This is a genomic window from Streptomyces maremycinicus (assembly GCF_001184025.1).
GTDB classification, from domain to species: domain Bacteria; phylum Actinomycetota; class Actinomycetes; order Streptomycetales; family Streptomycetaceae; genus Streptomyces; species Streptomyces maremycinicus.
The window spans coordinates 57,241-114,911 of record NZ_BBYG01000010.1; the positions used below are offsets into that span (position 1 = coordinate 57,241).

Consider the following 57,671-nt stretch of genomic DNA (forward strand, 5'->3'; position numbering starts at 1 on the left):
GGTGCTCAAGTCCGGTGTAGGCGTCGTTGATCCGGGGGAACTCGCCGGCGAGGCCGCTGATCATCTCCTCGGTGGCCGTGCCGGTGGCGAGGTCGACCCGCCAGCGGTGGGGCAGCGACGGAGGGAACCAGGCGTGGGAGGTGACCGGGGTGTCGAGCCGGTCGGCGGGGGTGCCGAGGCGGGTGATGCGGTGCCCGTCGACGACGACCTTCCCGTCGCGCTCGTAGGCGTTGTAGAAATGGGTGTTGGCCCAGTGGCCGCCGATCTCGTGCCAGGTGACTTTGTGGGTGGTGCGGTTCATGAGCACGATCTGCACACCGTGCGGGAGCGACTCCTCGTCCCAGACGACACCGGGTTTGCCCTGCATGATGTGGTCCAGCCGGAACTGGGCCGGAGTGACGAAGAAGATCGCGTGGTTCTCGGTGACCGCGAAGTCGTGCATGAGCACGGGCACCTTGATGTCGAAACTGTGACTGTCCACGACGTGCCCGGTCTTCACGTCGGCCCGGTACCAGGTGATGACCGGGCCGGTCGCCGCGAAGAAGAGCATGTCTCCCGTGGCCGGGTCCGTCTTGTAGTGGGCGGTGCACAGCACGTCGATGCCGCCGTGGAAGTCGTAGCTTCCGTACGTCTCCAGCGTCTCCGGGTGCATCGCGTAGGGCAGTCCGCCCTCGAAGTAGACCAGCAGATGGTCGTCGAAGATGCCGACGTTGGTGTTGGCCACGTTCTTCGCGGGCGGCGCGCCGTGGGGGAGCGGCCCCGCGCTGCCGCCGTTGGCGAAACCGCTGTAGACGGCCTCGCCCTGCTCGACCTCGAACTTCATGGAGTCGGTCGTCACCCAACGGGTGCGGTAGGCGGCCCGGCCGTCACGGAGGTAGACGCCGCACACCATGCCGTCCCCCTCCCACCAGTGGTAGCGCTCCGGGTCGAGCGGCCGGAATCGCGGGTTGGAGGAGATGCGGAACAGTGCTCCGGCGAGGTCTGCGGGGATCTGGCCGTCGACCTCCAGGTCGTAGGCCGCGTCCTCCTCCGTCCACGGAGTGAAGGGCCCGTTGAGGAACTTGTTGCCGGGAGCCCAGCCGGCCGCGTCCTCGGCCCGGCGCGGGGTCGGCGGCTGGGCAGCCGGGCGCGGGGCGATCGTCATCGGGTCGGGCGGAACCAGGCCCGGTCGAGGGGTGACTGCGCTCATCGATGCGTCCAATGCAGGTGGTGACAGTGGATTCGGGGCGCCGGGCGGTGAACCCGGCTTCGGGGGGGGCCGGGGTCCCCAAGGGCGGAGGGGGACCCCGGCCGGCGGAGGGGATCAGAAGGGGTAGTCGGGGATCTCGCCCCGGACCGTGACCCACTGCTGCTCGGTGAACGCTTCGAGATTGGCCGTGGCTCCGCCGTGGCGGGAGCCGTTGCCCGACTCGCGGACCCCGCCGAAGGGGACGGTGGCCTCGTCGTTGACGGTCTGGTCGTTGATGTGGACGAGCCCGGTGGGGATGCGGTCGGCCAACGCAAGGCCCCTGGCCGGATCGCCGGTCAGGATGCCGAGGGAGAGACCGTACTCGCTGTCGGCGGCGAGCCGGGCGGCCTCGTCCAGGTTCTTGAAGGCCACGACGGGCGCGACGGGGCCGAAGATCTCCTCGGCGTAGGCCCGCGCGGTCAGCGGGACATCGGCCAGGACGGTGGGCCGGTAGACCAGGCCCTCGTACGTACCGCCCGCGGCCAGCCGCGCTCCGGCGGCCACGCTGTCCGTGACCACGGAGTGGGCGGCCAGCAGCTGCTTCTCATCGATCATGGGACCGACGGCTACGGTGCCCGTCGCCGGGTCCCCCGCGGGCGCCGCGTCGGCGCGCTCGGCGAGTCGTGCGGTGTACTCCTCGGCGATCGAGGCGTGCACCAGATGACGGCTGGAGGCCATGCAGATCTGCCCGGCGTGGTGGAAGGAGCCGAACGCTCCCGCCGACACCGCCTTGTCCAGGTCGGCGTCCTCCAGAACGATCAGCGCAGAGTTGCCGCCCAGCTCCAGATGCACTCGCTTCAGACGCTGCGCCGCGGCCGCGGCGATCGCCTTGCCGGCCCGGGTCGACCCGGTGAACGCGATGACCGGGACCCGAGGGTGGTCCACCAGCGCCGCTCCCACGGCCGCGCCACCGGGCAGGACATGCAGCACGCCTTCGGGAAGCCCTGCCTCCTCGAAGACCCGGGCGATCGTGACGCCCCCGCAGACCGCCGTGCGCGGATCGGGCTTGAGCACGACCGCGTTGCCCAGCGCCAGCGCCGCCGCCAGCGCCCGCATGGCCAGCACCATCGGCGCGTTGAACGGGGAGATCACGCCCACGACGCCCACGGGCCTGCGCCGCGAGAACGACAGCCGGTCCTGGACCGAGCGGAGCACCTCGCCGAAGGGGGCCGCCGCGAGGGCCGCGGCCTCGTAGCACTCCTCGGCCGCGCCGTTCGACGTCTGGAACTCCGCGAACGGGCGCAGGGCCCCCGACTCCCGCACGATCCAGTCCGCGATCTCGGCCTGGTGCTCCTCGAACAGGGCTCCGGCACGCCGCAGCACCCGTGCCCGCTCGTTGTAGGGAAGGGCCGACCACGCCCGCTGCGCCTGCGTGGCCTGGGCCACGGCACGGTCCAGGTCGGCGGGTGTGGCGGCGCCGACCCGGCCCAGGACCTTGCCGGTGGCCGGCTCGATGGAATCGTAGGTCTCACCCGAGCCGTTGATCCACCCACCGGAGAAGATCCGCCCCTGCCAGTCGCGATCCTCAAGAAAAGCCATGATGCTCCATCCTTAGATCTGAACTGCACCGTACAGTCTAGCGTCTTGTTTTATCGGACAGTCTGTCTGCTGGATAGGACACTTCTCGAAGCTCGGGGTTGTCAATAGGTGGTACGCCTGCTTAATGTCTCGTTGAGCACTACAGGCGTCCTGCTAAAGGAGACTCCATGGGGATCACTGGTCTGGGGCACACCGGGTTCTGGGTCGAGGACCTGGAGAAGATGCGTGACTTCTATGAGCGCGTCATGGGTCTGGCAGTCACCGACGAGGACGAGGAACTGGGGATCGTCTTCTACTCGGCCCGCCCCGACGAGGAGCACCACGAGTTCGTGCTCCAGCGTGGTCGGACGGCACCGCTCGGAGCCAAGCTCACCCACCAGGTGTCGTGGCGCGTCGACTCGCTGGAGACGATCGTCGACTTCCACCGGCGCTTCCGTGCCGAAGGCATCGAGGTCCAGCAGGAAGTGACCCACGGCAACGCCATCGGGATCTACTTCTTCGACCCGGAGGGCAACCGCAACGAGGTCTACCTGCGGATCGAACGCGACGTCCGTCAGCCGTTCCGCAAGACGATCGACCTCGATCAGAGTCCCGAGCAGATCCTCGCCGAGGCGGAACACCTGCTGGCCGAGGGCGGACCGGCCTACCAGCCGGTGCAGTAGGCCGGCCACCTCGTGTCCAGCTCACCACTTCTGAAAGGGCCGTCCATGGACGCACCGTCTTCGGTGTCCTCCGGCGAGGAGCCGATGGTCCTGGTCGTCGGCGCGGGACCGGTCGGGCTGACAGCCGCCAATCTCCTGGGGGCGCTGGGCGTACGCGTCCTGCTCGTCGAGCGTCATCCGGCCACGAGTGACGAAGCCAAGGCGATCAGCCTGGACGACGAGTCGCTGCGCACGCTCCAGCTGGCCGGCCTCGACGAAGCCGTCTATCCGATCATCGTGCCGGGCACGGGCACCAAGTACTACGGAGTCGGCGGACGACCGCTCGTCCACGCGCGCGGCACCGGCGAGCGGCGATTCGGGCACCCCTTCAAGAACCCCTTCGCCCAGCCCGACCTGGAGCGCGTCCTGCGCTCCGGCCTCGACCGCTTCCCACACGTCGACGCCCGCTTCGGGACCCGCCTGGTGACACTGCGGCAGTACCCCGACCGGGTCCTGGCCACCGTTGCGTCCGGCGCGGGCGACACAGGAGCGCAGGAGGAGATCGAGGCCGCCTATGTCCTCGGGTGCGACGGGGGCCGCAGTACCGTGCGCGAGCAACTGTCCATCCCCATGCGCGGACGCAGCTTCCCGGACGACGTCTGGCTCGTCGTCGACACCCTCGACGATCCGCACGACGAGCGCTACGGCATGCACGTCGGCGACCCCGACCGCCCCGTCGTCATCGTGCCGGGGCGCCAGGGCCGCTGCCGTTATGAGTTCCGGCTGCGCCCGGGCGAGTGCGCCCCCGGCGGGGCGGTGCCGTTCGACCTGGTGCGGGACCTGCTGCGCCCGCACCGGGACATCGCCCCGCATCAGGTGGAGCGCTCGGTCGCCTACACCTTCCACGCCCTGCTGGCCGAGCGGCTGCGTGACGGCCGCTGCTTCCTGCTCGGCGACGCCGCGCACATGATGCCGCCCTTCGCCGGACAGGGGCTCAACTCGGGGATCCGGGACGCGGCCAACCTGTCCTGGAAGGTGGCCGACGTGCTCGCCGGCCGGGCCACCGACGCACTGCTCGACACCTATGACCCCGAGCGGCGGCCGCACGCCAGAGCCGTGATCGAACTGTCCGTGCGGCTGGGCCGGGTCGTCATGACGACCGATCACAGACGGGCCCGACTGCGGGACCTCTGCGTACGCGCGGCACTGTGGAGCCGAAGTGGGCGTCGGTACCTGACCGAGATGCGGTACCGGCCCGACACTCGGGTGCGGACCGGAGCGGTCGTACCCGCCGACGGCCCCGGACGGTCGCTGACCGGCACGTTGCTGCACCAGCCTTCTGTGCTGCACGGCCCCGAGTACTCGGTCACGCGGATTGATGATGTCCTCGGCCAGGGGTGGAGCCTGCTGGGCATCGGCCTGTCCGACGACGACTGGAACGCCGCCTCGGCGGCCCGACTGCCCGATGCGCGGCGCGTGGACGTGGTGCTCGGCGACCGCGCACCACGATCGCGCGACGGCCGCGCCGCGGTGGCCGACGCCGACGGCACGCTCGACGCGTACCTCGCGGCGTTGCCAGGGCATCTGCTGCTGGTCCGCCCCGACCGGCTGATAACAGCTGTCTTCACACCCGGCCAGGTCCGATACGTCACTCGGGCTCTGAGTCCGTTCCTGCCGCCAGCCCCCTCCAGTGCAGTGGGGCCCGCACGAGCCAGCGAGGAATTTCCCCGGTTCGACACTTCACCATCCTCCGCAGGTCTCGCCGCAGACGCTGCCTGCACACCGAAAACCGACACACCAGGAGCCCACAAGTGAGACTGAGCACGATCCGAAATGCGGCCGGCCACAGCACCGTCGCCGTGCGCCACGAAGGCGACGAGCTGGTGCTGCTGCCCCACGGGGACGTGGCAGCCCTGCTGGCCTCGGGCGAGGACTGGGCCCGGCGCGCGACCGAGGCCGACGGCCCGCGCGTCGCGGCCGCCGAGGCGTGGTACGCCCCCGTGGTACCCCACCCCAACAAGATCGTCTGCCTCGGTCTGAACTACGCAACGCACATCAAGGAGATGGGCCGCCAGACGCCCGTTCACCCCACACTGTTCGCCAAGTACGACGGAGCGCTCGTCGGTGCGTACGACGACATCCTCATGCCTGCGGTGAGCGACGACCTCGACTGGGAGGCCGAGCTGTGCGCCGTGATCGGCCGAAGCACCCGGCACGTCGGAGAGAAGGACGCCCTGGATGCAGTCGCCGGATACACGATCCTCAACGACGTCACCATCCGGGACTGGCAGCACCGCACCCGTGAGTTCCTCTCGGGCAAGACCTTCGAGGGCACGACCCCAGTGGGGCCCGCCCTGGTGACTTCGGACGAGCTTCCGCCCGGAGCGTCGGACCTGGACATCGGATGCAGCGTCGACGGCCGCACCATGCAGGAGTCGAACACCTCCGACCTGCTCTTCGACGTGGCGCACATCGTGTCCTACGTCAGCACCATCATCACGCTGCTGCCCGGTGACCTGATCGCCACCGGCACCCCCGGCGGCGTCGGCGCGGGGCGTGACCCGAAGGTCTTCCTGCGTCCCGGGCAGAGACTGGTCACACGCATCGAGGGGCTGGGCGAGATGAGCAACCGCGTGGTCAGAGACGATCCTGCGTGAGTAGTCCGTCCCGTGAAGCTCCGGCATCGTCCACTAAGGTGTCCCGCATGTCAGGATCAACGTCCAGCGCAGGCGCCTATCGTGAGCGCAACTCGACCGCCGACCGGGCGCTCGACATCCTCATGATGTTCGACGAGACCGAGCTGGTCGTCTCCGCAACGGCGGTCGCCGGGCGGCTCGGGGTCGCGCGTTCGACCGCCTACCGGTACCTGCAGTCCCTCGTGACGAGCCGTTTCCTGGAAGAGGCGCCGGGCGGCGGCTTCCGGCTCGGTCTGCGCGTGATGGAGATCGCCCGGTTGGCTCGACGCAGCTACGGACTCCCCGAGATCGCGCGGCCCGCCATGACGGCGCTGTCGGAGCGGACGGGGGAGACCGTACTCCTGACTCGGCGTGTAGGTGACCTGGTGGTGTGTGTCGAGACCGCGGAATCCGGACACCGCGCTGTGCGCATCTCTTATGAACGGGGCAGCTCCCTGCCGCTCAACGCCGGTGCCTCGGCGCTTGTGCTACTGGCCTGGAGCTCTCCTGAGGAGGTGAATGGTCTGCTGCGGTCCGCGCCGCTGAAGCGCTTCACCGCCTCAACGCTGGTAGATGTCGACGCGCTGATGGAGCGTCTGGAAACGATCCGGGCAGCCGGGTACGCGATTTCGCGCGCTGAACTCGATCCCGACATCCTCGGTGTCGGCGCGCCTGTCCGCGACGACACCGGACAGGTCGTTGCGGCCGTGAGTGTGGCCGCACTGGCCTCACGGATCGCCGGCGAGGCGGAGGCCGACATCGTGGGCCATGTGCTGGCCGCGGCGCAGGACATCAGCGACCGGATGACCGTGGTCGCCGGCTGACTGCCGGCCACATCCTTCCGCCGTCCTTGCCGTAGCCGGTCACCGCAGGCACCGCGTCGCTGGACGGGAAGCGCTCGACGATCCGCGGTACTCGGGTGGACTCCGCGCCGGTGGGCAGCCACGAGGATGCCTGCTTGTCCTCGCACGACGGGGCACTGGCCCGCACCTGACCTACGGGGTTGGGCCTCGGCCGGTCACCGGCGGGCCAGTCTTGTCAGCTTCGCCGTGGTTCCCGTACCACCGCGATCTCTCCCGGTGCGAGCGTCACGGAGCCCGGTGCCGGTTTGCCGGTGAGGAGTTCGACCGCGTCCTCGGCGACGGTGATCTGCGCGCCGTTGCCCGCGTGGTCGATCAGGAACAGGTAGTCCGCGGAAGACGATCGGCGGCGTACCACTTCCACGCCCTCCGGTGCCGTGCGGACCGCTTCCACGCCCGCCTCGCTGCGGATGCACGTCAGGAGGGACGCGAGGGTCGTCGGGTCCGGGCGGGTGGCCAGGTACCAGGTCGTGCCCTGGCCGTATGTGTGGCGTGTCACGGCGGGTACGCCCGTCAGTGGGCCTTCTGTATACGACATCACCGCCTCCGCGCCCTCCAGGCGCAGGCGCTCCGACCACAGCGACGCCGTGCCGCCCCCACTCAGGCCGAGTGACTCGCCCGCCGGGAGCGGGAAGTACTCGTCCGCCCTGATGCCCAGCGCCTCCCGGAAAGCCCCCGGGTAACCGCCCAGCCGTACATGGCAGTTCTCGTCCACGGTCCCGCTGTGGAAGCCGACCGCCAGCGTGCCGCCGCGTTCCGCGAAGCCGGTGAGGTTGGCGGCGCCCTCGTCGTCGACGAGGTACAGGCTGGGGAGCAGGACCAGGCGGTACGCCGACAGGTCGGCGTCCGGGCGTACGAAGTCCACCGCGACGCCCGCCCGCCACAGCGGCTCGTACCACGAGCGGACAAGGTCCTCGTAGCGGAGCTCGGCGCTCGGCTGGGCCGGGGTTTCCATGGCCCAGCGGGCGTTCCAGTCCCAGGCGATGGCCACCTCGGCGGTGCCGGTGCTGCCGCGCACCTCCGCGAGCGCCTTGAGGTCGGCGCCGAGGCGCACCACGTCCCGCCAGATCTGGCTGTCGGTCCCGGCGTGCGGAACCATCGCCGAGTGCCACTGCTCGGCGCCCGCCTTCGACTGCCGCCACTGGAAGTAGGCGATGCCGTCCGCGCCGTGCGCCACGTGGGCCAGCGCGTTGCGGCGCAACTCCCCTGGTTTCTTCGCCCTGTTGACGTGCTGCCAGTTCAGCGCTCCCGTGGAGTGCTCCATCAGGAACCAGGGGCCGCGCGCCAGCGAGCGCATCAGGTCGCCGTGGAGCGCGACGTCGATCTCCGGCTCGGGGTCGTCGTACATCAGGTAGTGGTCGTTGGCCACCACGTCCAGCTCCGGGGCCCAGCGCCAGTAGTCGGCCTTGTCGGCGCCCTGCATGACCATGAAGTTGGTGGTGGCGGGGATGGACGGGGCCGCCGCGCGCAGGACACCCCGCTCGACCCGGTACAGCGCCTGCAATTCGTCCGAGCAGAAGCGGCGCCAGTCGAGGAGATGGGTCGGGTTGGGGCCGGCGCCGGTAGGTCGCGGGGGCAGGATCTCGTGCCAGTCGTAGTACCACTGGCTCCAGAAGGTGGTGCCCCAGGCGTGGTTCAGCGCGGCCAGGTTCTTGTACTTCGTCCGCAGCCAGACCTGGAACGCCTCGGCACTGGTGTCGCAGTAGCAGGCCGCGTTGTGGCAGCCGTACTCGTTGTGGACGTGCCACATCACGATTGCCGGGTGGGTGGCGTAGCGCCGCGCTAGCTCGCCCGTGATGCGCAGGGCCGCCGCGCGGTAGGCGGAACTTGAAGGGCAGAACGTCTGGCGGCTGCCGTACGACAGTTTCCGGCCGTCGCGGTCCACCGGCAGCGCCTCGGGGTGGGCGCGGAAGAACCAGGCCGGCGGAGCCGCCGTTGGGGTGGCGAGGTCGACGGTGATGCCGTTCTCGTGCAGCAGGTCCAGGATCCGGTCCAGGCGTGAGAAGTCGTACACGCCCTCTGACGGTTCCAGCAGCGCCCAGGAGAAGATGCCGACGCTGACGAAGTTGACCCCTGCCTCGCGCATCAGGCGTACGTCCTCGGCCCACACCTCCTCGGGCCACTGCTCGGGGTTGTAGTCGGCGCCGTAGGCGATGCCGGGGATGGAGAGGACGGGTTTGCTGGTCACTGGGTGGCTCCACAGGTGAGAAGGCGGCAGGCCGGTCACTTGAGTCCGGACGTGGCGGAGCTCGTGATGAAGCCGCGCTGAAGGATCAGGAAGAGCGCCAGTACGGGCACGATGTACATCACGGAGCCGGCCGCGATGAGGGTGTAGAGCCCGGTGCCGTGTTCGTTGACGTAGCCGGTGGCGATCTTGACGGAGAGGGTGGTGCGGTCGTCGTCGAGGAGCAGGGCGGGGGCGATGTAGTCGCCCCAGCTCCAGCTGAAGCTGAGGATCAGGCTGGTGGCGATGACGGGCCAGGACTGGGGGAGGAAGATCCGCCAGAAGATGCGGATCTGTCCGCAGCCGTCGATGATCGCGGCCTCTTCCAGTTCCTTGGGCATGTTGGTGAAGAACTGCCGGAAGAGGAAGATCAGATACGGTGCGCCGGCCAGTCCCCACAGCACCCACGGGATGTAGGTGTTGACCAGGTCCGCCTTGGCGAACAGCAGGTAGGTCGGGATGAGGGTGATGATCTGCGGGGTCATCATCGTCGACAGCATGAGGCCGAAGACGAGCTTCTTGCCGGGGCCGTTCAGCCGGGCGAAGCCGTATCCGGCCCAGGCCGAGGCCAGGGTGATCAGCACGGAGTAGAGCCCCGCGATCGTCAGCGAGTTGCGGGCGTAGCCGAGGTAGTCGAAGAGGGTCAGGGCCTGCTGGAAGTTGTCCAGGGTCGGATGGTGCGGCCACCAGTGGATGGGGACGGCACGCAGTTCGGACTGGGCCTTGAACGCGGTGATCACGAGCCAGCCGAAGGGGCTCAGGAAGAGCACCAGGGCCGCGATCAGGAGCATGTAGACGACTTTGCGTCGGGCCAGCACCATCACTTGTCTCCGATCGTCCGCGTCTTGGGCTTCGCCTGTTCGGGATCCACGGAGTAGAAGACCGCGCCCTTGCTGAGCCGGAAGACGACGAAGGTGACGAGCATGATGAACAGGAAGAGCACCCACAGCAGCGCGGAGGCGTAGCCGTAGCGGCCGTTGGCGAAGTACTGGGAGAAGACGTCGATCATGATCAGGTAGTTGCTCTCGGGTACGGCCCCCACGCCCTTGGGGGTGGGGTCGAGCGAGATGAGCAGCGGTACGAAGGTCTGCAGCGTCATGATGAGCTGGGTGACCAGCTGGAAGAACAGCACCGGGGAGAGAAGGGGCAGGATGATCCGGGTGAGGGACTGCCATTGGCTCGCCCCGTCCACCCGTGCCGCGTCGAGCAGCTCCCGGGGAATGTCCTGCAGTCCCGCCAGCGAGATGATCATGATGTTGCCCACGCCCCATACCGTCAGCATGATCAGCACGTAGCGGGCGTACGGATCCCCCAGCCAGGCCAGCCCGTTGACGCCGAAGAGGTCCAGCAGGCCGTTGGCCGATCCGGAGTCACGGTCGAAGATCAGCTTGAAGGTGAGGGCGGCACCGACCGGCGGGACGACGGCGGGCAGGTAGAGCAGGGTGCGGAACAGGCCGCGGGCCCGGATCGGCTGGTTCAGCAGCAGCGCGAGGATGAGTCCGGCGACGATCGTCAGCGGCACTGTGATCGCGGCGAACAGCCCGGTGCGGGCCAGGGACGCCAGGGTGTCCGGGTCGGAGAAGACCTCCCGGTAGTTGGCCAGGCCCACGAAGCGGGCGTTGGGGGAGAGGCCGTCGGAGTTGGTGAAGCTCAGCCACAGCGCGTAGCCCAGCGGGTAGGCCGTCAGGCCCAGGAAGCCCAGTACCCAGGGGCCGGTGAACAGGTAGAAGGCCCCGGCCCGGCGCGCCCGCAGCGAGTGGGGCCGGGGTGCCCGGCGCGAGCCCGGCCGTCCGCCGGCCGGCCGCGCCGGGGAGGGCGCGGTCGGCTCGGCGTCCGGGCCGGTGAGTTGGTCGGTACTCACCCCACCAGCTCCTTGCCCCGCGCGAGCTGCTCGTTCATACGAGAGTTCAGCGCGTCGGCGATCTTGCCGGTCTTGGTGTCGGACTTGATCGCGTCCGGCAGTACCTTGCTGAGAATCCCGTTGAGAGCGTCCACCTGCGCGTACGGGCTCACCGGCAGGACCGAGAAGTACGGCGTGTCCTGTTCCTGGACCTGGTAGGCCTGCTTCTGGAAGGCGCTGCTCCTGGGGATCAACGAGCGAAGCGAGTTCAGCGAGGGCAGGCCCCAACCCGAGGACGCCCGGTCCTTGGCCGGCTGGTCGGCGAAGTACCACTCGAAGAGCTTCCAGGCGGCGTCCTTGTTCTTGGCCTCCTTGGGCATCCAGAAGCCGGTGCCGCTGAAGCAGGGGCTGACGCGGTGGCTGCCGAACTGTGGCGCGGGCGCGAAGCGGGAGACCGCGGCCAACTTGGCGTCACCGCCGATCACTCCGCCGAACCAGAAGCCGTTGCAGCTCATTGCCATCCGGTTGGCCTGGTAGGTCGGCCCGTCCCAGCCGTCCGGGTTGGGGTTGGTGATGCTCGGGCCGATGTCGGCCTTCGCGTAGTCGACGTACCACTGCAGCGCCTTGAGTGCTTCGGGCGAGGAGAAGTCGACCGAGGCCATGTCGTCGGCGAACAGAGTGCCGCCGGCCGACGCGGTCCACGACATGAGCTGGGAGAAGAGCCCCAGGCTTGTGGCGTTGAGGCCGTAGACCTTCACCTTGCCGAGCCTGCGCTTGGTGAGCCGCTTGCCGAGGTCTAGCCACTCGTCCATGGACAACGGCTCGGTGGCGCTGGGGAGGTCCAGTCCGGCCGCCTCGAACATATCGGTGCGGTACCAGAACATGGAGTCCTGCGAGTAGTCCTTGGCGAGGCCGTAGCGGGGGCCCGCGCCCTGCTTCTTGCCGTCGAAGCGCCACACGTCGTTGGCCGCGGCGAGGTCGGAGGGCTTGAGTACCTTGCTCTTGGCGAGGTACGGGTCCAGGTCGGCCATGAGCCCGCGTGCGGCGAAGTAGGGCGCGTCCGTCGCGCCGATGCCGCGGACCACATCCGGCGGGTTCTTGCTGGCAAGCATGGCGTTGAGTTTGGTGACGTCATAGGTGACGATCCGGAGCTTCACGTCCAGCAGCTTCTCGATGCTCTTCTGGGTCTTCGCGTCCCACTCGTTCACCAGCGTCATGACGGTGAGGGTCTTCCCGCTGCCCCCGGAGTCGCTGTCGGAGTCGACGGAGGCGGCGCAACCCGGCAGGGCTGCGGCGGTGAATGCGGCACCGGCGGAGGCGGCGAGGAAGCGGCGCCGGTCGAGAGAGCCTCTGGATGAAACGGGCATGGCGGTGAAGCCTTTCGTGCGGGGTGCGTACGGGGAGGTGTGCAAAGACTGGTGAGCCGAGCCGAGCCGAGCAGGGCTGGGCATGGGAAGGGGAAGTACCTGAGCAGGGGAGATGAAGCGCTGGTCCGCACTCGGCTGCCAGGGGTCTCCCACAGCGCTTCACCGCGCGCCTCGCTCATCACGGTGTGCCGACCGGCACACAGGGGTGAGTGTCGAGGGTTGATGGACCGGTTCTTCGGCCGTGGCGTCGCGCCCCGAAACGCTCGCCTGCGGAAACCGGTCGTGAAAAACTTCGGCGAACGCTAAGGCGGGCCCGAGGGCGGTGTCAAGGGGTCTGAACGCCCGGTAGTCGCCGGGTCGGTTCGCACGCCGAAGTCCGTCGACAAAACCTTGCCGCAACACTCTTGACGCATCCGGCGTCGTGGTGGCAGCTTCGTTGTATCGCTACATTTGTATCGCTACAAGAAACCGGTTGTTAACCGTTCATGACGTCTCGACCGAGGCCGTCCAATGGATGAGGTCCGCCGCACCACTCCCGCGTGCTCTCCGCAACCCAGCGTTCCGCAATTCAGCGCCCCGCGCCCCTCGCACACCCCTCATGACCAACCCATTCACGCAGGAGTACGTCCGTGCCCAACGCCACCGCGGTCATCAACCTCGACATCGAGGGCCCGACGATCAGCCGCCATCTCTACGGCCACTTCGCCGAGCACCTCGGCCGCTGCATCTACGGCGGCTTCTGGGTCGGGGAGGACTCGCCGATACCCAACGAAGGAGGCATCCGTCTCGACGTCGTAGACGCCCTGCGGGCCCTGAACATCCCCAATCTGCGCTGGCCCGGCGGCTGTTTCGCCGACGAGTACCACTGGCGCGACGGCATCGGGCCCAGGGACCAGCGGCCCAGCATGGTGAACACGCACTGGGGCGACGTGGAGGAGAACAACCACTTCGGCACCCACGAGTTCATGGCCCTGTGTGAACTCCTCGGCACCGAGCCCTACATCAGCGGCAACGTCGGCTCCGGCACCGTCCAGGAGATGAGCGAGTGGGTCGAGTACCTGACCCGTGACGGCGACAGTCCCATGGTGCGGCTGCGCAAGGCCAACGGCCGCGAAGAGCCCTGGCGCGTGAAGTACTGGGGCATCGGCAACGAGACCTGGGGCTGCGGCGGCAACATGCGCGCCGAGTACTCCGCCGACCTGGCCCGGCAGTACGCCACGTACTGCCGCGACCACGGTGACAACAAGCTCTACCGCATCGCCTCGGGTGCCTCCGACGACGACTACAAGTGGACCGAGACGCTGATGCAGCAGATCAGCTGCTTCGGCTGCGAGGCCACTCCGAAGAACTTCTTCCAGGGCCTGTCCGTGCACTACTACACGATGGCCGGCCCCTGGGAGGCGAAGGGCAGCTCCACCGTCTTCGACACCGACGACTACTACCGCACGATGGCCGCGGCCCGGAGGATCGACCGTATCCTCACCGGCCACTCCACGGTCATGGATGTCTACGACCCCGGCCGCACGGTCGGTCTGGTCCTGGACGAGTGGGGCACGTGGTGGGACGTCGAGCCCGGCACCAATCCCGGGTTCCTGTTCCAGCAGAACAGCCTGCGCGACGCGCTTGTCGCCTCCACCCACTTCGACATCTTCCACAAGCACGCAGCACGCCTGCACATGGCCAACATCGCCCAGACCGTCAACGTCCTGCAGGCGATGATCCTCACCGACGGCGACGCCCTCGTCCTGACCCCGACCTACCACGTGTTCGAGATGAACAAGGGCCACCAGGACGCCACTTCGCTCTCCGTGCACCTGACCGGCGACGAGACCCGACGCACGGTCGGGGACACCGCACTGGACACGCTGTCCGCCTCCGCCAGCGTCAAGGACGGGGCTGTGCTGATCTCGTTGTCCAACCTCGATGCCGAGGAACCTGTCGAGCTGACGCTCGACCTGCGCGGCGGCTCCCTCGGAGAGCCGGTCGCCCGTCTGCTGACGGCCGACAAGCTCCAGGCGCACAACACCCCCCAGGACCTGGCGGCGGTGGCTCCGCGTCCGTTCGACGCCCTGACCGTCACCGACCGGGGCCTGACGCTCACGCTGCCGCCCCACTCCTTCCTCACCGTCCAGGTTCCGCTGGACTGACCTGCCCTTCGTGGCTCTCCGTGCGGGGCAAGACCGGGCCTCGCGGAGTGCCGGGGTCGGCAGCCCGCGGCCGACGACGTGCGGTCGTCGCTCGCTCGGCCGAGCCGGTCGTTCTCTGAGCGGTGTCGGTCGCCAAGCCGAATGGGCGGCGCTCTCAGCCGAGTCGGCGGCATTCCCCGCGGAGTCGGTCGCCCCTCAAGCCCGATCGGCTGCTTCCTCAGCCGAATCGGCGGGGTGACCCGCCGGCCCCGCCCCCACATTCCAGACTCCCCCCACGCGGCTTCACCACCGGGACACCCAGCCGGGGTCCCTCCCACTGGGACTCACCAGGGCTTGCACAACGCCCCTCCCGAGTGGCCTCCCCGTAGTTCTCACCCGCACCCGCAAGGAGTCACGTATGTCTTCCTCCCTGTCCCGCCGTACCGCTCTCCAGGCAGCCGGTGCCACGGCTCTCGCCGTCGGACTCACCAACCTGACGGCCGCGTCGGCCCGGGCCGACGAGTCGGCCGACACCCCCGCGCCCCAGCTCGTCACCTACCCGATTCCGTCCGGTGTGGCGACGCAGGCCAGCTTCAAGGTGCGCGTGCGCACCGCGCCCGACGGCGAGTGGCAGACCCTCTCCTGCTACGCGCCGGGCACGAAGGAGATCAACCCCACCACCGGCTCCGGCAAGGTCTGGGGCTCGTCGATGGTGTACTTCGACTTCTGCGGCCCGGTCGAGCTGGAGATCACCTATCTCAAGGGCGGCACCACCAAGGCGAGAGTGCGCCCGGACGCCCTTGGCATCACGCCCGAACTCCTCGGCGACACCCTGCGATTCACGCTCGACGAGCCGAAGGACGTCGTCGTCCAGATCAACGACGAGATCTTCGACTGTCTGCACGTCATCACCAACCGCATAGAGAAGCACGCCCCGGCCGCCGACGACCCGGACGTCCTCTACTACGGCCCCGGCCTGCACACCGTCACGGGCAACGTCCTCACCGTCCCCGGCGGCAAGACCGTCTACCTGGCCGGCGGCGCCGTCCTGAAGGCGGAGATCGACGTCAAGGGCGTCGAGCAGGTGACCGTCAAGGGGCGCGGTCTGCTGCTGGCCCCGACCTCCACGGTCGGCGGCGTGCACATCGAGCGCAGCAGGAACTGCCGGGTCGAGGACATCATCCTGTTCGGGGCCGGCGTGTTCCTCGGGGAGGCGGAGCACGTCCGTGTCAAGAAGGGACGGGTGTTCACGTGGGGAGCCTGGGGTGACGGCTTCACCATGTACTGCTCCAAGAACGTCACCTTCGACGGCTGCTTCGGGCGCACCTCCGACGACGGCTTCTCCATCTACACGCACCGCAACGACTTCTACGGCGACACCCGCAACATCACCATCAAGAACTGCACCCTGTGGGCGGACGTCGCTCACGCGATCCAGGTCGGCACGCACGGCAACTCCGACGCCCCCGAGATGATCGAGAACCTGGTCATCAGGAACGTCGACATCCTCGACCACCGCGAGCCCCAGATGAACTACCAGGGCTGCATCTCCCTCAACGCCGGCGACTCCAACCTGATCAAGAACGTGCGCGTCGAGGACGTCCGGATCGAGGACTTCCGCTGGGGCCAGGTCCTCAACATGCGGGTCATGTACAACACGAAGTACAACACCTCGGTCGGCCGCGGCATCGAGGACGTCTACATCAAGAACCTCACCTACACCGGCACCCACGCCAACCCGTCGCTGTTCCTCGGCTACGACGCCGACCACGCCGTCAAGAACGTCACCTTCGAGAACCTCGTGGTCAACGGCGTGGTCATCGCCGACACGATGCGCAAGCCGACCTGGTACTACACCACCGACACCGTGCAGTGGTACGCCAACGAGCACGTGGTCAACATGAAGTTCCTGACCACCGCCCAGGCCGAGGCGGCCGCCGCGTCATGATCACTCCCGCCACGAGCCGCCGGGGTTTCCTCGGCGGCACCGTGGCCCTGCTGGCGGCGTCGGGTGCGAGCGGACTGCTCGCGCCCGGCACCGCACGGGCCGCGACACAGAACGACAACCGCGCCAGAGCTTTCACCCACCCCGGGCTCCTGCACACCGCTGACGACCTCGCCCGGATGAAGGCAGCGGTCGCGGCGAAGGAATCTCCGGTGCACGACGGCTACCTCGCCTTCGCCGCCCACGCCCGCTCCCAGCCGACGTACCCCATCCAGAACACGGGCCAGATCACCTCCTGGGGCCGCGGCCCCGCCAACTTCCAGAACCAGGCCGTCGCCGACTCGGCCGCCGCCTACCAGAACGCCCTCATGTGGGCCGTCACCGGGAACCGTGCCAACGCAGACAGGGCCCGCGACATCCTCAACGCCTGGTCGGCGTCCCTGACCATGATCACCGGGGCCGACGGGCCGCTCGGCGCCGGACTGCAGGCCTTCAAGTTCGCCAACGCGGCCGAACTGCTTCGCCACACCGGCTACGACGGCTGGGCGGACGCGGACATCGCCCGCTGCGAGCGGTCCTTCCTCGACGTCTGGTATCCGGCGGTGTCCGGTTACATGCTCTACGCCAACGGCAACTGGGATCTGACGGCACTTCAGACGATCCTGGCCATCGGTGTGTTCTGCGAGGAGCCCGTCCTCTTCGAGGACGCGCTGCGCTTCGCCGCGGCCGGTGCCGGAAACGGCAGCATCGCCCACCGCATCGTCACCGACGCGGGCCAGGGCCAGGAGTCCGGACGCGACCAGGGCCACGAGCAGCTCGCTGTCGGCCTGATGGGCGACGCCGCGCAGGTTGCCTGGAACCAGGGCGTCGACCTGTGGGGTTTCGACGGCGACCGCCTGCTCGCCAACGCCGAGTACGCCGCCCGCTACAACCTCGGCGGCGACGTCCCCTTCACCCCCGACCTCGACCGCACCGGCAAGTACATCAAGACGGCCGTGTCGGCGACCGCGCGCGGCAACGTGCCCCCGGTCTACGAGATGTACCTCGCCCACTACGCGGGCGTCCGCGGCCTCGACACCCCGTACACGAAGGCGGCGGTCTTTCGCGGTACCGGTGGCACCCGGGTCGTCGAGGGCAGCAACGACGACCTGCCCAGCTGGGGCACCTTCACCTATGCGGGCACGCAGGCTCCCTCCCCGAAGGTGCCGACGGCTCCCGCGGGCGTCACCGTGGTGGGCGGCGACCAGGCCGTCACCGTGAGCTGGCTCCCGTCGGCGTGGGCGAGCACATACACCCTCCGACGGGCCGCCCACCCGGACGGCCCGTACGAGGAGATCGCCACCGGCCTCGACAAGCCGGCGCACACAGACGGCGGCACGCGCCGGGGCCGGACGTACTACTACACAGTCACCGCCACCAACTTCCAGGGATCCAGCAGCGATTCAAGCCCCGTTTCCGTCACTGCCGGACTTCCCGATCCCTGGTCAACGAAGGACCTCGGCGATGTGAGGATTCCCGGCTCCGCTGCCTTCGACGGAGAGCGGTTCGTGCTGGAGGCGTCCGGCACCGCCGACACCTACCGCTTCGTCCATCTGCCGCTGCGTGGCGACGGCACAGTCACCGCACGGATCGTGTGGCCGCTGAGCTCGCAGTACTCCAAGATCGGCGTCAGCCTCCGGGCCTCCCTCGACGCGGACGCGGCGCACGCCGCCATGCTCATCCAGGGGCTGCCGCTGCACACCTGGAGCGGGGTGTTCTCGGTGCGGCCTTCCACCGGAGCCGACGTCTCCGGCACCGGTAGCACGACCGTGCCGCCTTCCCAGCAGAAGGCGATCACTTCATCCGCTGCCTTTCCGATCTCCGACCTCGGCGCCCTGCCCGAGTCGGCCACCCCGCTTCAGGCGCCGCACGTCGAAGGCGCCGGCGACGGTTACCGGCTGCGGGCTCCGTACTGGGTGCGCATGACCCGCCGGAGCCGCCGCTGCACCGGGGCGATCTCCCCGGACGGCGTCCGCTGGACCCAAGTCGGCACCACCGAGGTCGAGTTGGGACACACCGTGTACGCGGGACTCGTCCTCACCTCCTGTCTCGGCGTCGACGAGGAGTACGCCGAGACAGGCACCGGCGCCTTCGACAACGTCAGTGTCACCTCGGCGTCCGGCGAGGTCTGGTCCGTGCCCAAGCCCGCCCGCACGGCAGGCGACCTGCGGGCCGTCCCCGCCGCTGACGCCGTCGAGCTGGCCTGGACCGACCCGGATCCCTCCGCCCGGTACAGGGTGCTGCGGGCGGCAGACGCCGATGGCCCCTACCGGATGATCGCCACCGGCATCGGCCCGGTCGGCTTCGGCACCCGCATCCGGTATGCGGACGCCATCGGCACACCCGGCACGACGTACCACTACGTCGTCAAGAAGACGAACAGTGGCGGGCGCGGCCCGCGTTCGGAGCCCGCCTCCGCGCAGATGCCGACGCCCACCGTGCCCCAACTCACCTCCACGACCGCCGCGTTCGCAAACCAGGGCGTCGAGTTCCGGCATCTGCTCCGAGCCTCGCACGAGCCTGTACGGTTCACCGCGGGCGGGCTGCCGGACGGCCTTCGGATCGACGAGCGCACGGGCCTGATCCACGGAACTCCCGACGGAACCGGCGAGTTCACCGTCACTACGACCGCGGGCAACGGAGCGGGCGACGGGACAGACACGCTCACCCTCAGGGTCGGCACACCCCCGTCCGCCCCCTGGACGTACGGCGACCTCGGCGACAGCGTCCTCGACGACCGGGAGTTCGGGACCCTCGGTGTCGTGGCGATCCGTACGCCGGGCAGCACCTCGTACACCGACGGGACTTTCACCGTACGGGGAGCCGGGACCGACCTGACCGTCAATAACCAGGGAATGACAGGGCAGTTCGTACGGCAGCCCGTCACCGGTGACTGTGAGGTCACCGCCCGGCTGGTCTCCCGTACCGGCGTCACCGCCGACCAGGTGGGGCTCCTGATGGCCAAGTCCCTGTCGCCGTTCGACCAGGCGGCCGGGGCGATCGTCACCGGCGGCACCAGGGCCCAGCTCATGCTGCGCGCCACCGTCGCCGGAAGATCGACCTTCACGGGCAATGGCGCGGCCACTGCCCCCTGCCTGCTGCGGCTGAAGCGCGCCGGGACCGCCTTCACCGCCTACGCCTCCACCGATGACGGCGTCACCTGGACCCCCCTCGCCTCGGGAGAGATCCCCGGCTTCGGTGGCGCCCCCTACTACGTGGGTCTGGTGGTCTGCTCCCGCAGCCCCCTGGCCCTCGGCACCGCTCAGTTCGATCAAGTAAGCATCACCCCCGACCAGAGCCGTTCGGACCCCACTTGATTGGAGATCCACCTCCGATGAGCCGCAACGATCTTCCCCCCACCACCCCCTCGTCCCCCCGCACCGGGCCGAGCCGACGGAGCCTGCTGCGTGCCGCCGGCGGGCTCACGCTCGCCGGGGCGCTCGGCGCCGCCTCCGCACCGGCCGTCGGCGCCGCGCCGACCGTCTGGAACCACCCCGGCGGGATCCACCACCCCGGCGACATCAACCGCGCCAAGGTCAAGGTGGCCGCGGGCGTCGACCCGTGGTACGCGACCTGGCAGGTGCTGACCGCCAACGCCCACTCCGCGTCCACGTGGACGGCCAACCCCCAGGCCACCGTCATCCGCGGCGGCACCGGCCAGAACTACCCGATCCTCTACAACGACATCGCCGCCGCCTACCAGAACACCCTGCGCTGGCTGATCACCGGCGACACGGCCCACGCCGACTGCGCGGCGGCCATCTGCAACGCCTGGTCGAGCACCCTGACCGAGCTCACCGGCACCACGGACGCCTGCCTCGCCGCCGGCATCTACGGCTGGCAGTTCGCCAACGTGGGCGAACTGCTGCGCGACTACAGCGGGTTCGACCTCGCGGCCTTCCAGCAGATGATGCTGAACGTCTTCTACCCGTGGAACCACGGCTTCCTGCGGGACCACAACTTCACCTGCATCACCCACTACTGGGCCAACTGGGACCTGTGCAACGTGGCCTCCGTCATGGCCATCGGCATCCTCTGCGAGGACGGCGACAAGTTCGACGAGGCCGTCACCTACTTCCAGAGCGGCGCGGGCAACGGCGCCATCGGCAAAGCCGTCCCGTTCCTGTACACCGACGACGACGGCTACGCGCTGGGCCAGTGGCAGGAGTCCGGCCGCGACCAGGCCCACAGCATCATGGGCATGGGGCAGATGGGCGCCATCTGCGAGATGGCCTACAACCAGGGCGTCGACCTGTACGGCTATGACGACGACAGGTTCTTCAAGGCGGCCCAGTACGTCGCCAAGTACAACATCGGCCTGGACGTGCCCTACACCACCTACAGCTGGGGCAGCGGCACCAACTGCGCGTACAACGAGCAGACCGCGATCTCCGACGCCTCCCGTGGGCAGATCCGCCCGCTGTGGGCGATGCTCCACTACCACTACAACCGGATCAAGGGCCTCGACGACAAGTACATCGCGGCCATGTGCGATCTCGTCGGCACCGAGGGCGGCGGCGGCAACTACGGCACCACCAGCGGCGGCTACGACCAGCTCGGCTTCGGCACGCTGATGTATCCGAAGTAGCCGCCGCCGACGTAACGAGATCAAGGAGAGTTGACGATCATGAGTACATCCGGCCGCCCCGTCGAGACGGTCGTGGAGGTGGACACCCGGTCCCTGGGCACCCCCATCTCGCCCGACCTGTTCGGGGCGTTCTTCGAGGACCTCAACTACGCGGCGGACGGCGGGCTCTACGCCGAACTCGTGCAGAACAGGTCCTTCGAGTACGGCCTCGCCGACCACCCCGACTGGCACGCCCTCACCGCGTGGGAGCTGCTGGAACGGAACGGGGCGGCCGGATGGCTCACGGTCTCCACCGACGATCCGCTGCACCCGGCCAACCCGCACTACGCGGTGCTGACCAGTACCACCTTCGCCGGCGCGGGCCTGCGCAACGAGGGTTTCGACGGGATCCCCGTCCGGGCGGGGGAGACCTACGACGTCAGTGTCTTCGCCCGCCTGGCCGACGGCACCGCGGACCGGATGATGGCCCGCATCGAGAGCCGGGACGGTGAACACGTCTACGGACAGGCGAGGTTGGGGCCGATCCACGGCTCCTGGAAGCGGTGCGCGGCGGTCATCACCTGCGCGGTGACCGACCCCGACGCACGGTTCGCGCTCACGACCCTGGGAACCGGCACCGTCCACCTGGACCTGGTCTCGCTCTTCCCGCAGGCCACGTTCAAGGGCCGGCCTAACGGTCTGCGCGCCGACCTGGCGCAGGCGATAGCCGACCTGAAGCCCAAGTTCCTGCGTTTCCCAGGCGGTTGCCTCGCCCACGGTCAGGGGCTCGGCAACATGTACCGCTGGTCAGAGACCGTCGGGCCGCTGCACGAGCGCCGCCAGCAGTCCAACATCTGGCACTACCACCAGTCGATGGGCCTGGGCTACTACGAGTACTTCCAGTTCTGCGAGGACATCGGCGCCAAACCGCTGCCGGTCGTCCCCGCCGCCGTCTGCTGCCAGAACAGCGAGGGCACCGGTCAAGTCGGCCTCCCGGACGAGGAGATGCCCGCCTATATCGCCGAGGTGCTCGCCCTGGTGGAGTGGGCCAACGGCCCCGCCGACTCGCACTGGGGTGCCGTGCGGGCTGCGGCCGGGCACCCCGAGCCGTTCGGTCTGGAGTACCTGGGCGTCGGCAACGAGGACGCCCTCACCGACACCTTCCGCGACCGCTTCTCCCGCATCCATGACGCCCTGCACGAGCACCACCTCGAGATCACGGTCATCGGCACCCTCGGCCCGTCCACCTTCGGGGAGGACTGGGAGAAGGGCTGGGCGTTCGCCCGCGAGAGGAGCGTCCCCGTCGTCGACGAGCACGCCTACAAGTCGCCGCGCTGGCTGCTGGAGAACACCCGCCGTTTCGACACGATGGACCGCGAGGGCCCGCACCTGTACATCGGTGAGTACGGCAGCCGGCGCAACAACGGCCGCAGCGCGATCGCTGAAGCGGCCTACATGATCGCCATGGAGCGCAACGGAGACGTCGTCCGGCTCGCCTCGTACGCCCCGCTGCTCGCCAAACGCGACCACACCCAGTGGCTGCCCGATCTGATCTACTTCGACAACACGCACGTCTGGCCCACCCTCAACTACCACGTCCAGCACATGCATTCGCTGAACTCGGGCGACGCCGCCCTGCCCGTCACGGTCACCGGCACACCCCAGGAGCCGACCGCTCCGGAGAGCCCGCGACACACCCTCCACATCGGAACCGGTGCCGACACCCGCGCCGAGTTCACCGACGTGTCCAGCAGTCCCCTGAGTGGCTCAGCAACCCGGGAGTTCGGCAACTGGCAAGCGGAGTCCGGCATATGGGAGCCGTTCGGCCAAAGCGGTGTCCGGCAGACGGCGAGCGGAACGGGTGCCGAGCTGGTGCTGCCGGACGCGGTGGACGGACCGTCGTACACCTTCTCCGTGCGGGCCCGGAAGACGGACGGCGCCGAGGGCTTCGTGCTGGGCTTCGCCGGGACGTCGCCCGGCAACCGGTGCCAGTGGACGCTCGGCGGCTGGGGGAACCGGTCGACGTGGCTCCAGCGCGTCGACGACGGAATACTGGACGACCTCAGTGAGCGCGTGCCCGCGGGCGTCGAGACCGGCCGTTGGTACGACCTGCGGGTCGAGGTGGACGGCCGGCGCATCCGGTGCTTCCGGGACGGGGAGCTGGTCCACGACGACGAGGACGTGCGGTCGGATCCGGAGGTCTTCGCCGTCTCCGCCGTGTGCGACAGCGCCACCGGCGACGTGATCGTCAAGATCGCGAACGCCACGCCGGATCCTGTGCCGGTCCGGCTGCGGCCGGTCGGGGTGGACGGCGACGCCGGCTTCGCGCGCACCACTCTCACCGTCCCGCCGGACGCCACCAGCCGGTTCGGGCCCGCCCCGGCCGTGCCCGTCGAGGACCGGCTGACCGGGACGGTCTGCGAGGTCCCGCCCCACTCCTTCACCGTGCTGCGCACCCGTGGGGGAAGTACGCGGGGCACCGGCGAGGAGGCCGGGCATAGCATGCGAGTGGGTTCCGAGAGCGCAGAACAGGGGTGAGCGTGGCGACGATCCAGGACGTGGCGAAGGCGGCCGGAGTCTCACCGATGACCGTCTCGAACGTCATCAACGACCACCCGAACGTCCGCCCCTCGACCCGGGAGAAGGTCATGGAGGCGATGGTCAGGCTCGACTACCGGGTCAACGTCGCCGCCCGCAACCTGCGCAAGGGCCGCACCGGGGTCATCGGGCTCGCCGTCCCCGAGGTGAACAGCGCCTACTACGGCCTGCTGGCCGCCACCATCATCACCGCCGCCGAGCGCAGGGGCCTGAGGGTGAGTGTCGAGCAGACCGCCTCCCGGGAGAACGAACTGGACGCACTGTCCCTCTCGCGCAACCGGCTCTACGACGGGCTCATCCTCAGCGCCGCCGGTCTCGAACAGGCCGACGCGGAGCGGCTGAGGGTGGACCACCCGGTGGTTATTCTCGGTGACCGGATCTTCGGCGGGCCGGTGGACCATGTCGCCATGCCCAACTTCGACGCCTCCCGGGAGGCCACCCGGCACCTGATCGAACGGGGCTGCTGTCGCATCGCGATCCTGTGCGGGGCCGCGGACGAAGTGGACACCTCCAGTCTCCGTCTCACGGGCTACCGGCAGGCGCTCCAGGACGCGGGCCTGCCGTCGGACCCCGCCCTGATCCAGCAGGTGGACCGGCTCGGCATGCGCGAGGGCGCTGAGAGAGCCCGGGAGATGGCGGAGAGCGGGCTCGACTTCGACGGTGTGTTCTGCGTGACCGACTCCCTGGCCATGGGCGTGCTGCGGGGCCTGGCCGACGTCGGGACGCGGGTGCCCGACCAGGTGAAGGTGATCGGCTTCGACAATGTCATGGAGAGCGAGTTCCTGATTCCCTCCCTCTCCACCGTCGACCCGGACCACGACGGTATGGCCGAGCGGGCGGTCGACCTCCTGATCAGGCGCATCGAACAGACCGAGCCCCCGACCGGGCACCAGGACGTCGTCGGTGACTTCTCCCTGGTGATCCGGGAGTCCACGGGCGGCTGAACCCGCCCCGCGTCCAAGCCGCACGAGTCAAGCACGAACAACGGAGACCCTGTGATCCCCGCCGCCGACGCCCCTTTCTTCCGCGACCCCGTGCACGACGGAGCCGCCGACCCCGTGGCGATATGGAACCGCCACGCCGGTGAGTGGTGGCTCGTCTACACCAACCGCCGCCCGACCGCCCCCGGCCCCGGCGTCACCTGGGTGCACGGCACCGACCTGGGCGTGGCCGCGTCTGCGGACGGAGGCCGCACCTGGACCTACCGGGGCACCCTCACCGGGCTGGAAACCGAGTGGGGGAGGAACACCTTCTGGGCACCGGAGATCATCTGGCACGACGGGCTCCACCACATGTACGTCAGTTACCTCCGTGGCGTACCCGACTCCTGGACCGGTGCCGCCCGCATCCGCCACTACACCAGTCCCGACATGCTGGACTGGACCCACCACGGCGACCTGGACCTCGGCTCTGACCGGGTCATCGACGCGTGCGTGTACCCGTTGCCGGACGGTGGCTGGCGGATGTGGTTCAAGGACGAGTCGCGGGGCTCGCTCACCTATGCTGCCGACAGCCCCGACCTGTACCACTGGCGGGCCACCGGCCTGGTGGTCGGCCATCGCCCGCACGAGGGGCCCAACGTCTTCGAACTCGGCGGTTACTACTGGATGCTCGTCGACGAGTGGCGGGGACAGGGCGTGTTGCGCTCGGACGACCTGACCACCTGGGAACACCAGGGACTGATCCTGGACAAGCCGGGCAGCCGCCCCGACGACGGCACCATCGGCCTGCACGCCGACGTGGTCGTCCAGGGGGAGACGGCCTACATCTTCTACTTCACGCACCCCGGCCGCGTCGGCCCCCTCACCGACGACGACGGCACCTACGCCACCCGCCGCTCCTCGCTCCAGGTCGCCGCCGCACGGGTCGTCGACGGCACGCTGCGCTGCGACCGCGACGAGCCCGTCCGGCTCGATCTGTCGCCGGGCGCCCCGGCGACCTGAGCCGCGTGTCGTGGTTGGCCCAACTGCCGCGGAAGCCGAGCGCACCCGTCTGGGGAGCTTGACCCGGTCCAGCGGGTCCTGTGCAGGTCAGTGGCCCGGCTCCACCACGGCGAGAGCAGTTGGCCGCGGTCCTGAGCGCGGGTGTCCTCGCGGGCGATGAAGCAGCCGTACCGGTGTGGTCGGTCCAGGTGCGCGTCGTTGATCTCCGGGAACTCTCCGGCGACGGGCTGACCAATCCTTCCGTGGCCCGTCCGGCATGACGGGCGGGCCAGCCAGCGACCGGCTGGTCGTTGTGGCGGGGCGAGCTGACGGCGCCGGGGCGCCACCGCCCTTCGGGACGGGGATCCCCGGCCGCCTCAGCTGTTAGGCGTTGAGCGCGTCGATGAGGGCCTTGGTGACCTCCTCCGTGGAGGCCGTGCCGCCGACGTCGCGGGTGAGGATGCCCGCGCCCGTGGTTGTCTCGATGGCCTTGTTCAGTCGGGCGGCCTGGTCGGGCAGGCCGAAGTGGTCCAGCATCAGGGCGGCGCTGCCGACCGCGCCGATCGGGTTGGCCAGTCCCTGTCCGGCGATGTCCGGGGCGGAGCCGTGGACGGGCTCGAACATGCTGGGGAAGCGGCGCTCGGGGTTGAGGTTGGCGCTGGCGGCGAGGCCCAGGCTGCCGGCCAGGGCGCTGCCGAGGTCGGAGAGGATGTCGGCGTTGAGGTTGGAGGCGACGACGACCGAGAGGTCCTCCGGCTTCAGCACGAACTTCGCGGACATCGCGTCGACCAGGACGCTCTCCGTCTCCACGTCCGGGTAGTCCAGAGCGACGCGCTTGAAGACGTCGTCCCACAGGACCATGCCGTACTGCTGCGCGTTGCTCTTCGTCACCGACGAGACCTTGCGGCGGTCGCGCGTGCGGGCCAGGTCGAACGCGAACCGCATGATCCGCTCGCAGCCGACCTCGGTGAACAGGGCGGACTGGACGGCGACTTCACCGCCCGGTCCGCGGCCGCCGAGGTTGCGACCGCCCAGTCCGGCGTATTCGCCCTCGCTGTTCTCGCGGACGACGACCCAGTCCAGCTCGGTGTCGTCGGCCTTGCGCAGCGGGCTCTGCACGCCGGGCAGGAAGTGCACGGGGCGGACGTTGGCCCACTGGTCGAAGTTCTGGCAGATCTTCAGACGCAGGCCCCACAGGCTGATGTGGTCGGGGACGTTCGGCCAGCCGACGGCCCCGAAGTAGATGGCGTCGAAGGGCTTGAGCTGCTCCAGGCCGTCGTCGTCCATCATCTTGCCGGTGCGCTCGTAGAACTCGCAGCCCCAGGGGAATTCCTGCCACTCGAAGGCGAACGCCCCCTGGGAGTCTGCGGCCAGCGCGTCCAGTACGGCGCGGCCCGCGGCCACGACCTCGGCGCCGACACCGTCGGCGGGGATGGCGGCGATACGGAAAGTGCGGGTTGTGGTCACGAGGAGCCTCCGGTGGCGTCTGCTGCTTCGACGACTTCGAGTCAACCCAGTGGTGCCGTGTCCCGTCCAAGACCTGCTTTCGATACGACCCATAGGTGCAGCCGATAGGTTTGGCCGCCGGATTCGTCGTCAGGTCTCGCGCGCCCGGCGCTGGGCCAGTGAGCTCGTGAGGGTGAGGAAGGCGCGGGCGGCCGGGGTCAGGTGCGCGGGCAGGCTGACCATCGCCACATGCAGGTGGGCGGTCGGTTCGATGGGGGCCACCACGGCGCCGCAGCGCCGGGCCAGCCGGGTCCAGGAGGAGGGCAGGACGGCGACGCCGACCCCGGTCAGGACCAGGGGCAGGATGGAGGTGCGGTGGTCGACGACGGTCACGATCTGCGTGCCGGACCCCCCGGCGGTGACGTCGTCGACGATGCTGCGCATCAGACTGCCGGTGCGGGAGGCGATGAGTTTTTGCCCGGCGAGATCCTCGGGCCGGATCGTCACGTCGTCCTCGATCACCCCGCCGGGGGCGGCTACGACCACGAACGGCTGGTCCTCGACGTGCAGGACGTCCAGGCCGGACGGGCTCATCGGGGTGGCGCTGCCCAGCAGGCCCAGTTCGCAGGCGCCGTTGCGGACCAGGGACACGACCTCGTCAGGGGTGAAGGCGGCCTGCGTGCTCACCGTGACGGACGGGTGCAGTTCGGCGAACCGGTGGATGAGGGTCGTGAGCGGTTCGATGCCGGGGGAGGGCATGGTGGCGACCTCGACGGTGCCGCCGTGCAGCCCGGCAAGAGCGGCGGCGGTGTCGCGTACGGCCGTCATGTCCCGCAGCACGCGCCGGCTCGGCTCCAGCAGCTCCGTGCCGGCCTCGCTGAGCACGACCCCGCGGCCGACCCGGTGGAAGAGGGCCACTCCGAGGTCGGCCTCCAGGTTCGCCATGGCCTGCGACAGCGACGGCTGGGCCACGTGCAGGGCGGCGGCCGCCTTGCTGAAACCGCCGTGCTCGACGATGGCCAGGAAGTACTCCAACTGCCGGGCGTCCACGGTGCCTCCCGGGGCGTGCTGTGCTGCGACAGGATCAACCTATCCGCCCACGGGCCTGAGCCCGGCCCGCCGCTACCCGCGTCCGAGCCAGTGGTCGGCGAGAGTCCGCCCGCACTGCGCGAGCAGCCGCGCGGACAGGGCGCTGTCGTTCGCGCAGTCCTGCTCGGTCAGATCCGTCAGGGCCTGGACGGAGCGGAAGTGGGCGATGGTCCGCTCGGCGGGCAGGGCGCAGCGGCCGGCGACGGCGTGCACCGCGACGCCCTGCCGACGGGCCCGCCGGGCGAGCGCGACGGGGAGCTTGCCCGACAGGGACTGCTCGTCGAGGCTGCCCTCTCCGGTGACGACGAAGTCGGCGCCCGCGAGCAGCTCGTCTGCCCCCAGCAGGGTCAGGAAGTAGTCGGCGCCCGAGCACACCCGCCCTCCGAGCAGCGTCCCGGCGTATCCGAGTCCGCCGGCCGACCCGGCCCCGGGGGATCGGGCGAGACGGGCCGCGTCCGCGACACCGGACGCCTCCAGCCGTCGTACGAACGTACCCAGGGCGTCGTCCAGTTCGCGCACCTCGGTCTCGGCCGCCCCTTTCTGAGGGCCGTAGACGGCGGCCGCGCCCGTCGGTCCGAGCAGGGGGTTGTCCACGTCGGTGGCGAGGACGAGGTCGATCCCGGCCAGGGCGGCGCGGGCTTCGGTGAGGTCGACCGTGTGGAGGTCGGCGAGTCCGCGGCCGCCGGGGCCGACCGGCGTGCCGTCCTCGCGGGCCAGCACTGCGCCGAGGGACTGCAACAGGCCCGCGCCGCCGTCGGTGGTGGCCACCCCGCCCAGCGCGAGGACGATCGTGTCCGCCCCGCCCGCCAGCGCGTACTGGACGGCCTGGCCGATGCCGCGGCTGGTGGCCGTGAGCGGTGCCTTGCGGCCGTCCGGCAGGACGCCGAGTCCGCAGACGGCCGCTGCTTCGATGAGGACGGTACGGCCGTGCACGGCCACGCGGGCCGTCAGGGGCTGTCCGGTCGGCCCGGTCACGACGACCGTCTCGGAGCTGAACCGGCCCGAGCAGGCCGCGGCCACGCTCCCCTCTCCGCCGTCGGCCAGCGCGAGCCGGCTGACCCGTGCGTGCGGGGCACCTTTCAGCAGCCCGCGCTCCAGGGCGCGGGCGACCTCGTCGGCGCTGAGGGAGCCCTTGAACTTGTCCGGGGCGATCAGTACCGACAGCATCAGGGCGTCACCTCGGCGGGTTGCGCGGCGGGCGACGCCAAGGTCGGCCGACTCTGGTGCTCCTCGGCCTCGATGATCAAGGGTGGATCTCCGGCCTTGCCCGACAGCACCGCCCGGGCCCGCTCCACGTCCAGGCCGTTCTCCCACTTGGCGACGAACAAGGTGGCCACGGCGTTGCCGAAGAAGTTCACCAGCGCCCGGCACTCCGACATGAACTTGTCGATGCCGAAGATGAGCATGATGCCTGCCGCCGGCACGGAGCCGACCGTCGACAGGGTCGCGGTCAGTGCGATGAAACCACCGCCCGCGACGCCCGCCGCACCCTTCGACGTCAGCAACATGACGGCCAGCAGGCCGAGTTGCTGGCCGATGGAGAGAGACGTGTCGGTGGCCTGGGCGATGTACAGGGTGGCCAGCGAGAGGTAGATCGCCGCGCCGTCCAGGTTGAAGCTGTAGCCGGTCGGCACGACCAGGCCGACCGTGGACCGCTCCGCGCCCATGAACTGCAGCTTGCGCATCAGCCCGGGCAGAGCGGGCTCGGCGGTCGAGGTGCCGAGTATCAGCCAGAACTCCTCCTTGAAGTAGCGGAAGAGCTGGAAGATGTTCAGCCGCACATACAGGGCGAGCACCCCGCCGAGCACCACCACGACGAACAGGGCCGAGGTGACGTAGAAGAGGATGATCAGCGAGCCCAGGCTGGTCAGCGTGGACAGGCCGAACTTCCCGATGGCGTAGGACATCGCGCCGAAAGCGCCCAGCGGCGCGGCCTTCATGACGAAGGACAGCACCTTGAAGACGACCTCGGTCAGCCGGCCGACGCCCGCGATGATCGGCTCACCCGTCTTCCCCACCAGCTTCAGCGCAGTGCCGAAGACCACCGCCAGGAAGATCACCTGGAGGATTTTGCCCTCGACGAACGGGCCGAAGAAGCTGTTCGGCACGATGTTGGTGAGGAACTCCCACCAGTGCTGGTGCTCGCCCGTCTCGACGTACTGGCTCGCGTCGCCCGAGGTCTGAAGCGTGGCTGGGTCGGCGTGCACGCCGTCACCGAGCCGGAAGATGTTGATCGCCACCAGGCCCGTCAGCAGGGCGATGATCGTGCCGACCTGGAAGTAGGTCAGCGCTTTGATGCCGGTGCGGCCGACCTTCTTCAGGTCCGCGACGCCGGCTATGCCGCCGATGATCGTCAAAAAGACGATCGGTCCGATCAGCATCTTCATCGCGGTGATGAACGTCGTGCCGATCGGCTCCATGTCGGTGGCCAGTTCCGGCCACTTCCAGCCCAGCACGATGCCGATCACGATCGCCACCAGCACCTGGACGTACAACTGCCGGTACCACGGTTTGGCCGCGATACGCGCGGCTTGTGCGGCTCGCTCGTTGCCCGGGGTCTGCGTCATTGCAACCTCCTTGATCGCGCGATACCGAGCCCGATCGGCACGCGCCAGCTTTGGGCCACAGTGAACCGGGGACGGGTGAGGGGGTCCACGACCAAAAATCGATGCCCTGAATAGGCGGAGCCTATGAATTCCTCTCCCGCAGGCTGACCGTTGGCTGTCCAGGGCTCGCGCGGTATCGGTTCGAGTATGCCGTTCTGCTGGCCCCCCCGGTATGCCTGGTCGTTCCCGGGGCGAGCGTTGCGAAGGTTGCGTCCAGCAGGTTGCTGAGATTCAGGTGGCCGTCCGTGGCGGTCCACTGTTCGACGGCGATGTTCAGCCAGTTCAAGGCGGCGGCTGAGGACACCAGGAAGTCCATGGTGACCTGGCTCGGACGGCCGCGGGCGATCGGCGAGGATGCCGCGGCAGGGGGCCGGCACTTCAAGGCGGCGGGCCTGCAGGGCCACGGAGTCGTCGATGGCGACGGGTCAGGGCGAGCCTGTTGGCCGTGCTGTCGAAGCAGGGCCTGGCGAGGGCGTCCAGTGCGTGCCGCGCGCTGTCCAGTCGTCCTCGTCGGCAGGGCAGGCACGCAGCACTCCGGCTGGAAGCGGAAGCGGGCCCAGGCGCGATTGCAATGCACTCGGGCGGCCTGCAGAAGGTGTCACCGCTTCGTCGTGAGCGCGATGAAGACGTGCCAGAGCCCGGCGGCCTGCCTGTTCAGCGGCAGGTCTTGGGCCCAGATCGCGCAGCTGGACGGCTCGGAGAGTCGGCCGGGCGCAGCGCGAGGACGGTCGACCTCTTTACGGATTACTGCACTGGACCGTACAGTGCAGTTCGTGCAAGGTTGACGCGGCGACGGCTGCACCCGTCGCCGAATGGACCCTGCCCCCCTGGCCGAACGGGTTTCGAGGCGCACCGTGGGCCAGCCGAGTCGATCGCGCGGCCTGAAGAGTTCCGGCTGGCGATCGAACTGGACCGACCAGTACTGGAGCTAATAGTTCGATGAGTGAATTCACTGTTGCGGCTGGAGTCGCAACCATCACCGACCCTGATCTTTTCTCGACCTGGCCAGACCGGCCGGACTATTTCGAGGCGCTGGCGGCGTCGCCCGATCCGGCAGTCACGGCGAAGAAACGGCTGGTCATAGAGTTCGAGGCCGCGCTGGCACGTCTGGTGGTGTCGGGCAGGATCGACAAGGAAATCGACGCTGTACTCGAACGCTTCATCGCGGACGACTACGTCCAGCACGATCCCAACATCCCGGAGAACGGTCGAGCCGCGCTGGCCGCCTCTTTCCGGATGATGCCGTCGGTCGGAGACGTGCCGCCTCCGCCGGTTTCCCTGGTCGTGGAGAACGACCTGGTCTGTCTGCTCATGCAGAAACCGCTGCCCGATCCGTCGGATCCCGCATCGACCTACGACTGGTTCATCCCGACGATCTTCCGTGTCCGGGACGGAAAGCTCGCCGAGCACTGGGGAGCTTTCAAGAAGGGCACGCCGTAAAAGCTTTCCGTCTGCATTCCAGGCAAGGTAATCCGTAGTAGTCGAGGAGCAACATGTCTGACAATTCTGCGTTTTTTGCCGCTGGCGCCGGGGTCCCGGCAAAGGCGGAAGGCGAGCGCGAATCGGAATTCCTCAGCCCGGCAGGGAAAAAGATCCGGGACGAGATTACGGGAATGGTCCCGTTGCTTCGGCGCAACGCGCTGGAGGGCGAGGAGCTTGGAGCGCTTCCGCCGGAGACACTCGAAGCCATGCACCACGCCGGGGTTTTCAAGATCACCCTCCCGGAGGAAGTGGGCGGCTACGAGCTGGGCGCGCGGGACATCATCGAGATCGTCGCCGAGCTCGGAAGGGGAGACGGCTCGGCGGGATGGACCGTCATCGTGTCGAGTGCCATCCGCAACTCCCTGGGCTTTCCGCAACAGGCCGTCGACGAGATCTTCGCCCTGCGCGACACCTGGGTGGGCCCGCTGATGTTCGGCGCGTCGGTGCTGTCCACCAGCGTCGGGTCGGCCCGCCGTGTGGACGGCGGCTTCATGGTCAGTGGCAAGTGGTCGTTCGGCAGCAGCTGCAAACACGCCGCGTGGGGAGCGGTGGGGGTGGAGTACGAGGAGAGCCCCGGCCGGCATCGCCGCGGAATGGCCGTCCTGTCGCGTGACCAGTTCCTGATTCTGGACGACTGGAAGGTCATGGGCCTGAAGGGCACCTCCAGCAACAGCGTCACCGTGGACGGCGAGGCCTTCGTCCCCGAGCACCGCTTCGTGCACACATCTGACCTGCCCAAAATCATGGACACCCTTCGGGAGCGCTTCGGCGGGCGGGCATTCGGCGGCGCCGTGGCACTGATGGTGAGCACGACGGCGAGCTTCGCCGCGCTGGCCCTGGGCATGGCGCGGGGCACGCTGGAATGTTTCGTCGAGCAGGCCAAGTCCCGCAAGCCGTTCAATCTGCCGTATCCGACGGTTGCGGACATGCCGTCGGCCCAGGTCACCGCCGGCAAGGCACGGGCGATCATCAACGCCGCCGCGGCCGTCGTCCACCTGCACGCCGACGAGGTGGACCGGCGGGCGCTGCGCGGCCAGGACTTCCACCCCGCCGAGGAACCCGAGATCACCATGGACCTCGTCCATGCCATCCACCAGTGTGGCCAGGTGATTGACATGCTCCAGCTCGCGCTGGGGTCTTCCACGGTGGCTCTGAAGAACCCGATTCAGCGCTTCGTACGCGATATGCGCGTCCTGGCCACACATGGTGCGCTCCGGCTCGACCCCATGGCGGAGATCAACGGTCGGAACATTCTCGGACTCGCGCCCTTCCCCCTGCTCGCAGCGTTCGAGCCGCCCACCGCCGGCTGACGGCGAACGACGAAAAGCAAAAGAGGACAATGATGTCCGAGCATCCGAACGCACCGAATCCGGAGCCGTCTCACTTCGCCGCTCCCGCCGCGTTGAATTCGCGCTCAATATCCACATACTTCTCGTCGATGGGCATGTATCCGAAGCAGGCATGGAAAGCCATGATCGCCTGCGGTGTCGCGATGATGCTGAGCCCCGCCGGGGTATTGGCCGCAACCACGACATTCTTCGTCGGTCCTATTTCCAAGGAATTCGGCTGGACGGAGTCCGCGACCCTGACCCTGTTCTCACTGCCGCTTCTGGTCGTGCCCTTCGTGCTGCCGTTCGGGGGCCGATGGGTGGACCGATGGGGCGTGAGAAAGGTCGCTGTTCCGGCCGTCGTGTTCTACGGCCTCACCACGGCCGCGGCGTCCCTCGTGGGGGCGAGCCGACTCGCGTTGGGCGCGATCCTGATCGTTTCGATGGTATTCGGCTACATCGGCTGCGTGGTCGTCGTCTTCAAGGTGGTGCTGGTGTGGTTCCCCCACCACAGAGGCATCGGGTTCGCCTCGGTCGGTGTGGTGGCGAGCTTGGCGGGCTCCGTGTTCTCCCCTCTGTCCGAGCAACTGATCAGCAATGTCGGCTGGCGGGCCACCTTCGTCCTGCTGGGCGTGGCCGTCCTCCTGGTCGTCGCGCCGGCCCAGATGTTCCTGCTGTCCGAACCGGACCCGGACCAGCAGACCAGCAGTGTCCCTGCCTTCCCGGAAGGCGGGCGGGACACCGGGCCGGTGCCCGCCGAATTGCCGGGCGTGCCGTTGCGGAAGGCCGTCCGCAGTCGAGCGTGGCTGCTCAGCACGGTGATCTTCATGCTCGCGGGGGGCGCGGTGCTGAGCGTGTCGCAGAACGCCGTCTCTCTGCTCGGCGACCACGGATACTCCTCCGAGACCGTGTCACTGTCGTTGTCGGCGCAGTTCATCTCGTCGGTGGTCGGCCTGATCCTCGCCGGAGTGATACTCGACCGGGCGAGGTCGCCGTGGGTGATCGTGCCGTTCGTCGCGTGCGTCGTGCTCGCTCTGGTGCTCGTGATCAGCGTCTATGACACGGTGCCGGTGCTGTTCCTCGCGATGTGTCTGCTGGGTGTGGTCAGGGGCGCTGAATCGACGATCGGACCGTACCTGATCGCCCGGTACTTCGGCCCACGAGACTTCGCGCAACTGCAGGGCCTGACCCTCGGGATCACCATCCTCGCGATGGGCGTGATACCCGTCATCGTGCAGACGGCGGCGGAGCGGACATCGGGCTACAACGTCCCCCTCCTGGGCCTGATCGTCGCCTGCGCCGTCGCGCTCGCAATGTCTTTCTTCCTGCCGCGATATCCCGCCCCTGACGGCGAACCGGCCGCCCCGTCTGCTCGCGGCCTCGTCGCAGACCGAGTCCCGGACGCATGAACAACGCGCCCGCGCCATGCCGGAGACTCGACCGACGGGCCGGGAACAGGGGGTGTCTCCACGGTCGCTCCCGGCCCGGGACGACTACGAACCAGCGCGGTGCATGCCACTCCATGGTGTAGGCGCGTCCAGACTTTGGCAGGGCCCCGGCCGGTGAACGGCCGGGGCCCGTCTCGTCAGCCGTGCCGTGGCTCGCGTACGACCCCGATCGCTCCCGGTGTGAGCGTCGCTGAGCAGGGTGCCGGCTTGCCGGTGAGGAATTCGACTGAGTCCTGGGCGATGGGCACCGCCGCGCCGTGATGCCCGTGGTCGAACAGGAACACATAGTCCGCGGACGGGGATCGGCGACTCCCCACCTCGACGCCCTCTGGTGCCGTCCGGACCGGTTCCACGCCAGCCTCGGTGTAGATGGCGGTGAGGAGGGACGCGAGGGCGGTCGGGGCCGTGCATGGCCAGGTACCACTTCGTGCCCTTGTCGAGGAGGGCGGGAGTGCGGTGGCCTTTCGTGTTCGACCTCGGCGACGAAGCCTTCCGTCGAGTGGTTCGTGGAGCGACCGTCGCCGATTTCGGCGAGGTCGACGGTCTGTGCAACGTCGGGCGCGGCCCTCTCCGCGGAAGGGCTCGGCAGCGACCACGACCTGTTGGAGATGGACCCGGAGCGCTGGCGGCGGACCCTTGAGGTCAACCTGGTGGGCTACGCCCTCACCGGCGTCATCGTCAACACGCCCCCTCGGGCACGTCCTTGGGACGGGAATGGGCGGTAGCCCTGCCTGCGAGGCCTCCAAGCCGGCGTCAACTCCCTGACCCGGCACATCGCCAAGCGTTGGGGCAAGGAGGGCATCCGCTGCAATACCCTCACCCCCGGCTTGGTCATGCGGGAGACCCGGAAGAAGCAGAATGACAATGCCCTGGAGGTCGCTCTCAGCCTGCGCCTGGGCCGCCCCGCTGACATGGCCGGTGCCGTTGCCTTTCTCTTCGCCGACGACGCGGAGTGGATCGACGGACAGGCGTAGGCGATCTACGGAGGCATGAACCTGAGTGACTGAAGCGACCTGCAAGGAACCGCGGCCGGGCCGCGGCCTTTTTGCGTCAGCCGCAATTCACAGCGTCGGAGTGAACCTGCTGTGCGCACTACCAAGTGCCTGTGTCCATCCGTAGGTGTGACGTTGCTTCACAGTTGGCTTCTTTCTGCCGCACGGGGAAACTACAAGATCCTCGCCGGAGTCAAGCTAAAGGCGCGCTACGGGCAGCAGCCGGAGTAGCACGTCGTCCACGATGTGCGTGACGAACGCGTCGTCGACAGGCTCCTGCCACAGCACTCGGTGCAGGAGCATCGGCATCGCAATCTCGTCCACCAGAGACATGTCCGTGCGGGCGGGGAGCTCGCCCCGCGCGATGGCCCGTTCCAGGGGAAGCCGCCCGACGGCCTGGCCGGGTTCGCGGACCTGCGAGGCGACCGTGCGCATGAGCTCGTCGTTCCGCCGGGCGGCGGCGAGCAGCGCGACGACGAGGTCGGCATCCCTGGTCAGTTCCCTGGCGACCAGATTCAGCAGTGCGAGGAGGTCGCCGCGCAGCGTGCCGGTGTCGCCCGAGTCCTCGAGCTGCTTGGTGTTGTGCCGGACGGCGTCTACGACCATGGCGGCCTTGGAGTCCCAGCGCCGGTAGAGCGTTCCCTTGGACGCCCTGGCCTCGGCGGCGATGTCGTCGATCGTCACGCTGTCGTATCCCCTACGGGCGACCAGATCGAGGGCGACGTCGCGGATCTCGGCCGAACGGGGATCGTCGGCTTCGGGTTTCCAGGGAGTCGATCCCTCCGAACGGCGCCGCGATCGTGCGTTCACCATGACTGAGTTCATCCTTCCGAAGCATTCTGGGCAACATAGAGGGTAACGAAGACTGCATCCCGCTAGGCGGCGTCCGGGTAGCGGTGGCAGGCGACGTGGCCACCGTCGGCGGCCTGCTGTGGCGTGGGGTGTTGGGTGTGGCAGGTGTCGATGGCCAGCGGGCATTGGGCCGCGTAGCTGCAGCCTTCGCCTCCGGTCTGCTGCGCATCGGTTGTACCTACCCGTTGCGTGGCGATGGTTTCGGGGTGCAGCGTGGGTGTGGCGGCGACCAGTGTCTGGGTGTAGGGGTGGCGGGGGCGGCGGGTGACGACGTCGACCGGGCCGGTCTCCAGTAGTTGGCCGCGATAGAGAACGGCGACATGGTCCGACATGTAGCGGATCACGTCCAGGTCGTGGCCGATGAACAGATAGCTGACGCCAGTGTCGCGTTGCACGTCGCGAAGCAGGTTGAGGATCTGAGCCTGGATGGACACGTCGAGCGCGCTGACCGCTTCGTCGCAGATGATGAGCTCGGGACTGCTGATCAGGGCGCGGGCGATGGCGACGCGCTGACGCTGACCGCCGGAGAGCCGGCCCGGGTAGCGTGCGGCGATCGCGGGGTCGAGGCCGACCTTCTCCAGCAGTCCGTCGAGGTGCTGCCGGGCGTCGGCGCGGGGCAGGCGCCTCTGGTCGGGGAGGGCTTCGAGGAGGCTTGCGGCGATGGGTAGGGCCGGATTGAGCGAGCTGTACGGGTCCTGGAACACTGCCCGGATCCGCCCGGCGGTCCGGTGTCGCTGCCGAGGGCTCGCGCCCGCGAGGTCCTGGCCGTTGAACACGATCCGACCGGCCGCGGTCGGCGCCAAGCCGAGAATCGCGCGACCGATGGTGGTCTTGCCGGAGCCGCTCTCGCCGACGAGCCCCAGGGTCTTCCCGTGGTCGATGGTGAGGGCCACGTCGGAGACCGCCCGTACCGTTCGTCGGCCGACGCGGTAGTCCACGGCCAGATCCGTCACCTCCAGCACCCGGCTGCTAGACATCGCTTCCCTCCTTGGTCGCGATGGTGCTCGATATGCCCGACGCCTTGGCCAGCTCGCCGGTCCGCAGGCAGCGGCTGACGTGGTTGCCGTCGAGCGATTCCCAGGCGACGGGACCGGCGGTGCACTGCGGCAGGCTGTGTTCGCAGCGGGCTGCGAACCGGCATCCGGTGGGCCATGTCCCGGGGGCCGGAACCTGTCCGGGAATGGCGGGGAGCCGCTGACCTTCGGTGGCCGAGGCGGGACGGCAGGCCAGCAGCGCCCGGGTGTAGGGGTGAGCGGGCGCGGTGACGAGCTGCTCGACTTCCCCCTGTTCGAGTAGTTGCCCGGCGTACATCACCATGGCTCGCCGGCACACCTGGGCGACGACCGCCCAGTCGTGGCTGACCAGCAACACCGCCATGCCGAGCCGCTGTTGCAGTTCGCGCAGCAGAGCCAGGATCTGCGCCTGCACGGTGACGTCCAGCGCGGTGGTCGGCTCGTCGGCGATCAGCAGCATGGGCCCGGCGGCGATGGCGCGGGCGATGGCGACCCGTTGTGCCATTCCACCGGACAGCTGGTGCGGATACCGACGTGCCACGGCGGCCGGGTCGGGGATGTGGACCATCTCCAGCAGCTCGATCACCCGGTCGCGGGCCTGTGCTCGCGTCAGGTCGCTGTGCGTACGGACGACCTGGCGCAGCAGCGTTCCGACGCGCATGACGGGGTCCAGTGCCGCCATCGGCTCCTGACCGACGTAACCTACGCACTTTCCCCGGTACGCGGCCATCTGGCGGGCGGAAAAGCCGGTCACGTCTTGATTGTCGAACCAGATCTCACCCCCGGTCACCCGGCCCCCGTCGGGCAGCAACCCGAGGATGGCCTTGGCTACCGAGGTTTTGCCGCACCCTGATTCGCCCACCAGACCCACTGCCTCTCCCGGTGCGATGGCGAACTCCAGCCCGCTGACCGTCGGTGTTTCCCGACCGGCCTCGCCGAACCCGATCGACAGTTCGTGGGCCACCAACAGATCCGGGCCATCGGCGTCGGCGGTGGCACGGGGTTCCTGGGGAAGCTGGGCCGTCACCGCGTTCGGCGCGGCGCTGCGGCGTCGCCTGGCCGTGCTGGTGACATCGCCGGTCCATGCCTGCACCCTGGCATCCCGTATTGCATCCCCGACGAAGCCCAGGCACACCGTGACCAGTGCCACCGTGCCACCGGAGGCCAGCAGCAGCCAGCCGTTCGACGCGAGCACCTGCGACCCTTCGGAGATCATCGATCCCCAGGTGGGGTTCGGCGGCTTCGGTCCGAAGCCCAGGTACGCCAACCCCACCGACATCTGCAGCGCCATCGCCGAGACGAGCGTCGCCTGTACAAGCACCGGCCCGGCCACGCGCGGCAGCACATGCCGGACCATGATCCTCAGCGCCGAGAGCCCGGACACCCGTGCCGCGTCGACGAACAACTCCCCGCGAACCGCCAGCACCGGAGCACGGACGCTCCGCACGGTGAAAGGCACCATCAGCAGACCCAGCACGATCATCACTGCGAGGAAGTTCTGCTGGAAGACCGAGAGAACGACGATGACCACGACCAGTACCGGGATGGCCAACCCCACGTCGGTGATCGACATGATCACGCGGTCGGTCCAGCCGCCGAGGTAACCCGAGAGCAACCCGGCCGCCACCCCCACCACGAGCGTCACCGCCGCGACCACTGCGGCGTACATCAGCGAGACCCTGCCTCCGTACAGCAGGCGGCTGAACGTGTCGCGCCCGAGCTGGTCGGTGCCCAGCCAGTGCGCCGCGCTCGGCGCCTGCAGACTCGCCGAGTAGTCAACCTGGTTCGGCTGATGTGTCGCCACCAGTGGTGCGGCCACGCAGGCCAACAGGATCAGCGCCAACAGGATCAGCGTCACCAGCGCGGCCGGCCGGCGGATCAGCCCCGCCACCGTTCCGGTCATGACAGCCTCGCTTTCGGGTTCAGCCAGCCATAGGCCAGATCGATCAGCAGGTTCACCAGGACGACGATGACGCAGAACACCACGACGATCCCCTGCAGCGTTGTCAGATCCCCGGACTGTGCCGAGGAAACGGCCAGGCTGCCCAGACCCGGCAGCACGAACACCGACTCCACCAGCACCGTCCCGCCCAGCATGCCGACGAAGAACACGCCGACCAGGGTCACCACCGGGATCGCCGCGTTGCGCAGCCCGTGCCGGAGCACGATCCGGCGCTCGGGCATGCCGTCGGCCCGCAGCGCCATGATGAACTCACGCCCCATCACCTCACGCAGCGAATCCCGGGTCTGCTTGGCGATCCCGGTCAGCCCCACCGCCGCGAGTGCGGCCACCGGCAGCACAAGCGACCGCGCCCACCCTGACGGCGACTGCGACAAGTCCACGTAGCCCGTGGCCGGGAACCAGTGCAGCTTCACCGCCAGCAGGTCGACCAGCACGAGACCCAGCCAGAAGTTGGGGATGGAGAAGCCGAGCATCGCCAGGCCATCGATCACCCGGCCCACCACGCCCTCGCGCAACGCGCTCACGGTTCCCAGCGCCACCCCCAGAATCGCCGACGCCAGCGTCCCCACGATCACCAGGGCCAGCGTCACCGGCAACCGCGCGGACACCGTCGAACCCACCGCCTCAGAGGTTGTCAGAGACGTGCCCAGATTCCCCGTGATCGCATGCGAAAGCCAATTCCAGTACTGCTCCCACAACGGCTGGGTCAGCCCGAGTTGCCGCTCAAGCGCGGTCACACTGGCGGGTGTGGCCGATGACCCGAGAATCGTTTCCGCTGCGTTCCCGGGGGCCAACGAGGTCAGCACGAAGGACAGCACGGAAACCACGAGCAGCAAGGGAATCGCCAACAACAGCCGCCGGACCACCAGTCGCATCATCGCAACTCACCGTCCTGTCAGCCGACGTTGGGCAGTCCGCCGGCGAACATCCCGACGGACTCGAGGCCGAACACATCGCGACCGTTGATCTCGGCCATCGGGTCGAAGCGGATCGCCCCATGAGTACTCAGTACTCGCAGGTCGCGAGCGAACCGCTGGATCGGGTTCTTCAGACTTACGGTGGATGAGCCAAGCGCGATCTGCATCATGTCGACCGCGTCGGCACAGAGCCGGATCGCGTAGATGAGGTCCATATGCAGCTCGCTGGCCTCGTCCTCGGTGAAGTCCTCACCCAACACGCTCCGCCGGTCGACAGCGTCCGCGTGGCGCTCCATCACCGCCTGGGCAGCGTTGATCATCGCCCGCGTCTTGCCAGCCGTGACCTGCGTCGACGGCGTCTCGGCGACGGTCGGGTACGGCAGATTGAACGGCTTGCGGGCCGGTGCCTGCTCGGCGAAGCATTCCAGCGCCCCCCTGGCCATGCCGAGGGCGTTCGCAGCGCTGCTCAGCGTGATCGCCAGCACCCTGCCTTGCGATCCCCACTTGAAGCCGAGGCCCTGGTACTTGCCGCGCAAACCGTCCATCAGCATCGGCAGATCGGACATCTTGATGAAGCGGTGGGCGGGGACGAACACCTCGGTCTCGGCCACGAGCGTGTTGCTGGACGTGGCGCACATGCCCATGACGTTCCAGTCATCAAGGATCGTGTACTGATCGCGCGAGAGGATCACCTGGCCGCGGCCGGGACCATTTTCGTCTTCGAACTCCACGCCGACCATCGCCCAGGCGGCATGCTTGCATCCGCTGCCGAATCCCCACTTCCCGCGAACCAGCCACCCGCCGTCCACCTTGCGCGCCGATCCGACCCGGGTGGCGAACAGCGAGGCGCCGACGAGCAACGGCCCGACCCAGCCGTCCGCGACGTCGTAGACCTCGTCGACAGCCTGCTGCGGGTAGGCGAGGGCCATCACATTGTTGCCCGTGGCGGCGGAGACGAGCCAGGCAGCCGAACCATCACCACGTCCCACGGTGGCGATGGCCTCGAGCATGTCGCGAGCGCCTACAGCGTGGCCGCCGAGCTCGATCGGGGTCGTCAGATGGAAGACGCCCGTCTCGGAGAGGGCGCGAACCGTTTCCGGAGTGAGTGCCCCGAGGCGCTCCGCCTCAGGGGCGGCCTCACGCATCAGCGGAATGAGCTTCGAAACCTCCTGAGTGATCCGCTGGCCGGTCTCGCTCAGGAATTCCGGCACATACCGAGTGGACACATCGCTCGGCGTCCGGTTCTCACCGGCAGTTGTCGTCATCATTGACCTCCTGAGTTCTCCTCAACAAGAGGAGTAACTATTGGTGCCGTGGGGGAGCGGCCTTGTTCACGCCGCTCCAGTGTTCGGCGAGCATGCCGTCCCGAATGGCATAGGCGGTGAAGGCGTAATAGGGATACCGGCGGTCCGGCTCGTCCGGGTACGGCTGCGGCAGCAGGCCGGCCGTGACGACGATGTCGCCTTCGGCGGCGAGCAGGACGTGCGGCAAGGTCATTGTCTCCGGCACCGGCCGGGGACCGGCCGGAAAGACCAGGCTCAGCAGGTCTTCGAGTCCGGCCCGCCCCTGTGGGTAGTGCCGACCGTGCTGCCGGTAGTCATCGGTGACGAAGCGTTTGGCGGCCTCGGCGTCCTGGCCGTCGAAAACCTGTCGGTAGAAGTCCACGGCCAGGTGCTTGGCACGGTCGGGATCCGGTCCGTGTGCCGAGGGCCGCGGCCGGGGGGTCCCGTCGCCCCAGGATGCCCATGACAGCTGGGTCGGCGCCGCCCGGTTGATGCTCGGCCACCGTTCGGTGATCTTGCCTTCCCGGACGCGATAGGCGTCGAAGCTGAAGAAGTCGAACGTGGCGCCGGGGTCCTCGGGCTCCGGCTGCGGCATGGAGTAGCAGACGACCACGATGTCTTCGTCGGCCACGGCGAGGGCTGGCTCCGGCATTGGCTCTGCGCCGGGAGACGCTGGCGCGGAGGGCGCGAACGTCTCGCGGACCGATTGCTCCATGGCGGCCAGCCCCTGGCCGCCATGGGGGGCGTGCACCCGGACGTCAGCCACGCAGAACTCCCTCACCGACGCCATGTCCTGTCTCCAGAACACCTGCCGGTAGAAGTCGACGATGAGGGCCTTGCTCGCCTGCGGGTCGTGTTCACCCATTGGCCGGGGACCAGTTCTCGCTCGTGACGGGGCTGAATGGATCCAGCTCGCGGGTCAGGTACGACGATGGCACGTTCGTGATGTCCTTGCGCGTCGCCTGCAGCGTCGGCACGGAGGCCACCGGAACTGCCCACTCAAGCTCGTCGAGCCGGGCGGTAGCCGCCTTCATCAGGGTGTTCTGCTCGCTCTGTGTGGCAGCCAGCCCGGCCTGCTTGACGAGTTTCTCGAGGGTCGGATCCGTGGCCACCTTGAATGGGTTCATATAGGCCCCGGCCGAGAAGTTGACCTTTGCCAGAGAGAACGTGCCGGTCGCGCCCGCGTTCCACACGTACGCCGGATACTTTCCGCTGCCCACCTGCTGCGAGACGGTGCCGGCGGACGCGTCGCTGCTGACCAAGTTGACCTTGATGTCGATCGCCGCGAGAGCGCTGACAAGCGCCTGCCCCAAGGTGTTGTTGGCGTCGAAGACGGTTGGGTCGAACACCGTCAGTGTGAAGCCGTTGGGGTAACCCGCCTCGGCCAGGAGCTGCTTCGCCTTCGTCTTGTCGTACGGGTAGAGGTTCGTGTCGGCTTCGTTGTAGCCCTGTGCGCCGGCGGGAACCATGGAGCTGGTCGGCGTGGCGGAGCTGCCGTAAACCGCCTTCGCGATCTGTGTGCGGGGGATCGCGTAGGAGATCGCTTGACGCACCTTCACGTTCGCCAGGGGCCCGGTGTTGCGCTGCGCCAGCACCAGCATCGGCATCCCGTCGGGCGCCGCTCCCAGCTTGCCCGTGGAGATCCGGAGGCCGGAAGACTCGGCTGTGTCCACGTCGGTCGCAGGGATCGCCTGGGCCCAGTCGATCTGCCCGGATTCAACGGCGCTGAGGCGCGAGCGGGCATTCTGCATCGGCTTGAGTGTGATCTTGCTGTATTTGATTGCCGATTGATTGAAGTACGCACGGTTCGGCACGTACGTGTAAACGCTGCCCTTCAAGGTCGCGGCGGCGTCGAGCTTGTACGGACCGATTCCGTCGCTCGTGGTGTTCAGCGACTTGGGGTTCGCCAGGCCCTTGGGGCCGACGATCGTCCCGAGGCCGTTCTGCCCGCTGAGCTGCCACAAGGCGAAGTCGTATGTCACGGGTGTGCTGTAGTGGACGTCCACGCTGTATTTGCCGGACGCTGTCACTTTGTCGACCGGGACCGCGTTGGACTGGTTCGGGCCAGGTGTCTTCAGGAAGTTGTCCATCGACGCCACGACAGCCTGCGCATCGAGTTCCGTGCCGTCGGTGAAGTGCGTGCCCTGGCGGAGGGTGAGGCGTAGCGTCTGGTGGCCGGAGCCGAGAAACTTCCACGACGTCGCGAGGTCCGCCGCGTACTTTCCGGCCGAGGTCTGGTGCACCAGTGAGTCGTAGGCCGGGAAGCAGTAGGTCGGCGGAGCGCATGAAGTCGGATCGAGGCTCAGGGTGTCGCTCGCCATCCCGATGGCGAGCGTACCGTCGTTGCCATTGCCGCTATTACTGGTCGAGCCGCCACAGGCGGCCAGTGTGACGAGGGCGGTGGATGCCGCTGCGGCGACTGAAACTCGCCGTGTCCACCGCTTCTCGTGAGCAGGTGTTGTCATCGTTGACCTCCCCGGGCGCCATCGCCCGGCTCTGCCCGGAATATAGTACGATACCGTACTGTCCTGTTGCGAGGGTGTCAACGTCTCGCCGCCTTGACTTCGCCCTCTTGGTGCAGGGTGTGGCCGCTCCGTGCCGTGAAAGCCCCCATTGAGGCGCGTATCAGCCTCAGCCTATAAGTCGCTCGCGTGCTGGATTCAGCCCCTTGCTCGCGTTAACACAGTACGATACCGTATCGTTCGCTCCCTTCGGTCCGTTGGTAGAGCCGAACCGGAGGTCGTCCAAAGAAGGGCAGACAAATGACTCGACCAGCCGTAGTCACCGAGTACGACCTACTTGCGCGAGCGGAGGAGCTCGTGCCCGTCCTGCGGGAGCGCGGCCCCGAAGGCGAGCGGCTGGGCCAGTTGCCGCCTGCCACGCTCGCCGACTTCGAGGCCGCAGAGTTCTTCGGAGCCATGCGACCGGCCGAGGTCGGCGGTCTGGAGATCGGTCTCAAGTCCTTCGCCGCCATCACGCGAACCCTGGCACGCGGCGACGCGTCCGCCGGCTGGATCGGCGGCTTCCTCATGACCCACTCCTGGCTGCTGTCGAAACTGAGCCTTGAAGCGCAGCAGGACATCTTCGCCGGGCAACCCTGGGTGCTCGCGGCGGCAGCCGCAGCGCCTCCTGGACGTGCCGAGCGCGTTGCCGGCGGCTATCGGATCTCAGGGCGCTGGCGGTTCGCTTCCGGGATCATGCACTCAGAGTGGGTGGTGCTGATGGCGATGGGCGAGGACGGGCCGTTGTCCTGCGTCGTACCGGTCGGTTCCGTGACCATCCACAAGACATGGAACGTTCCCGGTATGGAGGCGACCGGAAGCAACGACGTGGAGGCTGATGGCCTCTTCGTCCCGGAGCACCTCGCCGTCGGCTTCGCCGAAGCCGCCGCGGCGGATTGCCCCGGAGCCAAGGCCTTCGGTTATCCGTTGCTGCGCTACCCCATGCACCGGGTTCTGCCGTTGATCCACCCGCTGGTCGCGCTGGGCACTGCCGACGCGGCACTCGAGTTGTTCCGGGAAGGGGTCGGATCCCGAATCCGGCCGCAGACCGGCGGCCGGGTGATCGATGAGCCGATGACTCACCAGCTCTACGGCGAGGCGTTCCATCGCGTGCGTACCGCGGATCTGGTGCTCAACGACGCACTCGATCGCATCGTGTTCAGCTACGGGCCCGGCAACCCGGAGGAGCCGTCGCTCGAGAGCCGTGCCGAGATCAACCTGGCCGTCACCGCGGCGGGTGTCATGGCCTTCGAAGCCGTCGACCTGCTGGTCCGTGCTTCGGGCGCGAGCATCCACCGCACCGGTCACCCGCTGGACCGGATCTGCCGGGACACCCAGGTCATGCGGAATCACGGCATGCTCGACTGGCGCTACGTCTCGTCCGTCGGCGGCCGGGCACTGCTCGGCCTCAGCCTCGGCGAGCACGCCGAGGCGCTCTTCTGACCCCTGGGCACAGGCGGGCCGGGCGTCCGACGGTCTCAGATGCCGCTGCGGCCCATGAGCCAGGACCGGCCATCCGCCCGAATCTGCCAAGGCCCGAATCCACGAAGAAGGGATGAAATGGATATCTCTGCAGACCTTGCCCTGCGTATCGATCGCCTTGAGGCGGCGCAGGCGGTTCAGAATCTGATGGGCAAGTACGAGTACCTGCATTCCGCGTACCAGAACGCGGAGATCGTCAAGCTGTTCGCCGAGCGCGACGACATCATCATCGACATGCCCTTCGGGCGCTGGAACGGGCGGGAGGCCGCGCGACGCTGCTTCGGTGTCATGTTCGAAGAGGAACTGACGGCACGAGATCGTCGTGGAGAGCTCGCCGAGCACACGCTGACGACGCCGGTGATCGAGGTGGCGGCGGACGGGCAAACGGCGAAAGCGGTCTGGAACTCGCCGGGGCACGAGGCGCACACGTTCTTCTGGCTCCCCGACAAGCCGCGCATCGCCTTCTGGTATTGGTGCCGCTACGCCGTGGACTTCATCAAGACCGACGAGGGCTGGCGGATCTGGCACCTGCACGTGTACCAGACCTGGGCCTCCGAGGTGAACTCGAGCGTCGTCTCCAGCGAGCCGCCGACGGAGCCGCCGACACCGAACGGCTGGGCAGCCCCCGACGAGGCGCTGACCTTGATCACGAAGTACAGCGCGGAGAAGGAACCGGAACTGATCCCGGTCCCGCCGGAGCCGTACGACAGCTACGTGGAAGACAACCACGTGACGTGATGTGAGGCAGGCGCAGCAGGTCGCGGCCCTCAATCAGGTGTCCGCCGCGATACGAAGCCGTTCCCACGTACTTCGACAACCATGCACTTCGACAGAGGAGTTGAGATGGGCTCGATCTTCGCGCGAGCCGAGGCTTCACCCAACGCAGCCTCCGGCAGGGGCAATACGTCACTGGTCGGCGGACTGCCGGCCGAAGAATTCAAGCTGGTGTCCCGCAACCACGCCGCAGGCGTCGCCGTGATCACCGCCGACGCGGGCGAGGGCCCCGTCGGACTCACCGCGACCTCTGTGTTCTCCGTCAGTGCCGAGCCTCCGCTGTTCGGCTTCTCGCTGTCGTGCGCGTCCTCGAGTGCGCCGACGATCGCGAAGGCCGACACCGTGGTCATCCACCTGCTCAGCGCGCGCCAGCTCGCGGCCGCCCGGCTGTTCGCGACGAGCGGCGTCGACCGCTTCGCGGACCCTGAGAGCTGGGGCCGACTCGCGACCGGTGAGCCCTGTCTCCACGGGGTCCCCGTTTGGATCCGCGGCCGCATAGTCGGTCGCATGGAGGCCGGCGGATCGATGGTGGTCACCGTGCATGCGCTGCAGTCCCACATCGCGCCGGCGGCTGGCGACGCGCCGCTCGTCTACCACAACCGTACGTGGCACCAGCTCGGTGACCACTCGATGCTTCCGGCATGACCGGACAATCCGCGCCCGCAGACACGGCTGTTGAAGGAACAATGACTCCGAGACTTCTGATCATCATCGCGAGCACGCGACCCGGACGGCTGGGTCTCCCGATCGGACGCTGGGCGGCCGACGCGGCCAAGAGGCACGGGGGCTTCGAGGTCGAGGTCGCCGATCTCGCCGAGTTCGACCTGCCCCTGCTCGACGAGGCCGCCCATCCGCGCACCGGAAAGTACAGCCACGAGCACACCCTTGCGTGGAGCCGCGCGGTCGAGTCGGCGGACGCCTTCCTGTTCGTCACCCCCGAGTACAACTACGGCCCTCCGCCGAGCCTGCTCAACGCCATCTCGTACCTGTTCTGGGAGTGGGCGTACAAGCCGGTCGGCTTCGTGAGCTACGGCGGTATCAGCGCCGGTCTGCGCGCGGTGCAGGTGCTCAAGCAGATCGTGACGACGGTCCGGATGATGCCCGTCCAGGACGGTGTCGCCATTCCCTTCGTGATGCCGCATGTCCAGGACGGCGTCTTCTCCCCGACTCCGATCGTGGAGGAGACGCTGCCGTTCCACCTGGACGAGGTTCTGCGCTGGGCCAACGCGCTCGAAGGGTTGCGCGCCCAGGTCCCGCAGCTCCGGCGCCTGCTCCCGCCGGGTGCCCCGAAACTCCCTCCCGGCGCTACCCCGCCGCTTGGAGCGAGGCAGTAGCTGCGACTGTCTTCCGGATCGGCCACGACGGCGATCGTCACGCCCGACTGACGGTCGGGACCGGGCTTCATCAGAGAGGCCGCCCCACATGCGACCAACCGCGTGTGGGGCGGCGGGCACATCGTCCACACGCACTGCTCACGTGGCCGCATTCGGCGTGAACGAGCCAGGACCCGGATATGTCCCACCGCGCGTGAGCGCGCCGGCTGCCCGTCCGGTGAAGCAGTTCGAGACGAAGGCCGCCCTCGTTGATGAAGGCGTTGGAGCGTATGGCAATTGCCGGTCACCCGACCGTGCATTCGATCTTTGTGTCGAGCGCGGAGCCAGCCACTCGGGCAAGGTTTCCAGGTTGCCGACCGCGAGGCGAACGTGACCTACAGTCATGGCTCTCGCTCCTCCGGTGGCTCCGATCCGGTCTGAGCGACTGTCGGCTGGTCGGAATCAGTATGTGCTTCGTCCGCCCGACAGGTCGAATACCGCGCCCGTGGAAAAGCTGCATGCCGCGCTTGCCATCCAGGTCACGAGCGCGGCGACTTCGTCCGTGGTGCCCAGACGGCCCATCGGGATGGCCGCGCGCATCTCCGCCTGGACCGCCGAGCTGTTCTCATGCGTCATGCCGGCGTCGATGCCGGCCGGTGTGATCGCGTTGACGAGGACACCGGTCTTGGCGAGGTCCTTGCCCAGTGCCTTGGCGAGTGCGATCACTGCGGCCTTCGAAGCGCTGTAGGCCGGAAGCAGCGCGGAGCCTTCCTTGCCTGCGACCGACGCGACCAGGATCACGCGGCCGTAGCCGCGTTCGACCATGCCGGGAAGCACCGCCTTGCAGGCCCGGAACGTTCCACCGGCATTGACGTCCATGACCTGGTTCCAGGTCGACTCGGGCAGGTCGAGCAGGCGCGTCCAGGGTCCGCTGATGCCGGCGGCGTGGACGAAAACGGACACGGGCCCGAGATCACGCTCAACCCTTGCGACCCCTGCCGCGAGCGACTCGCTGGACGTGACGTCCGCGACGACGGGGAAGTGGGCGTCGGGGGAGTGGGGGTTGATGTCCATGATGGCGACTTGGTGACCCGCGGCGGCGAGAGCGTCCGCGCACGCCCGGCCGATGCCACTGCCTCCGCCCGTCACGATCGCGATGTTGCTGGGAACACGGCTCATCGTCATGTGGGTTCCTCTTTCCGACTCGGACCCCAGAAGAATCGATATTCTGGCATGAAATCGACTACGCGTCTATGTTGGGCAGATGGCCGCTCGGGCTCTCTCGATCGAGCAGCGTGAGCAGTATCGATTTTCTGGCTACACTGCGAACATGAAGCGGCAACGAGTCGGGTCCTCGCTTGTGGAAGACGTGCAGGCCCAGCTGCGGGAGGAGATCCTCTCGGGTGCCCGTCAGCCGGGCGAGCGCTTGCTGGTGCAGCCGTTGTCGAAGCGGCTTGATGTCAGCCTCTCCGTTGTGCGTGAAGCGCTCACTCGGCTTGCGGAGCAAGGCCTGGTGGGCTCGGCGCCGCAGCTGGGCTTCACAGTGATGCCGCTGTCGGTCGATCACCTGACTGATCTGACCCGGGTGCGCATCGACATCGAGACGATGATGATCCGTCGGGCCACCGTCGAAGGTGATCTGGACTGGGAGGCAGGGGTTCTCGCCGCCCATCATCGCCTCGCCGGCACTTCTCCGGAGTCCGGCGGCGTCATGAACCCCGCCTGGCGGTCTGCCCACTCGGAATTCCACGGCGCTGTCGCCTCCGGGTGTGCCAGTCCGCTGCTGCAGGACATCCGAGCGGGGCTCTACGACAAGGCCGAGCTCTACCGAGCGTGGGCTGTGAAGGTCAGCGGCAGTCGGGACGTCGCCAAAGAGCACCGGCGGATCTGCGAGGCCGTTCTGGACCGGGACGCCGACCGCGCCTGCGAACTCATGGCGGCGCACGTGCAGCTGACGACCGACCTTCTCCTCGAATCGATGTCGGATGGCGACGTGGCCTGACCGGCAGTAGGCGGCGCCGGAAATCTGATGTCGACCGTGCATGCCCAGATGTGGGGGCGATTTGCCCGCATATATTCACCTTCCCGTTCCCGAGAAACGACTTCCGGAGAAAATTTCGATTTTCTCTTGCCATATCGATGCGGCGAGTCGCAGGCTCTGGTGAAGGGCCCCCGGCTGTGCGGCCCTGGCGAATCTGAAGGGCTGAACCGATGCGACTTGCAAACCTTGCCGGCCGAGCCGTCCTGCTCGTCGATGGCGGCGCCGTGGACGTTGAGCGACTCACGGAAGGGAAGTTCGGGCCCGGCGCCCGCTCCGTCCTGGACAACTGGGCGGTTTTCCGTGCCGCGGTGGCTGACGTCGCGATCGACCAGGCGGAGCGGATCCCGTACGTTCTGGCCGACCTCGGCACACCAGTGCCCGAGCCCCGCCAGATCTTCGCCGTGGGCCTGAACTACGCCGATCACGCCGCCGAGTCCAACGTGCCGGCGCCGGAATTCCCGTTGATCTTCACGAAGTTCCAGAGCTCACTCGGCGGCCCGGCCACTCCGGTCTCGCTCCCGTCGGAGGGCGTCGACTTCGAGGCCGAGCTCGTGGTGGTGATCGGCAAGGAGATACATCAGGTGGCCGAGTTGGACGCCTGGTCCTACGTTGCCGGGCTGACCGTCGGCCAGGACCTGTCCGAGCGTGCGGTTCAAGGCCGCGGACCGGTCCCGCAGTTCTCGCTCGGCAAGTCGTTTCCCGGGTTCTCGCCCTGCGGCCCGGCGGTGGTCTCGCTCGACGAGGTCCCAAACCCGGACGACCTCGCCATTCGCGGCTGGGTCGGCGACGAGGTTCTCCAGGAGAGTCGGACCAAGGAGCTCATCTTCTCGGTCCCCAAGCTTGTCTTCTACCTCTCCGGCGTCTGCACCCTCTACCCGGGGGACCTGATCTTCACTGGCACCCCGGCAGGCGTCGGTATGGGGCGCGTGCCCCAGCGCTTCCTGCGTCCCGGCGAGACGCTCATGACGGAGATCGAGGGCCTCGGGCGACTTGAGATCCCGCTTGAGCAGGGCTATCCGACCTCCGCCTGAGAAGGAGCGCTCCGATGTCACTTCACGGTCTCTCATCACTCACGTTCGGAGTGCCGAACATCCCCGAGGTCACCACGTACTACGAGGATTTCGGCCTCGACGTCACCCGTACCGACGCCGACGGGGGCACGCACTTGGCTACTGCCGACGGCGGCGAGCAACTGCACATCGCCCATGCGGACCGTCGTCGACTCCTGGCCATGACCGTCGCCGCCGAGGACCACGACGACCTCGACCACATCGCGTCGAACCTTGCACGAATGGAGCTCCCGGTCGACCGGAGCGAGAACTTGCTGACGACTCGTGACCCCGGCACGGACGTCGTGGTCAACGTCGAGGTGAGCCCGCACATCGTGATGACCCCCAGTGAGCCCGTTGCTTACAACGGCCCTGGTCGGCCGGTGCGCCTCAACCAGCGGGCGCCGGGTATCGAGCGGATCAACCGGGTCCGGCCCCGCAAACTCGGTCACGTCGTGCTCGGCTCCACCGACCAGCCGAGCAGCCAGAAGTTCTTCACGGAGGGGCTCGGCTTCAGGATCAGCGACGTCGTCAAGGGCGAGGCGGCCTTCATGCGCTGCAGCACCGACCACCACAACGTCCTTGTCCAGGCCGCACCGATCACGCTGCTGCACCACACGTCCTGGCAGGTGGACGACGTGGACGAGATCGGCCGTGGCGCGATGTCGATGCTCGAGGAAGACCCAGACCGCCATGTCTGGGGGCTGGGACGGCACCACATCGGTTCGAACTTCTTCTGGTACCTGAAGGACCCGGCAGGCAACTTCAGTGAGTACTACTCCGACATGGACTGCGTTGTCGACGACGAGCTTTGGCAACCGGGTGTGTGGGAGGGGATCAAGTCCCTCTTCAGCTGGGGCCCGAAGCCGCCGGACTACTTCTTCCATCCCGAGGACCTCGCCGGCCATATGGCCGGGGCACACGTAGGACACCCCTAAGAGGATGGGCATGTCCGCCACGTCGGGCGCATCCGTTGAGCAGGCAGCGCCGCCTGTCGCCCCCCATTCGCTCGGCGCCTACTTCGCATCGATGCGCGGCTATCCGAAGGCCGCATGGCGGGCCGCTTTCGCCGTTCTGATCGCCATGGGCCTCAGCCCGGTCGTGCTCATGACTCTCGTCACGTTCGTCGCGGCCCCGATCTCGCAGCAAACGGGCTGGTCAAGGCCGTCCGTGATGTCCATGTTCAGTCTGCCCATGCTGATCGGCGCGCTGATTCTGCCGGTGACGGGTCGTTTCGTCGACCGCTGGGGAGCTCGTCGAGTCGCCTTTCCCATGATGGCGCTCTACGGGTTGGGCACCGTGGCGATCTGGGCCGCGGGGACGAATCAGGCCCTGCTGCAGACCGCACTGATCATCTCGTCAACCGCCGGTTTCTCGGCCTCGCTGGGCGTGGGCTTCAAAGTGGTCGCGGCCTGGTTCACCGATCATCGAGGAGCCGGTTTCTCGCTCCTGCTCGGCTCCGCGGTCGGGCTGTTCAGCGCGATACTGTCACCGGTCGGGAGCGCTCTGGTCAACTCTGTGGGCTGGCGTGCGACGTATCTCCTGATCGGCCTGGTCATCCTGCTGGTGGGCTTGCCCGCGCAGATCCTGCTGCTGCGCGAAGCTCCGGCCGCGCTCCACGCGCGCGCGACGGATGCTGTCCTGCCCGGCGCCGACGAGGCGCGTGACGACTGCCCGTCAGTGACTCTGTCTACCGCTGTGCGCAGCCGCGCCTGGATCCTCTATGTACTGCTGCTCGCGCTCAGCGGTGGCGCGATCATGGCGGTCCGATCGAACGCCGAGGCGCTGCTGACCCCGTATGGCGTTTCGGTGAACGTCATCGCCCTGTCGCTGTCGGCGCTGCTGCTCTCCTCGATCGTGGGTCAGGCCCTGGTCGGCTTTTCCCTGGACCGCTCCCGAACTTCACGCGCCATCGCACCGTTCGTCCTGTGCACTGTGCTCGGGTTGCTGCTCGTCGCCGCCAGCGGCCACGAACTGTGGCTGCTGTTCGGCGGGATGTGCCTGCTCGGCCTCGCCACCGGCGCGGAGAGCTCCATGGGCCCGTTCCTGAGCGCTCGGTACTTCGGGCTTCACAGTTTCGGGCAGATCCAAGGGCTCACCCTGGCGCTGACCACCACGGCGAACACACTGGCCCCGGTGTTGGCCGCCGCCCAGCTCAATCGCGGCCTCAGCTCCGGCGCGCTGTTGACAGCACTGGCGATCACAAGCGGGATCGCCGTCGCGATGGTCTTCCTCCTGCCCGGCTACCCGACGGCTGGCAGACCGACCGAGCGGGCACCCGGACGCGCACCCGCGGCGCCGGACCGAACCATCGAGCTTCTCGACAATCGGAGTTGATCGTGACCACGACCGATCTGGGACTGCCGTCTTCGCTGCGGCTGGAGCGGGACGGCGATATCGCCGTCCTGACCATCTCGCGGGAGCACAAGCGCAATGCCCTCGACGACGCCACCATCGAAGGCCTCGGCGGTTTCTTCCGCCGGCCGCCGACGTGGGCTCGCGTTGTCGTACTGACTCCCGACGGTGATCACTTCTCCGCTGGTCTCGACCTCGCTGAGCTGGGCGAACACGATGCTGTTGGAGGCTTCCACCACTCGCGGACATGGCACGACGCCTTCACACAGATTGAGTCCGGTGCGGTACCGGTGATCTCGGTCCTCAAGGGCGCGGTGGTGGGCGGAGGTCTCGAACTCGCCGCGGCCACCCATATCCGCGTCGCGGAGCCGTCGGCGTTCTTTGCTCTGCCCGAAGGCGAGCGAGGTCTGTTCGTCGGTGGCGGCGGGTCCGTCCGGGTGCCCCGGCTCATCGGCGTGCATCGGATGACCGACATGATGCTGACCGGGCGCGTGCTGTCCGCGACGGAAAGCGCCCAGTTCGGACTCGTGCACTACCTCGTCGAGGAGGGGGCGGGACTCGCGTCTGCCTTCGTGCATGCTCGGCGGATCGCCGCCAACTCACCCCTCGTCAACCACGCGGTGTTGCAGGCCCTCCCCCGGATCGCCGAGGCGAGCCCGGAGACCGGGCTGCTGATGGAGGCGCTGATGTCGGCTGTGGCGCAGAGCGGGAGCGATGCCAAAGAGCGGATGAGCGCGTTCCTCGTCGGCCGCGCGACCAAGGTGAACGGCGCGGAGGCGGTTCGGTGAGCGCCAAGACCGGTTCTGAGCCGCGCTTGTTGTACGGACCCACCCCACACAGTGTCGAGAACGCCCAGGTCCAAGGCTTTCTACGCTGGCTCTCCGCCGAGCGGGGCATCGACCTCGGGTCGTGGGACGAGCTCTACGCGTGGTCCGTGCGGGAGCTCGAGGTCTTCTGGGAGTCAGTGTGGGACTACTTCGAGGTCAAGGCCCACTCCCCGTACGAGCAGGTATTGGACAGTCGCGAGATGCCCGGCGCGCGCTGGTTTCCCGGCGCGAGCCTCAACTACGTCGAGCACTGCTTCGGGCGGCCCGAGGACGGCGGCAAGCCCGCGGTCCTGGCCTACTCGCAGACTCGCGAACCGCGTCGGCTCACCTTTGACGAGCTGAAGGAACAAGTGCGCCGAGTTCGCGCCGGGTTGCGGAAGCTCGGAGTCGGTCGAGGCGACCGGGTGGTGGGTTACCTGCCCAATACGCCTGAAACGTTGGTCGCTTTCCTCGCCACGGCCAGCCTGGGAGCGGTCTGGGCGAGCTGCGCTCCCGAGTTCGGGTCGGTGAGCGTCATCGACCGATTCAGCCAGGTCGAGCCGAAGGCGCTGCTCGCCGTCGCGGGCTACACCTACGGCGAGAAGCCCATCGACCGTCGGAAGGAGATCGGCGAGATTCGCGCTGCGCTGCCTTCGCTGGAGCACGTCGTCCACGTGCCGTACGGGCCCCGCGTCCTTCCCGACGCCACCTCGTGGGACGACCTGTCGGCGGAGACGGAGGAATCGCTCGACTTCGCACCGGTGCCCTTCGACCACCCGCTCTACGTGTTGTTCTCGTCGGGGACCACCGGTAGGCCCAAGGCGATCGTGCACGGCCACGGCGGGATCCTGCTCGAACACCTGAAGAATCACGCGTTTCATTGGGACATGGGGCCAGGGGACAGGCTCCTATGGTTCACCACGACAGCGTGGATGATGTGGAACACGCTGGTTTCAGCCCTGTTGGTGCGCTCGTCCCTGGTGATGATCGATGGCAATCCGCTCTACCCCGACCTGCGCGAGCAGTGGCGCTTGGCGGCGCAGACCGAGGCCACCCTCGTCGGGGCGAGTCCCGGCTACCTGATGGCCTGCCGGAAGGAAGGCGTCGAGCCGGCCAAGGAGTTCGATCTGTCGAGGGTCCGCCAGCTGGGTTCGGCCGGCAGCCCCTTCCCGGCGGAGGGCTTCGACTGGGCGGTTGGGCAGTTCGGCGACTCGGTGCTTCTCAACGTCGGCAGCGGCGGCACGGACGTATGCACGGGCCTGGTGCAGGGCTCGCCGCTGCAGTCCGTCTGGGCAGGGGAGATGACCGGTCCGAGTCTCGGAGTCGACGTCAAGGCCTTCGACGAAGCCGGGAACGTCATCGTGGGCGACGTCGGCGAGTTGGTCATCACTTCGCCGATGCCCTCGATGCCGGTCGGCTTCTGGGGCGACGTGGACGGCGAGCGGTTCCGTGCGACGTACTTCGACCAGTACTCGGGAGTGTTCCGCTTCGGTGACTGGTGCCGTTTCAGCACGGTTGGTTCATGCCTCATCACCGGTCGATCCGACGCCACGCTCAACCGTGGTGGCGTACGGCTCGGAACCGCTGAGTTCTACCGCGTGCTGCAGGACGTCGAGGAGATCACCGACAGCGTCGTGGTCCACCTGGAGGACCGCGAGGGCGGCATGGGGCGCCTGATGCTGTTCGTCGTGCTGCGGGACACCTTTGAGCTGGACGATGTCCTGCGCCGGAAGCTCGCGCGTGACCTGCGGACCGCACTGTCTCCGCGTCACGTTCCGGACGAGATCATCGCCGTCCCGATGGTGCCGTACAGCCGAACGGGCAAAAAGCTCGAGGTCCCGGTCAAGCGCATCCTGCAAGGGGTCACGCCGGAAGACGTGGCCTCGCCCGGCGCGCTCATCGATCCGGCAGCGCTTGACGCCTACGCGAAATTCGCTCCGGAGCTGGGCGCGGGATCGCAGTGACCCGGCGAATCAGGACCGTCGCGATCGTCGGAGCCGGTGTCATCGGTGCCGGTTGGGCCGCGCTCTGCGTGGCTCGCGGCCTCGACGTGAGCGCCTACGATCCGGCTCCAGGCGCGGAGCAGCGGCTCCGCGAAGCGATCGACGCGGCTTGGCCGGCGCTGACCCGACTCGGGCTCGCCGACGGCGCATCGCGAGAACGTCTGGCCTTCGCGTCATCCGCGGCCGACGCCGTCAAGAAAGCGGACTTCGTCCAGGAAAGCGGCCCCGAGACTCCTGAGCTCAAACAGAGCCTCCTCATGGAGCTCGACGCGGTCACACGCGCCGACGTGCCGATCGCGAGCAGTTCTTCGGGACTCATGCCGTCCCAGCTGCAGGAGATGGCCGACCAGCACCCCGAGCGGATATTGGTGGGTCACCCCTTCCACCCGGCGTACCTGATCCCCCTCGTCGAGGTGGTCCCGGGAAGGCTCACCACGCCGTCCGTGGTCGACGCCACGTCGTCCTTCTACTCGTCCCTCGGCAAGCGACCGATCCTCGTCAGGCACGAGGTCCTTGGCCACGTCACGAACCGGCTGCAAGCCGCCCTGTGGCAGGAGGCCTACTCGCTGGTCGAGCGGGGAGTAGCCACCGTCGCGGACATCGACACCGCGATCAGCGACGGCCCCGGTCTTCGGTGGGCGTTCCTCGGGCCCTTCGCGAACCAGCACCTCTCCGGCGGCGCGGGCGGGCTGGCCCACACCCTCGAGCATCTCGGACCACCCGCCCAGGAGTGGATGGCCGACCTCGGTCGCGTCCACCTCACACCGGCGCTCGTCGACCTCTTGGTCGCCGGCATGGGAGCTGAACTCACTTGCATCGACGAGACCGCTCTCGTTGCCCAGCGCGACGAGCTGCTCATCCACCTGATTCTGCAAAAGCGTGGGCGCACGGCACTGCCGTGACGCCTCGACAGACAACACCACCCAGATAAGGAGCCACACCATGGCCTACGTCGTCACCGCCACCTGGACTGCCCAGCCGGGCAAGGAGGACATCGTCCGCGGCGCAATCGAAAAGCTGACCCCGCCCTCTCGCCAGGAGCCGGGCAACCGCTTCTACCAGGCGTTCCAGGACCCGACCGAGCCGCTAGTCTTTCGCCTCTTCGAGATCTACGACGACGAGGAGGCCTACCGCGCTCACGGCGCCTCGGAGCACTTCGCCGAGTACGGCCACGGCGTGGCGATCCCGGTTCTCGCCGGCCGCGAGCGTGCCTTCTACGAGACGATCGGCTGAGGCACGATGAAGCTGGCGGCCTTCCGACGTACCGATGAGCCCGACGGTACTCGCCGTGTCGGGCTCATCGTCGAGGACGGCTCGGGTTGGACGCTGCACCCATTCGACGGGGACGCCGACCTGG

Annotated in this window: 46 protein-coding genes (2 of these 46 only partly in view); 28 read left to right on the plus strand and 18 right to left on the minus strand. The window is 68.2% G+C overall.

The genetic code is table 11. From position 1 onward, the window contains the following. Together AOQ37_RS07850 and AOQ37_RS07855 are read right to left on the minus strand one after the other, a co-directional pair. Positions 1–1,189, minus strand: partial view of a carotenoid oxygenase family protein gene (locus AOQ37_RS07850; protein ID WP_234436838.1) — the 5' portion only. The gene continues 371 nt to the left of window position 1, outside the view; only the first 1,189 of its 1,560 coding nucleotides appear in the window; its start codon is at positions 1,187–1,189; the stop codon falls past the left edge of the window. A 114-nt stretch (positions 1,190–1,303) separates the two neighbouring features. Further along, on the minus strand, positions 1,304–2,767 hold the full coding sequence (locus AOQ37_RS07855) for an aldehyde dehydrogenase family protein (protein ID WP_062642632.1): 1,464 nt from the start codon (positions 2,765–2,767) through the stop codon (positions 1,304–1,306). A 167-nt stretch (positions 2,768–2,934) separates the two neighbouring features. On the opposite strand from AOQ37_RS07855, the gene AOQ37_RS07860 reads away from it, so the two are divergent. The 4 genes from AOQ37_RS07860 to AOQ37_RS07875 all read left to right on the plus strand — a co-directional run bounded on the left by AOQ37_RS07860 (position 2,935) and on the right by AOQ37_RS07875 (position 6,907). Continuing rightward, positions 2,935–3,429, plus strand: a complete 495-nt coding sequence (locus tag AOQ37_RS07860; RefSeq protein WP_062642633.1) for a VOC family protein — start codon at positions 2,935–2,937, stop codon at positions 3,427–3,429. Between the two features lie 84 nt (positions 3,430–3,513). Then, a complete protein-coding gene (locus AOQ37_RS07865) occupies positions 3,514–5,223 on the plus strand; it encodes a bifunctional 3-(3-hydroxy-phenyl)propionate/3-hydroxycinnamic acid hydroxylase (RefSeq protein WP_107085138.1) in 1,710 nt (569 codons plus the stop codon). Next, positions 5,220–6,065, plus strand: coding sequence for a fumarylacetoacetate hydrolase family protein (locus tag AOQ37_RS07870; protein ID WP_062642635.1), 846 nt, complete (start codon positions 5,220–5,222; stop codon positions 6,063–6,065). Before AOQ37_RS07865 ends, AOQ37_RS07870 begins: the two co-directional genes overlap by 4 nt. Positions 6,066–6,112: 47 nt before the next feature. Next, positions 6,113–6,907: an IclR family transcriptional regulator gene (locus AOQ37_RS07875; RefSeq protein ID WP_062642637.1), complete on the plus strand. Its 795-nt coding sequence runs from the start codon at positions 6,113–6,115 to the stop codon at positions 6,905–6,907. Between the two features lie 214 nt (positions 6,908–7,121). Here AOQ37_RS07875 and AOQ37_RS07880 read toward each other — a convergent pair whose 3' ends face one another. The 4 genes from AOQ37_RS07880 to AOQ37_RS07895 are packed head-to-tail and all read right to left on the minus strand — an operon-like array spanning position 7,122 to position 12,374. Beyond that, entirely contained in the window at positions 7,122–9,131 is a 2,010-nt protein-coding gene (locus AOQ37_RS07880; protein WP_062642639.1) for a beta-galactosidase, read from the minus strand. 35 nt (positions 9,132–9,166) lie between these two features. Continuing rightward, on the minus strand, positions 9,167–9,988 hold the full coding sequence (locus tag AOQ37_RS07885; RefSeq protein WP_062642641.1) for a carbohydrate ABC transporter permease: 822 nt from the start codon (positions 9,986–9,988) through the stop codon (positions 9,167–9,169). After that, positions 9,988–11,028, minus strand: coding sequence for a carbohydrate ABC transporter permease (locus AOQ37_RS07890; protein WP_062642642.1), 1,041 nt, complete (start codon positions 11,026–11,028; stop codon positions 9,988–9,990). The genes AOQ37_RS07885 and AOQ37_RS07890 overlap by 1 nt, the downstream gene beginning before the upstream one ends. Next, positions 11,025–12,374 (minus strand): extracellular solute-binding protein, encoded by a 1,350-nt coding sequence (locus tag AOQ37_RS07895; RefSeq protein WP_062642644.1) that lies wholly within the window; start codon positions 12,372–12,374, stop codon positions 11,025–11,027. Before AOQ37_RS07895 ends, AOQ37_RS07890 begins: the two co-directional genes overlap by 4 nt. A 629-nt stretch (positions 12,375–13,003) precedes the next feature. Between AOQ37_RS07895 and AOQ37_RS07900 the strand changes: the two genes are divergently transcribed. The 7 genes from AOQ37_RS07900 to AOQ37_RS07930 all read left to right on the plus strand — a co-directional run bounded on the left by AOQ37_RS07900 (position 13,004) and on the right by AOQ37_RS07930 (position 25,592). Then, entirely contained in the window at positions 13,004–14,521 is a 1,518-nt protein-coding gene (locus tag AOQ37_RS07900; RefSeq protein WP_062642647.1) for an alpha-N-arabinofuranosidase, read from the plus strand. Positions 14,522–14,918: 397 nt separating this feature from the next. Then, positions 14,919–16,448: a glycosyl hydrolase family 28 protein gene (locus tag AOQ37_RS07905; protein ID WP_062642649.1), complete on the plus strand. Its 1,530-nt coding sequence runs from the start codon at positions 14,919–14,921 to the stop codon at positions 16,446–16,448. Further along, positions 16,445–19,801 carry an alginate lyase family protein gene (locus AOQ37_RS07910; RefSeq protein WP_062642651.1) on the plus strand — a complete coding sequence of 1,119 codons (3,357 nt, stop codon included), beginning with the start codon at positions 16,445–16,447 and terminating at the stop codon, positions 19,799–19,801. Before AOQ37_RS07905 ends, AOQ37_RS07910 begins: the two co-directional genes overlap by 4 nt. 17 nt (positions 19,802–19,818) lie before the next feature. After that, the gene (locus tag AOQ37_RS07915; protein WP_062642653.1) at positions 19,819–21,072 is read left to right on the plus strand and encodes an alginate lyase family protein; all 1,254 of its coding nucleotides are present in this window, start codon (positions 19,819–19,821) and stop codon (positions 21,070–21,072) included. A 39-nt stretch (positions 21,073–21,111) separates the two neighbouring features. Next, positions 21,112–23,589 (plus strand): alpha-L-arabinofuranosidase family protein, encoded by a 2,478-nt coding sequence (locus tag AOQ37_RS07920; protein ID WP_062642655.1) that lies wholly within the window; start codon positions 21,112–21,114, stop codon positions 23,587–23,589. Positions 23,590–23,591: 2 nt separating this feature from the next. After that, entirely contained in the window at positions 23,592–24,593 is a 1,002-nt protein-coding gene (locus AOQ37_RS07925) for a LacI family DNA-binding transcriptional regulator (protein ID WP_078890074.1), read from the plus strand. A gap of 51 nt (positions 24,594–24,644) precedes the next feature. Beyond that, a complete protein-coding gene (locus AOQ37_RS07930) occupies positions 24,645–25,592 on the plus strand; it encodes a glycoside hydrolase family protein (protein WP_107085139.1) in 948 nt (315 codons plus the stop codon). A 363-nt stretch (positions 25,593–25,955) separates the two neighbouring features. Here the strand turns inward: AOQ37_RS07930 and AOQ37_RS07935 are convergent, their stop codons facing one another. The 4 genes from AOQ37_RS07935 to dctA all read right to left on the minus strand — a co-directional run bounded on the left by AOQ37_RS07935 (position 25,956) and on the right by dctA (position 30,673). After that, a complete protein-coding gene (locus AOQ37_RS07935; RefSeq protein WP_062642657.1) occupies positions 25,956–27,038 on the minus strand; it encodes a tartrate dehydrogenase in 1,083 nt (360 codons plus the stop codon). Positions 27,039–27,167: 129 nt separating this feature from the next. Further along, positions 27,168–28,067, minus strand: a complete 900-nt coding sequence (locus tag AOQ37_RS07940) for a LysR family transcriptional regulator (RefSeq protein ID WP_062642659.1) — start codon at positions 28,065–28,067, stop codon at positions 27,168–27,170. A 72-nt stretch (positions 28,068–28,139) separates the two neighbouring features. Continuing rightward, a complete protein-coding gene (locus AOQ37_RS07945) occupies positions 28,140–29,273 on the minus strand; it encodes a glycerate kinase (RefSeq protein WP_062642661.1) in 1,134 nt (377 codons plus the stop codon). After that, complete coding sequence (gene dctA / locus AOQ37_RS07950; RefSeq protein WP_062642663.1) at positions 29,273–30,673, minus strand: C4-dicarboxylate transporter DctA; 1,401 nt, start codon at positions 30,671–30,673, stop codon at positions 29,273–29,275. Before dctA ends, AOQ37_RS07945 begins: the two co-directional genes overlap by 1 nt. Positions 30,674–31,651: 978 nt before the next feature. Between dctA and AOQ37_RS07955 the strand changes: the two genes are divergently transcribed. From AOQ37_RS07955 to AOQ37_RS38490, 4 genes are all read left to right on the plus strand, one after another. Continuing rightward, complete coding sequence (locus AOQ37_RS07955; protein ID WP_062642665.1) at positions 31,652–32,152, plus strand: nuclear transport factor 2 family protein; 501 nt, start codon at positions 31,652–31,654, stop codon at positions 32,150–32,152. Positions 32,153–32,205: 53 nt separating this feature from the next. Further along, positions 32,206–33,504, plus strand: a complete 1,299-nt coding sequence (locus tag AOQ37_RS07960) for an acyl-CoA dehydrogenase family protein (protein WP_062642668.1) — start codon at positions 32,206–32,208, stop codon at positions 33,502–33,504. A 32-nt stretch (positions 33,505–33,536) separates the two neighbouring features. Then, positions 33,537–34,931: an MFS transporter gene (locus AOQ37_RS07965; RefSeq protein WP_159401318.1), complete on the plus strand. Its 1,395-nt coding sequence runs from the start codon at positions 33,537–33,539 to the stop codon at positions 34,929–34,931. Between the two features lie 770 nt (positions 34,932–35,701). Then, the gene (locus tag AOQ37_RS38490; protein WP_078890076.1) at positions 35,702–35,944 is read left to right on the plus strand and encodes an SDR family oxidoreductase; all 243 of its coding nucleotides are present in this window, start codon (positions 35,702–35,704) and stop codon (positions 35,942–35,944) included. A gap of 216 nt (positions 35,945–36,160) precedes the next feature. Here the strand turns inward: AOQ37_RS38490 and AOQ37_RS07970 are convergent, their stop codons facing one another. The 7 genes from AOQ37_RS07970 to AOQ37_RS08000 form a co-directional block, all read right to left on the minus strand. Then, entirely contained in the window at positions 36,161–36,775 is a 615-nt protein-coding gene (locus AOQ37_RS07970; protein ID WP_062642672.1) for a TetR/AcrR family transcriptional regulator, read from the minus strand. Between the two features lie 62 nt (positions 36,776–36,837). Continuing rightward, positions 36,838–37,791, minus strand: coding sequence for an ABC transporter ATP-binding protein (locus AOQ37_RS07975; protein WP_063781131.1), 954 nt, complete (start codon positions 37,789–37,791; stop codon positions 36,838–36,840). Further along, a complete protein-coding gene (locus AOQ37_RS07980; protein WP_062642675.1) occupies positions 37,784–39,730 on the minus strand; it encodes a dipeptide/oligopeptide/nickel ABC transporter permease/ATP-binding protein in 1,947 nt (648 codons plus the stop codon). Before AOQ37_RS07980 ends, AOQ37_RS07975 begins: the two co-directional genes overlap by 8 nt. After that, positions 39,727–40,668, minus strand: a complete 942-nt coding sequence (locus tag AOQ37_RS07985) for an ABC transporter permease (RefSeq protein ID WP_062642677.1) — start codon at positions 40,666–40,668, stop codon at positions 39,727–39,729. Before AOQ37_RS07985 ends, AOQ37_RS07980 begins: the two co-directional genes overlap by 4 nt. 17 nt (positions 40,669–40,685) lie before the next feature. Then, positions 40,686–41,972: an acyl-CoA dehydrogenase family protein gene (locus AOQ37_RS07990; RefSeq protein ID WP_062643541.1), complete on the minus strand. Its 1,287-nt coding sequence runs from the start codon at positions 41,970–41,972 to the stop codon at positions 40,686–40,688. 37 nt (positions 41,973–42,009) lie between these two features. Beyond that, positions 42,010–42,855, minus strand: coding sequence for a nuclear transport factor 2 family protein (locus AOQ37_RS39675; protein ID WP_107085141.1), 846 nt, complete (start codon positions 42,853–42,855; stop codon positions 42,010–42,012). After that, positions 42,848–44,455 (minus strand): ABC transporter substrate-binding protein, encoded by a 1,608-nt coding sequence (locus AOQ37_RS08000; protein WP_078890078.1) that lies wholly within the window; start codon positions 44,453–44,455, stop codon positions 42,848–42,850. Before AOQ37_RS08000 ends, AOQ37_RS39675 begins: the two co-directional genes overlap by 8 nt. Before the next feature lie 297 nt (positions 44,456–44,752). Between AOQ37_RS08000 and AOQ37_RS08005 the strand changes: the two genes are divergently transcribed. The 4 genes from AOQ37_RS08005 (at position 44,753) to AOQ37_RS08020 (ending at position 48,081) form a co-directional block, all read left to right on the plus strand. Beyond that, complete coding sequence (locus AOQ37_RS08005; protein WP_078890079.1) at positions 44,753–45,934, plus strand: acyl-CoA dehydrogenase family protein; 1,182 nt, start codon at positions 44,753–44,755, stop codon at positions 45,932–45,934. 54 nt (positions 45,935–45,988) lie between these two features. Next, positions 45,989–46,711 (plus strand): nuclear transport factor 2 family protein, encoded by a 723-nt coding sequence (locus tag AOQ37_RS08010; RefSeq protein WP_159401319.1) that lies wholly within the window; start codon positions 45,989–45,991, stop codon positions 46,709–46,711. Positions 46,712–46,816: 105 nt separating this feature from the next. Next, positions 46,817–47,392, plus strand: coding sequence for a flavin reductase family protein (locus AOQ37_RS08015; RefSeq protein ID WP_078890081.1), 576 nt, complete (start codon positions 46,817–46,819; stop codon positions 47,390–47,392). A gap of 41 nt (positions 47,393–47,433) precedes the next feature. After that, positions 47,434–48,081 carry an NADPH-dependent FMN reductase gene (locus tag AOQ37_RS08020; protein ID WP_062642684.1) on the plus strand — a complete coding sequence of 216 codons (648 nt, stop codon included), beginning with the start codon at positions 47,434–47,436 and terminating at the stop codon, positions 48,079–48,081. Positions 48,082–48,522: 441 nt separating this feature from the next. On the opposite strand, the gene AOQ37_RS08025 is transcribed toward AOQ37_RS08020, so the two are convergent. Next, a complete protein-coding gene (locus tag AOQ37_RS08025; RefSeq protein ID WP_063781132.1) occupies positions 48,523–49,245 on the minus strand; it encodes an SDR family NAD(P)-dependent oxidoreductase in 723 nt (240 codons plus the stop codon). A gap of 145 nt (positions 49,246–49,390) precedes the next feature. Between AOQ37_RS08025 and AOQ37_RS08030 the strand changes: the two genes are divergently transcribed. The 9 genes from AOQ37_RS08030 to AOQ37_RS08070 form a co-directional block, all read left to right on the plus strand. Then, positions 49,391–50,062, plus strand: coding sequence for a GntR family transcriptional regulator (locus AOQ37_RS08030; protein WP_062643548.1), 672 nt, complete (start codon positions 49,391–49,393; stop codon positions 50,060–50,062). 347 nt (positions 50,063–50,409) lie between these two features. Continuing rightward, positions 50,410–51,132, plus strand: coding sequence for a fumarylacetoacetate hydrolase family protein (locus AOQ37_RS08035; RefSeq protein ID WP_306305208.1), 723 nt, complete (start codon positions 50,410–50,412; stop codon positions 51,130–51,132). Between the two features lie 14 nt (positions 51,133–51,146). After that, a complete protein-coding gene (locus tag AOQ37_RS08040; protein ID WP_062642688.1) occupies positions 51,147–52,088 on the plus strand; it encodes a VOC family protein in 942 nt (313 codons plus the stop codon). 10 nt (positions 52,089–52,098) lie between these two features. Beyond that, positions 52,099–53,487, plus strand: a complete 1,389-nt coding sequence (locus AOQ37_RS08045) for an MFS transporter (protein ID WP_062642690.1) — start codon at positions 52,099–52,101, stop codon at positions 53,485–53,487. A 2-nt stretch (positions 53,488–53,489) separates the two neighbouring features. After that, positions 53,490–54,293, plus strand: a complete 804-nt coding sequence (locus AOQ37_RS08050) for a crotonase/enoyl-CoA hydratase family protein (RefSeq protein ID WP_062642692.1) — start codon at positions 53,490–53,492, stop codon at positions 54,291–54,293. Beyond that, the gene (locus AOQ37_RS08055; protein ID WP_078890084.1) at positions 54,290–56,275 is read left to right on the plus strand and encodes an acetoacetate--CoA ligase; all 1,986 of its coding nucleotides are present in this window, start codon (positions 54,290–54,292) and stop codon (positions 56,273–56,275) included. The genes AOQ37_RS08050 and AOQ37_RS08055 overlap by 4 nt, the downstream gene beginning before the upstream one ends. Beyond that, entirely contained in the window at positions 56,272–57,216 is a 945-nt protein-coding gene (locus tag AOQ37_RS08060; RefSeq protein ID WP_234436839.1) for a 3-hydroxyacyl-CoA dehydrogenase NAD-binding domain-containing protein, read from the plus strand. The genes AOQ37_RS08055 and AOQ37_RS08060 overlap by 4 nt, the downstream gene beginning before the upstream one ends. Before the next feature lie 40 nt (positions 57,217–57,256). Next, complete coding sequence (locus AOQ37_RS08065) at positions 57,257–57,547, plus strand: putative quinol monooxygenase (protein ID WP_062642696.1); 291 nt, start codon at positions 57,257–57,259, stop codon at positions 57,545–57,547. A gap of 6 nt (positions 57,548–57,553) precedes the next feature. After that, on the plus strand, positions 57,554–57,671 hold the beginning of the coding sequence (locus AOQ37_RS08070; RefSeq protein ID WP_062642698.1) for a fumarylacetoacetate hydrolase family protein. 869 nt of this gene lie beyond the right edge of the window; only the first 118 of its 987 coding nucleotides appear in the window; it begins with the start codon at positions 57,554–57,556; its stop codon lies off the right edge, out of view.

What these genes read in the sequence shown, in the direction of transcription:
- AOQ37_RS07910 (WP_062642651.1), top strand. Translation starts at nt 16,445, where the DNA reads ATGATCACTCCCGCCACGAGCCGCCGGGGTTTCCTCGGCGGCACCGTG.
- AOQ37_RS07970 (WP_062642672.1), bottom strand. Translation starts at nt 36,775, where the DNA reads ATGGTGAACGCACGATCGCGGCGCCGTTCGGAGGGATCGACTCCCTGG.
- AOQ37_RS08000 (WP_078890078.1), bottom strand. Translation starts at nt 44,455, where the DNA reads ATGACAACACCTGCTCACGAGAAGCGGTGGACACGGCGAGTTTCAGTC.
- AOQ37_RS07965 (WP_159401318.1), top strand. Translation starts at nt 33,537, where the DNA reads ATGTCCGAGCATCCGAACGCACCGAATCCGGAGCCGTCTCACTTCGCC.
- AOQ37_RS07905 (WP_062642649.1), top strand. Translation starts at nt 14,919, where the DNA reads ATGTCTTCCTCCCTGTCCCGCCGTACCGCTCTCCAGGCAGCCGGTGCC.
- AOQ37_RS07915 (WP_062642653.1), top strand. Translation starts at nt 19,819, where the DNA reads ATGAGCCGCAACGATCTTCCCCCCACCACCCCCTCGTCCCCCCGCACC.
- AOQ37_RS07920 (WP_062642655.1), top strand. Translation starts at nt 21,112, where the DNA reads ATGAGTACATCCGGCCGCCCCGTCGAGACGGTCGTGGAGGTGGACACC.
- AOQ37_RS39675 (WP_107085141.1), bottom strand. Translation starts at nt 42,855, where the DNA reads ATGGGTGAACACGACCCGCAGGCGAGCAAGGCCCTCATCGTCGACTTC.
- AOQ37_RS08040 (WP_062642688.1), top strand. Translation starts at nt 51,147, where the DNA reads ATGTCACTTCACGGTCTCTCATCACTCACGTTCGGAGTGCCGAACATC.
- AOQ37_RS07885 (WP_062642641.1), bottom strand. Translation starts at nt 9,988, where the DNA reads ATGGTGCTGGCCCGACGCAAAGTCGTCTACATGCTCCTGATCGCGGCC.
- AOQ37_RS08015 (WP_078890081.1), top strand. Translation starts at nt 46,817, where the DNA reads ATGGGCTCGATCTTCGCGCGAGCCGAGGCTTCACCCAACGCAGCCTCC.
- AOQ37_RS08065 (WP_062642696.1), top strand. Translation starts at nt 57,257, where the DNA reads ATGGCCTACGTCGTCACCGCCACCTGGACTGCCCAGCCGGGCAAGGAG.
- AOQ37_RS07960 (WP_062642668.1), top strand. Translation starts at nt 32,206, where the DNA reads ATGTCTGACAATTCTGCGTTTTTTGCCGCTGGCGCCGGGGTCCCGGCA.
- AOQ37_RS07975 (WP_063781131.1), bottom strand. Translation starts at nt 37,791, where the DNA reads ATGTCTAGCAGCCGGGTGCTGGAGGTGACGGATCTGGCCGTGGACTAC.
- AOQ37_RS08030 (WP_062643548.1), top strand. Translation starts at nt 49,391, where the DNA reads ATGAAGCGGCAACGAGTCGGGTCCTCGCTTGTGGAAGACGTGCAGGCC.
- AOQ37_RS07985 (WP_062642677.1), bottom strand. Translation starts at nt 40,668, where the DNA reads ATGATGCGACTGGTGGTCCGGCGGCTGTTGTTGGCGATTCCCTTGCTG.
- AOQ37_RS08010 (WP_159401319.1), top strand. Translation starts at nt 45,989, where the DNA reads ATGAGCCAGGACCGGCCATCCGCCCGAATCTGCCAAGGCCCGAATCCA.
- AOQ37_RS07945 (WP_062642661.1), bottom strand. Translation starts at nt 29,273, where the DNA reads ATGCTGTCGGTACTGATCGCCCCGGACAAGTTCAAGGGCTCCCTCAGC.
- AOQ37_RS07980 (WP_062642675.1), bottom strand. Translation starts at nt 39,730, where the DNA reads ATGACCGGAACGGTGGCGGGGCTGATCCGCCGGCCGGCCGCGCTGGTG.
- AOQ37_RS08020 (WP_062642684.1), top strand. Translation starts at nt 47,434, where the DNA reads ATGACTCCGAGACTTCTGATCATCATCGCGAGCACGCGACCCGGACGG.
- AOQ37_RS07855 (WP_062642632.1), bottom strand. Translation starts at nt 2,767, where the DNA reads ATGGCTTTTCTTGAGGATCGCGACTGGCAGGGGCGGATCTTCTCCGGT.
- AOQ37_RS08045 (WP_062642690.1), top strand. Translation starts at nt 52,099, where the DNA reads ATGTCCGCCACGTCGGGCGCATCCGTTGAGCAGGCAGCGCCGCCTGTC.
- dctA (WP_062642663.1), bottom strand. Translation starts at nt 30,673, where the DNA reads ATGACGCAGACCCCGGGCAACGAGCGAGCCGCACAAGCCGCGCGTATC.
- AOQ37_RS07875 (WP_062642637.1), top strand. Translation starts at nt 6,113, where the DNA reads ATGTCAGGATCAACGTCCAGCGCAGGCGCCTATCGTGAGCGCAACTCG.
- AOQ37_RS07860 (WP_062642633.1), top strand. Translation starts at nt 2,935, where the DNA reads ATGGGGATCACTGGTCTGGGGCACACCGGGTTCTGGGTCGAGGACCTG.
- AOQ37_RS07895 (WP_062642644.1), bottom strand. Translation starts at nt 12,374, where the DNA reads ATGCCCGTTTCATCCAGAGGCTCTCTCGACCGGCGCCGCTTCCTCGCC.
- AOQ37_RS08025 (WP_063781132.1), bottom strand. Translation starts at nt 49,245, where the DNA reads ATGACGATGAGCCGTGTTCCCAGCAACATCGCGATCGTGACGGGCGGA.
- AOQ37_RS08005 (WP_078890079.1), top strand. Translation starts at nt 44,753, where the DNA reads ATGACTCGACCAGCCGTAGTCACCGAGTACGACCTACTTGCGCGAGCG.
- AOQ37_RS07865 (WP_107085138.1), top strand. Translation starts at nt 3,514, where the DNA reads ATGGTCCTGGTCGTCGGCGCGGGACCGGTCGGGCTGACAGCCGCCAAT.
- AOQ37_RS07955 (WP_062642665.1), top strand. Translation starts at nt 31,652, where the DNA reads ATGAGTGAATTCACTGTTGCGGCTGGAGTCGCAACCATCACCGACCCT.
- AOQ37_RS07990 (WP_062643541.1), bottom strand. Translation starts at nt 41,972, where the DNA reads ATGACGACAACTGCCGGTGAGAACCGGACGCCGAGCGATGTGTCCACT.